General features: G+C 38.5%; 31 protein-coding genes and 1 pseudogene. 21 read left to right on the top strand and 11 right to left on the bottom strand.

The genetic code is table 11. The annotated features are described in order from the left end of the window. From SAGCYANO_RS06720 to SAGCYANO_RS06705, 4 genes and pseudogenes are all read left to right on the top strand, one after another. A pseudogene (locus SAGCYANO_RS06720) lies at positions 1 to 590 on the top strand (ABC transporter permease); the annotation flags it as partial. Between the two features lie 1,231 nt (positions 591 to 1,821). Then, positions 1,822 to 2,898, top strand: coding sequence for a PotD/PotF family extracellular solute-binding protein (locus tag SAGCYANO_RS06715; protein WP_202219372.1), 1,077 nt, complete (start codon positions 1,822 to 1,824; stop codon positions 2,896 to 2,898). A gap of 1,497 nt (positions 2,899 to 4,395) precedes the next feature. Continuing rightward, positions 4,396 to 5,490: a patatin-like phospholipase family protein gene (locus SAGCYANO_RS06710; RefSeq protein ID WP_202219359.1), complete on the top strand. Its 1,095-nt coding sequence runs from the start codon at positions 4,396 to 4,398 to the stop codon at positions 5,488 to 5,490. An 823-nt stretch (positions 5,491 to 6,313) separates the two neighbouring features. Next, the gene (locus SAGCYANO_RS06705; protein ID WP_202219358.1) at positions 6,314 to 7,453 is read left to right on the top strand and encodes an ABC transporter ATP-binding protein; all 1,140 of its coding nucleotides are present in this window, start codon (positions 6,314 to 6,316) and stop codon (positions 7,451 to 7,453) included. 49 nt (positions 7,454 to 7,502) lie between these two features. Here SAGCYANO_RS06705 and SAGCYANO_RS06700 read toward each other — a convergent pair whose 3' ends face one another. Continuing rightward, positions 7,503 to 8,219, bottom strand: a complete 717-nt coding sequence (locus SAGCYANO_RS06700; protein ID WP_202219357.1) for a Uma2 family endonuclease — start codon at positions 8,217 to 8,219, stop codon at positions 7,503 to 7,505. 199 nt (positions 8,220 to 8,418) lie between these two features. Here SAGCYANO_RS06700 and SAGCYANO_RS06695 point away from each other — a divergent pair, with 199 nt between their 5' ends. Continuing rightward, positions 8,419 to 8,652 (top strand): hypothetical protein, encoded by a 234-nt coding sequence (locus tag SAGCYANO_RS06695; RefSeq protein WP_202219356.1) that lies wholly within the window; start codon positions 8,419 to 8,421, stop codon positions 8,650 to 8,652. Positions 8,653 to 8,677: 25 nt separating this feature from the next. Here the strand turns inward: SAGCYANO_RS06695 and SAGCYANO_RS06690 are convergent, their stop codons facing one another. Together SAGCYANO_RS06690 and SAGCYANO_RS06685 are read right to left on the bottom strand one after the other, a co-directional pair. Beyond that, positions 8,678 to 9,727 (bottom strand): tetratricopeptide repeat protein, encoded by a 1,050-nt coding sequence (locus SAGCYANO_RS06690; RefSeq protein WP_202219355.1) that lies wholly within the window; start codon positions 9,725 to 9,727, stop codon positions 8,678 to 8,680. Positions 9,728 to 9,736: 9 nt separating this feature from the next. Next, positions 9,737 to 11,155, bottom strand: a complete 1,419-nt coding sequence (locus SAGCYANO_RS06685; protein WP_202219354.1) for an NB-ARC domain-containing protein — start codon at positions 11,153 to 11,155, stop codon at positions 9,737 to 9,739. 163 nt (positions 11,156 to 11,318) lie between these two features. Between SAGCYANO_RS06685 and SAGCYANO_RS06680 the strand changes: the two genes are divergently transcribed. The 3 genes from SAGCYANO_RS06680 to SAGCYANO_RS06670 all read left to right on the top strand — a co-directional run bounded on the left by SAGCYANO_RS06680 (position 11,319) and on the right by SAGCYANO_RS06670 (position 13,283). Then, positions 11,319 to 11,684, top strand: coding sequence for a hypothetical protein (locus SAGCYANO_RS06680; RefSeq protein WP_202219353.1), 366 nt, complete (start codon positions 11,319 to 11,321; stop codon positions 11,682 to 11,684). 218 nt (positions 11,685 to 11,902) lie between these two features. Then, positions 11,903 to 12,301, top strand: a complete 399-nt coding sequence (locus tag SAGCYANO_RS06675; protein ID WP_202219352.1) for a hypothetical protein — start codon at positions 11,903 to 11,905, stop codon at positions 12,299 to 12,301. Between the two features lie 190 nt (positions 12,302 to 12,491). Next, on the top strand, positions 12,492 to 13,283 hold the full coding sequence (locus SAGCYANO_RS06670) for a DUF4058 family protein (RefSeq protein ID WP_202219351.1): 792 nt from the start codon (positions 12,492 to 12,494) through the stop codon (positions 13,281 to 13,283). 400 nt (positions 13,284 to 13,683) lie between these two features. Here SAGCYANO_RS06670 and SAGCYANO_RS06665 read toward each other — a convergent pair whose 3' ends face one another. The 5 genes from SAGCYANO_RS06665 to SAGCYANO_RS06645 all read right to left on the bottom strand — a co-directional run bounded on the left by SAGCYANO_RS06665 (position 13,684) and on the right by SAGCYANO_RS06645 (position 19,346). After that, a complete protein-coding gene (locus SAGCYANO_RS06665; RefSeq protein WP_202219350.1) occupies positions 13,684 to 14,286 on the bottom strand; it encodes a Uma2 family endonuclease in 603 nt (200 codons plus the stop codon). A 340-nt stretch (positions 14,287 to 14,626) separates the two neighbouring features. Beyond that, positions 14,627 to 14,992 (bottom strand): hypothetical protein, encoded by a 366-nt coding sequence (locus tag SAGCYANO_RS06660; protein ID WP_237395867.1) that lies wholly within the window; start codon positions 14,990 to 14,992, stop codon positions 14,627 to 14,629. 22 nt (positions 14,993 to 15,014) lie between these two features. Then, on the bottom strand, positions 15,015 to 17,177 hold the full coding sequence (locus SAGCYANO_RS06655) for an FAD-dependent oxidoreductase (protein WP_202219348.1): 2,163 nt from the start codon (positions 17,175 to 17,177) through the stop codon (positions 15,015 to 15,017). A gap of 456 nt (positions 17,178 to 17,633) precedes the next feature. Beyond that, a complete protein-coding gene (locus SAGCYANO_RS06650) occupies positions 17,634 to 18,221 on the bottom strand; it encodes a pentapeptide repeat-containing protein (protein WP_202219347.1) in 588 nt (195 codons plus the stop codon). A 459-nt stretch (positions 18,222 to 18,680) separates the two neighbouring features. Further along, positions 18,681 to 19,346 (bottom strand): hypothetical protein, encoded by a 666-nt coding sequence (locus SAGCYANO_RS06645; RefSeq protein ID WP_202219346.1) that lies wholly within the window; start codon positions 19,344 to 19,346, stop codon positions 18,681 to 18,683. A 375-nt stretch (positions 19,347 to 19,721) separates the two neighbouring features. Here SAGCYANO_RS06645 and SAGCYANO_RS06640 point away from each other — a divergent pair, with 375 nt between their 5' ends. Beyond that, positions 19,722 to 19,991: a hypothetical protein gene (locus SAGCYANO_RS06640; protein WP_202219345.1), complete on the top strand. Its 270-nt coding sequence runs from the start codon at positions 19,722 to 19,724 to the stop codon at positions 19,989 to 19,991. Between the two features lie 79 nt (positions 19,992 to 20,070). Beyond that, positions 20,071 to 22,389 (top strand): phosphoribosylformylglycinamidine synthase subunit PurL, encoded by a 2,319-nt coding sequence (gene purL / locus SAGCYANO_RS06635; RefSeq protein ID WP_202219344.1) that lies wholly within the window; start codon positions 20,071 to 20,073, stop codon positions 22,387 to 22,389. A gap of 488 nt (positions 22,390 to 22,877) precedes the next feature. On the opposite strand, the gene SAGCYANO_RS06630 is transcribed toward purL, so the two are convergent. Continuing rightward, complete coding sequence (locus SAGCYANO_RS06630; protein WP_202219343.1) at positions 22,878 to 23,741, bottom strand: hypothetical protein; 864 nt, start codon at positions 23,739 to 23,741, stop codon at positions 22,878 to 22,880. Positions 23,742 to 23,864: 123 nt separating this feature from the next. On the opposite strand from SAGCYANO_RS06630, the gene SAGCYANO_RS44240 reads away from it, so the two are divergent. Both SAGCYANO_RS44240 and SAGCYANO_RS06620 read left to right on the top strand, forming a co-directional pair. Next, on the top strand, positions 23,865 to 24,554 hold the full coding sequence (locus tag SAGCYANO_RS44240; RefSeq protein ID WP_237395866.1) for a hypothetical protein: 690 nt from the start codon (positions 23,865 to 23,867) through the stop codon (positions 24,552 to 24,554). 351 nt (positions 24,555 to 24,905) lie between these two features. Further along, positions 24,906 to 27,323 (top strand): CHAT domain-containing protein, encoded by a 2,418-nt coding sequence (locus SAGCYANO_RS06620; RefSeq protein ID WP_237395864.1) that lies wholly within the window; start codon positions 24,906 to 24,908, stop codon positions 27,321 to 27,323. 209 nt (positions 27,324 to 27,532) lie between these two features. Here SAGCYANO_RS06620 and ileS read toward each other — a convergent pair whose 3' ends face one another. Further along, positions 27,533 to 30,991: an isoleucine--tRNA ligase gene (ileS, locus tag SAGCYANO_RS06615; protein ID WP_202219341.1), complete on the bottom strand. Its 3,459-nt coding sequence runs from the start codon at positions 30,989 to 30,991 to the stop codon at positions 27,533 to 27,535. A gap of 444 nt (positions 30,992 to 31,435) precedes the next feature. Between ileS and SAGCYANO_RS06610 the strand changes: the two genes are divergently transcribed. The 7 genes from SAGCYANO_RS06610 (at position 31,436) to SAGCYANO_RS49035 (ending at position 38,896) form a co-directional block, all read left to right on the top strand. Beyond that, the gene (locus SAGCYANO_RS06610) at positions 31,436 to 31,747 is read left to right on the top strand and encodes a hypothetical protein (protein WP_202219340.1); all 312 of its coding nucleotides are present in this window, start codon (positions 31,436 to 31,438) and stop codon (positions 31,745 to 31,747) included. Next, positions 31,723 to 32,268 carry an NYN domain-containing protein gene (locus SAGCYANO_RS06605; RefSeq protein ID WP_237395862.1) on the top strand — a complete coding sequence of 182 codons (546 nt, stop codon included), beginning with the start codon at positions 31,723 to 31,725 and terminating at the stop codon, positions 32,266 to 32,268. Before SAGCYANO_RS06610 ends, SAGCYANO_RS06605 begins: the two co-directional genes overlap by 25 nt. Before the next feature lie 47 nt (positions 32,269 to 32,315). Further along, complete coding sequence (locus tag SAGCYANO_RS06600) at positions 32,316 to 32,519, top strand: DUF4926 domain-containing protein (RefSeq protein ID WP_202219369.1); 204 nt, start codon at positions 32,316 to 32,318, stop codon at positions 32,517 to 32,519. Between the two features lie 138 nt (positions 32,520 to 32,657). After that, complete coding sequence (locus tag SAGCYANO_RS06595) at positions 32,658 to 33,008, top strand: CU044_2847 family protein (protein WP_305081036.1); 351 nt, start codon at positions 32,658 to 32,660, stop codon at positions 33,006 to 33,008. A gap of 24 nt (positions 33,009 to 33,032) precedes the next feature. Further along, a complete protein-coding gene (locus tag SAGCYANO_RS06590; RefSeq protein ID WP_202219339.1) occupies positions 33,033 to 34,955 on the top strand; it encodes a trypsin-like peptidase domain-containing protein in 1,923 nt (640 codons plus the stop codon). Between the two features lie 299 nt (positions 34,956 to 35,254). Then, positions 35,255 to 36,307, top strand: coding sequence for a MoxR family ATPase (locus SAGCYANO_RS06585; RefSeq protein ID WP_202219338.1), 1,053 nt, complete (start codon positions 35,255 to 35,257; stop codon positions 36,305 to 36,307). Positions 36,308 to 36,310: 3 nt separating this feature from the next. Next, positions 36,311 to 38,896 (top strand): formylglycine-generating enzyme family protein, encoded by a 2,586-nt coding sequence (locus SAGCYANO_RS49035; RefSeq protein WP_202219337.1) that lies wholly within the window; start codon positions 36,311 to 36,313, stop codon positions 38,894 to 38,896. 866 nt (positions 38,897 to 39,762) lie between these two features. Here the strand turns inward: SAGCYANO_RS49035 and SAGCYANO_RS06575 are convergent. Then, a complete protein-coding gene (locus SAGCYANO_RS06575) occupies positions 39,763 to 40,146 on the bottom strand; it encodes an endonuclease domain-containing protein (RefSeq protein WP_202219336.1) in 384 nt (127 codons plus the stop codon). Between the two features lie 325 nt (positions 40,147 to 40,471). Between SAGCYANO_RS06575 and SAGCYANO_RS06565 the strand changes: the two genes are divergently transcribed. Continuing rightward, a complete protein-coding gene (locus SAGCYANO_RS06565) occupies positions 40,472 to 41,329 on the top strand; it encodes a formylglycine-generating enzyme family protein (protein ID WP_202219335.1) in 858 nt (285 codons plus the stop codon). Between the two features lie 109 nt (positions 41,330 to 41,438). Further along, positions 41,439 to 41,585: a four helix bundle protein gene (locus SAGCYANO_RS06560; protein WP_202219366.1), complete on the top strand. Its 147-nt coding sequence runs from the start codon at positions 41,439 to 41,441 to the stop codon at positions 41,583 to 41,585. Positions 41,586 to 41,696 lie beyond the last annotated feature (111 nt).

Raw genomic sequence — 41,696 nt, 5'->3', positions numbered from 1 at the left:
TCGACAATCATCGCCACAATTTTTGGTACTATGATTGCCTTAGCATTGGAACGTTTTCGTTTTCCCGGACGGACTGTATTGGAGGCAATACTTTTTCTACCAATCATTATTCCAGAAATTACTATAGGACTTTCTTTATTAGTTTTCTTTTCTCTAAGTTTTCAACTAATAGAAAATTTTTAGGCATTCGTCTAGTGCTAGGTTTACCTACAGTAATTATTGGTCATATAGCATTTTGTATCTCTTTTGTTGTGGTAACTGTCAGAGCGCGGGTAGCTGAACTTGACCCAGCTTTAGAGGAAGCTGCTTTAGATTTAGGTGCTAATGAATGGCGAACCTTTTTTCGTATTACTTTACCTTTGATTTGGCCGGGAATTTTTAGTGCTGCTTTATTAGCTTTTACCTTGTCACTAGATGATTTTGTGATAACTTTTTTTACTGCGGGAGTAGGTTCGACGACATTACCATTATTCGTTTATGGTATGATTAAATTTTCCGTAACACCAGCAATTAATGCTATATCTACTTTAATGTTAATAGCTTCTTTGATGTTGGTAATATCTGCCCTTTTTGTTGAGCAATTAGAGTAAGCATTTCCTGTGGAATACTGTACAAACAGCCGTCAGCTATTAGCTATCAGCTATTAATTTTGGGGAAGGTACTTTCAGTTATCAGTTATCAGTTATCAGTACCTCTGCAATAAGGAGGCTTGAAATATGAAATATTCTCTTTTTTTTTCCTTAAAAGGAGAGGTTTTAGACCACAAAAATTCGGTAAAAGTAACCTTTGAAATAGAGAAAGAATAATATCATGTTCCGTTGAATACTTATAAATAACTGTTGTGAGGAAGACCGAGTCAGGAAGAGCAAGTCAGGAGGGAAGAAAGGAAGAAAAGAAGAAATATTGGAGATGGGGTATTGATAATTTCAGTATTTCTTTGGTACTGTCGGTACTGTCAGTTCTTAAATTTTATTTATCAAAATCATAAGGGTCTAAAACCCCACCTTTTAAGACGCAATATTTTTGGATATAGCAATCAGGAATCAGATGTGAGAATTGAAGTGTTCCTTTAAAGCATAGAATATAGCAGTTTTCTGATTCTTATGTATTCGTTTCTTCCCTATTCCCTATTCCCTATTCCCTCCATACCTATTCCCTATTCCCTAGAACAAAAGTATCCAATATCTCACAACTAAAATCATATTGCTATAGTTGCTCAAATCCCCGTTACAAAAATAACTTCTGTACGGGCGTTAGCGACAGCTTTGCGTTAGCAAATGGCCATTCGCCCCTACTGACTTCTGACTTCTGACTTAGTTAGAACTGACCCGTCCGCAATTCGTAGCTCCCCTGGAGGAGGAACATTATATAAAAAGTTACTGTCAAAACCTCCTTCCTAAACCTGAGAAGTAATTATTCATTATTAATTGCTGAATGCGAGGGGATTCCCTGTGCGTTTGCGTAGCATCCCGTAGGGAAGCATCTCCGTTGGAAAGGAAAGGAAGCGCTGAATACTAATACCATTTCTCAAAAATTTTTCTACATTTTATTGAGTAGGGGACCCACCCTCGCCCTCCTCCTGGGAGGGAAGTAGAGAGTAGGGGAGTAGGAGAGAAGTAAGAATAATAAACATTAACTGGGCTATTTTTAGCAAAAAGGTGATTCTAACTGTTTTGATTAATTAATAACTGAAGTCTTACCCAAGTATAGCGTTACTTTTAGGAATTGGTATAATAGCTGTTAGCTCCGTATTCCCCAGGAAATTCTTAAAAATTAGGGAATCAAAAAACACCTAAAATGACTAAACAAATATCTGTAAATATGAAAAAACTGATTACTTTTCTGCTGCTATTTACTATGGCTGTAATTTTGCCAATTGGTTGTAGTAATAATAGTCCTAATACTTCAGAATTTAGCAATAATAACGTCCTGAGTATTTATAATTGGTCAACATATATTGCTCCTGAAGTAATTACTGAATTTGAAAATAAATTTAATGTCAAAATCAAATACGATACCTACGAAAGTAATGAAGACCTCTATGCCAAAATCAAGCCAGGAAATCCTGGTTATGATGTAGCTTTTCCGGGTGATTATATGGTGAAAATTCTGGTGTCTGAAGGATTGCTAGAAGAACTGAATCAGGAAAATATTCCTAATATGAAAAATCTCAATGAGAAATTTATTAACCCTCCTTACGACCAGGGAAATAAATATAGTATTGCTTACCAATGGGGCACAATGGGAATAGGCTATAACATCAAAGCAACTGAAGGTGAAATTAATAGTTGGTCAACTATGTTTGACCCTAAATTTAAAGGCAGAGTTGCTCTATTAGATGATATGCGAAGTAGCTTTTCAATTGCCTTAATTTCCCTTGGTTATGACCCCAATACAACTAACCCTAAAGAAATTAATGAAGCTAGAGATTTTCTGATTAAAAATAAAGAAGCGATCGCTGCTTTTGCCCCCGATACAGGTCAAAATTTATTAGACCAAGGAGAAGTAGATTTAACCTGTGAATGGAGTGGGGATATTTTCCAGATTATGAAAGAAAATCCCGACCTTCGTTACGCTATTCCCAAAGAAGGAAGTATTCTCTTAACTGATAATATGGTTATTCTTAAAGGAAGTAATAATAAAGAACTTGCAGAAAAATTTATCAACTTCATTCTCGAACCAGAAATAGGGGCAAAAATTTCCAATTTCATTAAGTATGCAACCCCAAATCAAACAGCAAAAGATTTAGGTTTAATCGAACCTACAGATTTGAATAATCCTGCCATTTATCCCCCACCAGAATTATTTGCAAAACTTGATTATATTCAAGACCTTGGTCAAGCCACAATTCTATATGATGAAGCTTGGACAGAAGTTAAATTAGGAATTGGTAATTAGTAAATTTTAGCTCAACTTTAGAGAGATTTATATTAAAAATAGCAGGGAATAGGGAACAGTAGGAAAAACATTTCCCTGTCTAAAAATTATGTAAGCATTTCCTCCGGAATGCTGCGCAAACAGCAGTCAGCTAGCCTCCTGTCGGAGGAACTGCGTTATCAGCTAGCCTCCTATGGTCTGAACTGCGTTATCAGCTTTATTACCTTTAAAGAAGAAAAAAGCAATTTTATCAAAGCTTCAGAGTACGAATCTCTAGGTTAAGAATGTAGTAGAAATTAAACGAATACTTGCTTCATTCATTAAAAAGCTGTTTGTGCAACATGGCTTAAGAATAGCTGACCGCTAATAGCTGAATGCTTACAAAATTATTATCAAAATAATTGGATTTAAAATCTCCCTTTTTAAGGCGAAATATTTTTAGATGGAGGTTTAAATCCCCGTTAAAAAAATAACTTTTGTACGGGGTATGGCCATTCGCCCCTACTGACTTCTGACTTCTGACTTCCTTAACAATCTATGTCCTAACCTATCTATTTATTGCTATAAATTTGTGTTCCCGTAGCGTTGCGCCAGCAAAACAAAAATCCCCCGTTATAATCTTTGATTTGACCGAAAAATTTGGGTAGTTACGCCTCCTCTTTTAAGAGGATAAAAAAAAGAAGATTCCGTATTTTCGTAGCCTCCTTATTGCAGAGATACTGACAACTGATAACTGATAACTGATAACTGAAATGACGGTGGGAGTGTCAAATAACTTTCTCTGTGCTCCAATCCTGTTATTAACAAAAATCAGGTACTAAACCCTACTTTAATTATAGATATATAGCGTTTCTCAAATTAGTGCGATACAGTTTTTTTTCTTTGTTTCTATCCCCTGTTTCCCGAATTACTACTCCCTAAGCTGTTGTGCATTAAACCACTTATATCATGTCCGGTTAAATAGTTATAAATAAACGACAGAGGAGTCAGTCCTCAGGAATCAGGAGGGTAGAAAGAAGGAAGAAGCAAGAAAAAAGAGAAAGTTTTTTTGATAGCTAATTATCCGGATATAATATTATTTGTTGTGTACTTAATTAAAAGTACAATCCCTATTACTTCTGAATTATAACTTCTGACTTATGACTTGCTAAGGCGCATTTTAAATGCATCTTAGCCTACTCCTTACTCCCTAAAAAAAAAGGAATTTTGTACCTCACACTTGTTGGGAATTATGATGATATACTTGAGTAGTTCAATAGTAAGCATTTCCTGCGGACTGCTGCGCAAACAGCTATTAGCTGTCAGCTGTCAGCAGCAAGACTCTCTTATATAGGAAAGTGTTTAAATTAATATAGACTTTAAGGTCAAGGGAGAAAACTTTTTTAGTAAGAGAATTAAATATTGCTTTTATCATCAACTAAAAGCAATAGCTGATAGCTGATAGCTGACGGCTGTTTGCGCAGCATTCCGGAGGAAATGCTTACGTTCAATAATTATATTTATAAAGGCAAAACTATAATGACTTTCAAAATTCTTAGTTTAGATGGCGGTGGAATTCGTGGAGTAATTGCAGCACGAATTCTGATAGAAATTGAAAAACAAATTAAAGAACAAAAAGGTCAGTATTTACATGAATACTTTGACTTAGTAGCTGGTACTTCCACTGGCTCAATTATCGCAGCGCTAGTTGCTACAGGAACAGACAGCGCTAATATTATCAAACTATATCAGGAAGAAGGAATCAATATTTTTCCATACCAAAATCGCTTGTCGCCCAAAAGATTACCTTTAATTTTGAAATATGGAATTTCTGCTCCTAAATTTTCCAATGAAGGTTTAATTAAAGTATTGAAAAAATACCTTTTACGACAAGATGGAACGGCAATTAAACTTCAGGAAATTAGTGAAATAAACTTATTAATTGTAGCTTACAATATGTTTTTGGAGTCTCCGACTATTTTTGTAAATTATCATCCGGAAATACCTAAACAGACGATTTGGTATGACAATCTCCCTCTGTGGGAAATTTGTGTTAGTTCTTCATCAGCTCCTACTTATTTTCCAGCTTATGAATTGAAAAATGGAGATTTGAGTCTACCACATATAGATGGAGGAATAGCAGCAAATAATCCCACATTAGCAGCAATAACCCATGCAATTAAACTAGGTCATAAACTAGAAGATATTTCGATAATTTCTATTGGCACAGGTGAAACTAGCCAGCCATATAGTTATGAGCAAATAGTAGAATGGGGACTAGCTGAATGGGCAATCAAACTAATTAATATATTGATGAATTCTCAGTCTTCAGCTAATAGCCTTGTCGCAGAACAAATTATGTCTACAAAGAATCCTGAAGGTTACTTACGTTTACAGTTTGAATTAAATAATGTTTTTCAGGAAGGAACAGATGAGAAAAAGGTAATTAACTCTTATATAAATGAAAAAGTAAGTGAAGCAATAGATGATGCTAGAGAACCTCAGATTAATCAACTAATCAGAGTTACAGAAGCATTTATTGAGCAAGGTAAAGTTGCTTATGTAGACTTAGAAAATCAAGTAAATTATCCCTTAGTTAAAGAAGCGATCGCTCGTTTTATTAATGCTAATTAGGGTTTGCTGAAAAAATATGAATAGTAAGGGGAGGAGTCAGGAGTCAGGAGTTAGAAGTTAGGGGAATTATAGAGGAGGTAGTCAGAAAAATTATCCCTGGATTGTTCTGCCATAATCATCCCAAAATACTTACTTTTTGTAGCTCTGAGACACCGAAAACCAGGCACTTTTTTCGACCCTAAAAAGACTAAATCCTTCATATGTAAATGCTTTGAGATGTAATCAGCAAACCCTAATTAGTAAATGATAAATCTGTAGATAATTTGTCCCTAGTTTAATTAATACTATTACGCTTGCAGGACTGCCAAAATATTATACAGTAGCATTTTAAATGCTTGAAAAATACCAGAATAAATAAGGAAGAATGAAAAATCTGACCTTGTCTGAGATTTAAGTTTTTTATACCAATTTGAAAAAAGAACACTATGCTTACAGCACTTTTGAGGATAGTGAGGTACAGTTATAAGACCATTTATTCTTTCCCTGTTCCCTAGAGCAATAAAACTTTGTATCTCATCAACTCAATAACTGCTGTAAGTGATACTTCAATTATTAAGTAATTAACTCATACTGAATAACTTTCTTGATAATTAACACGCCAGTTATTGTTAATTATTCTTATTTTTATATAAAATACGGTTATATAATATATGTTTATAATTCTATAATTACTTCAATCTCCCCTACTCCCCTACTCCCCTACTCCCCTACTCCCTCACTCCCCACTCCCCTACTCCCCTACTCCCTCACTCCCCCACTCCCTACTCCCCCACTCCCCTACTCTCAACTATATAAATAAGTATTTAACCAGATTTGATATAATATGCTATCTCAGACTGTCGAACTCATCAACATATCCAAAGTATTCAAAAGTCAAAATCAAAAAAAATTTATCGCTGTAAATAACATCAATCTCCAGATAGAAAAATCAGAATTCTTTTCCATATTAGGTCCTTCTGGGTGTGGTAAAACAACCACATTAAGAATGATAGCTGGTTTTGAAATGCCCACATCCGGAGAAATTTATATTCAAGGTCAACTAATAGGAAATAGTCCGCCATTTCATCGACCAGTCAATACAGTTTTTCAGAATTATGCTTTATTTCCCCATCTCACAGTGGCAGAAAATATTGCCTTTGGATTAGAAATGGAAAATATTTCACGCCCAGAAATAAATCGTCGAGTAACTGATACTTTGGCTCAAGTAAAATTAACAGATATGGAAAAACGTTATCCCCGACAATTATCTGGTGGGCAACAACAAAGAGTCGCCTTAGCAAGAGCATTAATTAAACAACCAGCAGTATTATTATTTGATGAACCTTTGGGTGCTTTAGACTTGAAATTACGCAAAGAAATGCAGTTGGAATTAAAACAAATGCAGCAAAGGTTGGGTATTACATTTATCTATGTTACTCACGACCAAGAAGAAGCTTTAACTATGTCTGACCGGATAGCAGTTATGTACCAAGGAGAAGTTTTACAAGTAGGAACTCCGGTGGAGATTTATGAACAACCAAAAACTCGTTTTGTAGCTGAATTTATCGGAGAAAGTAACTTTTTAACAGGGCGAATAACTGCACATCAAGAGGATAAAAGTTTAGTGTTAATAGATGGAAATTTACCATTATTAATATCCGCAGTTAATCATCTGCCAATAGATACAGTTATTACTTTAGTTGTCAGACCGGAAAAAATAGAAATTTATCCATCAACTTCTACAGAAAAATCTGATTTTTCAGGGATAATAGAAAATATTGTTTATATTGGTACAGACACTCGTTATGTGGTGCGTTTAACTGACAAAACTAAGATAGTTATCCGCAGACAAAATATTAATCCTTTTCATCTGAATCAATATGCTATAGGTGATAAAATTAAAGTTAATATTCCTGTGGAAAATATTAGTGTACTGGAAGAAAATTTGTCAGAAAAAGAAAGGTTGAAGTTAGGAAAAAATTAGAGTCACTAAATCCAATGAGGGCGAATGCCATTCGCCCCTACATATAATACTACAACTGCTCTGGATCGACACCAAGGGAACGTAACATTTGTTCAAGTTGTTCAGCACGTTGCCGTTCCTTTTCAGCTCGTTGTCTTTCCTGAAGTGTTTCCTCTTCTGGGGTCATAAACCTTTTTCCTTCAGAGTCATACCAATACAACAACTCTCGTTGATAACGGTAATAATTATTAACTTCAGTTCCTATCCCCAGACCTATTTCTGGCATCCACACGGGATTTCCTTGTAAACGTTGATATGCTCCATTTAACAAACGATACACCTCAAAACGCTCATGTTTATCTCGCTGGAAATAGTCTGGGTTATAAATAACATAATACAATACTCCCAACCGAGCGTAATCAGTCATTTTTTCATCGTATTCGTTGCCATAAGTTTTAGAAACAATCTCTAATACGAATATCGGAACAATATAGTTTTCCTCCCAAAGAATATAGGAAGAGCGCAATTGATCATTTTTCAGTGTTGGAACTCCTAGACTGAGGAAACCATCAGGGACTATAGCAACTCTAGGATTTGAGCCAGTGGTGTGGAAAATTCCCATATTTATGCCAAAAAACCAATCAGAGCGATCGCCCCATAACTGATTTAAAATTAGCCATAGCAAGTTAGGAATTAGGATTTGTATTTCGTGATCCACGGGTTGATCGTCTGAATCTGGTAATTCGTCACTTGATGGTAGGTTGAGTAATTGGTTGTTGTTTACCATAATAATTTGATTGTGACATTTTAATTATTTAATTTTAGCAAAAATAGCATTTCTCTGTTGAATGAGGTAAATTTACGATCCCCCTAAATCCCCCTTGGAAAGGGGGACTTTGAATGCTCCCCCCTTTTTAAGGGGGCCGGGGGGGGATCTAATATGATATAGTAGGAGATGGCTAAAGTTAAAAATAAATTGATAGTCTATGTTTACTTACGATCAGGTACTAAATCAAGTATATAATCTTTCCTATACAGATCGACTGAGATTACTAGAAGCATTGCAAAAGATGGTTAATGAGGAGGTAGAAGTAGAAGGAGACTCCGAGGTCATTCCTATTTCTGAAATAAATGAAAGTGAATTAGCTTGGCAAGATTATTTGGCAGGCCGCGATCGCGGCATATCCTCAAAAGAGTTAAAATTGAAACTTTTTGGATAGTGATCGCTCATCTACTCAATATGCTCTAATTCACCATCCCTGCATCCGTGGCAAAATCAGTGTCTGGCCCCAACTTCTCCCGCAACTCCTGACATTCTTTCAATTCTGGCACTCCTAATTCTGTGAAAATAGCGATCGCCTCATCGCAATACTGTCGTGCTGCATCTAAATTTTCTAGGTGTTGATGGCTTTCTGCTATATTCTTGAGAGCTATTGCTTGGCGATGAGGGTTTCCTATCTGCTTAAATATCTCTAATGCTGCTTGTGAATATTCAAGAGATTCAGCATACTTTTCTAACTTGAGCAGAGCTACTCCCCAGTTTCCCAAAGCACTACCCTCCTCAGAGCGGTTGCCTATTTCCCTAGCTATTTGTAAACATTGCTGATGATAGTTGATGGCTTTGTCATATTCTCCCAGGAATAAGTAAGCATTACCCAAATTCCCCAAAGCACTACTCTCCCCAGAGCGGTTGCCTATTTCCCTAGCTATTTGTAAACATTGCTGATGATAGTTGATGGCTTTGTCATATTCTCCTAGGGAATAGTAAGTAATACCCAAATTCCCCAAAGCAGCACCCTCCCCAGAGCGATCACCTGTTTCCCCGGCTATTTGTAAATACTGCTGATGATAGTTGATGGCTTTTTCGTATTCTCCTAGGGTATCGTAAGCAATACCCAAACCACTTAAACAAATACTATCCCAATAATGATCTAACTTACCTAGTAATCTGCTGTAGAGTTGAATACATTCCTCATAGTAACCCCACCTCATTAGTTGAGTGTCTAAATCTTCATTAATTGGTGGTACTTTAATTGTGAGGATTTTGCTAGCTCTTTCCCAATCCTCTACTGCAGCAAGATGATAAAATGCTTCTACATAACCTTTTACTAGCTCTAAGTTATCATTTACTTCTGGCGGACATTTGTAGTGAGTCAACCAATTAATAACAGCCCGATATTGAAGACGCTTAGAACGTGCTTTCATCAATTTTATAGCACCTGGATCGAGTTTCAGCAATTCCAAAACAGATTCAGTAGAAGGTAAGATAGCTTTATCTAGGGGATTTTTGTTCACTTTCTTAAATTAACCATCTTCCTCATCCAATTTCCTTAAATGTTCAAGTGACACACTACGGATTAAATTATGTTGTCTCAGCAGAAACTCACCACTTTCATCCACTCCTACGATTTCAACTAAATAGCGATCGCGCAAAGTCTGTAACGCCACCTCTTGTTCATATTTATCGCAATCCCAATCTTCCAAATGACTCAGCCAAAAGCTCTCTGGCACTTCACACCTATATATTGCACCAGCACAAATCAACCGATAAGCATTAACGGCTTCTTTCTGCAACCTTGAAAAAGCCTTATCTAGTCGCGCTCGGACTATTTTCCGCAACTGACGGGTATATCTGTCTAACTGAAATTTATCGTCAGCACCAGCAGTTATCCCCTTAGTCTTAGCTTCCTCAATTCCCTTTTCCACCTCTTCAATTTCATTACCGTACCTTTTCCAATAAGCTACCACATTGCCATTAAAAGGTTTGCTGCCAATTTCTCCAGCAATGACCCGCAACGCCAAAGGATGACCCTCGTAAGCATTACCAATACGTTGTAGATAGGATAGGTTAGGTGAATTATCCTCAACTTCTAACCCTGTTTTCTTAAATAATTGCAACTGCTCCGACTTGCTCAAACCAGTTAAAGGTTTAGACTCCCAAAAATTATGATAACGTTCAGGAATTTGCCCAGGGAAATCTTGGGAAGTCAAAATGATACGACTTTGACATTCTGGAGATGCCAAAAATTGCTCAAAAAATCTTACCCACAACTCATCCTGAAAATTACTCCATCCCTCATCCTCGTTTCCCACCAAAATATTTTCCAGAGAATCAATAATTACCAGATACCGATGTTTTCGCAAACGATTAACTAATTTTTGTATTAACCTTTCTACATCTTGATAATCATCTTGAGTCAGAGACTCTCCCCACTTTTGCAACCAGCGGATAGCAACACTACGAAAATCTCTACTTTCTCCATCATTATCAAGATTTTCCTGGTGAAACTTGCTCCAGTCTCCCTGCAAAAATTCTTGGTGTAGCTCCACTGCTAATTTTTCTGCCAAAGCAGTTTTACCAATACCACCGATACCCACAAGAATAAGTAAACGACAAGATTCTTTAACTTTTGTAGTAAGTTCAACTATGAGCTTTTCTCTACCCACCCAAGCATCATCATAGGCAAAAAATTCAACTGTGGAATTTTGGGATAGGGGGGTAGTTTCTTCTACAATTTCTTCCCAGTTAATTCCTACATTCTGACAAATGCTAATAAAGGCATCTCGCTCAATTGGAAGCGATCGCCAAAAACGTTTTAATGTTGCTTGCGAGGTTAGTGCTAGTCCCCACCAAGCATCCTCTGTTTTTGTCCAGCCTTTCTTTTTTCTTGCTGCATCAATTTTCCGCAACCCCTCTTGAGAAGCTTTGAGAGTAACAGCCATATTAGTCCTCCCTTAGCTTTACTACACTACTAATAAAATAGTAGCTCACATTTGGCTCACTCTGAAGATGAACCAAAACATTACCTGGGATTTCCACATTACATGAATTATAATTACACTTAAGGATAATTATAACAAAAAATAACCTTTAGTAGTATCAGTCGTGTTAGATAAATCATTGAAGCCAGATTTTGAACCCAATAATTTTTTCAAATCTAACAGAGAGGAACGACTTTTGCTGATTAAAAGTAGTTTTGTTCGCCTCTTATTTATAACTGTTATATGGTATCTGTTTTTTGTTTTATACAGTGCTAGATTTGAAGAAAAACCAGGTTTCACACCGATAATTATCTGGTTGATAGGGATTTATGTGGTATTAGAATTGGTTGTGTTATTACTGAAGTTAAGTAACCAAAATAGTGATGATGAGAACTCTGAAATTCTTAAGCTTCTGATAACTGAGAAAAAAAATGTATCTCCTATTTCAGAACAGGAGCAAACAGAATCTAATCAGGAAAAAGTTGAATAGTAATTCCTAATTAAATTATTAGACAATTAGGTATTGCCCCTCATACTGGACATTTGTTTCTAGATGGGGGGCGTATCTTATGTAGGAAATGTTTTTTGAAAATCACACCATTTTTCTTGACTTTTCACAGTGAATATGATATGTACGGGAATGTACCAAGAAAATGGACTACTATGGTAATATAGAGCTTAACTCAACGGAAAAAATTATAACCTTATATGAAAGACCTAATCGAGATACTAGACTTTATCAGATCTCTACAAGCAGGGGGACTTTTTGGAGGTGGTTTAATCGGTATAATTTATCTATTACTACCAGGTTTTTTCTCTCCTGCTGTACCTTTAGAGATGATCATTATTATTGGCGCTCTATTTGGTGGTGGTTGCCAGAAGTTACTTACACCAGTATCGGAAGAGGTTGTCAAAAGCTGGAAAGATAACCAGGAGAAGTCTCGAAAAGAGGAGAATTTAAAAAAAAGGTGGCAGGTGTTAAATATGTCTGAAGTTTATGGATATATTCCTCCCTCAGAAGCATCAGAGATGAAAGCAGAATTACTAAAAGAGTACATACTACCTGAGTCAGAGCGAAGGCAAATTCGAGGTAATAATGACGATTAGTCAGACAGCTAATTAATAACTTATCGTACCTGATAGGGCAAAAAGTTTACTAATATTTATAAATTTATATTTCAAATAAAATCAATCATAGTAAGTAAATTATATATATTCTGATTTATGTATATAAGGTAGGTATAGTGCCTGCTTTTTTTATTTAAAAAATACATCAAAAACCAAAGGAGAAAAATTAATGCCATCCCCATTTCCTGGTATGGACCCATATTTAGAACATCCTGATTTATGGCCGGGATTACATAATCGACTCATTGTCAGGATAGCTGACTTATTATCTGCTCAACTCGGCGATAAATATTCAGTTTCTCTAGATGTCAGAATGTATGAAACTAACGATATAGAATCTTTACTTGTAGGTATTCCTGATGTTTCAGTGCTGTCAAAAAAAGGTCAAATTAACACTTCAAATTCTACAGAATCTCAAGCTGCCGTAATAGAACCTTCCACAAAACCTACAACAGTGACTCTGCCAATACCAATTAATATTCGTGAAGGATATTTGGAAATTCAAGAAGTAGCAACTAAGGAAGTTATAACTGCTATAGAAATATTATCTCCTGCTAATAAAAGAGGAGGAAAAGGTAGAGAAATGTATCTAGAAAAACGAGAAAAAATATTAGATAGTTTTACTAATTTTATTGAAATAGATTTACTGCGTCGCGGTCAAAGAATGCCTATTTCAAATGATAAAAATAAATCTCATTATCGAATTTTAGTTAGTCGCAAAAAACAGCGACCAAGAGCAGATTTATATGCTTTTAATATCCAAAATAAAATCCCTGAATTTCCTTTACCATTACGCCCAGAAGATACAGAACCAATTATAGATTTACAAGGTTTATTAACTACTATTTATGATGCTGGTCGTTACGATTTAAAAATAGATTACACTCAAAAACCAGTGCCAGAATTATCAGAAAATGATGCAACTTGGGCAGATACTTGGTTGCGACAACAAACTATTTAAGGGTAGCGATCGCTTTCTGTTTAACTACAACTAGACTTAAGGTTGGGGTAGTTCTGAATAGTAATGGTATCTAGGAAAAAGGAATGTCTGATATCAAATCCGGTAGCATCGGTGTAATTAATTAGATGGGGAGTAGGGGAGTAGGGGAGTAGGGGAGATGGGAACCCACCCCTAACCCCTCCGGTGGAGGGGAATATCGAGAAATATTTGGTAATGGTTGAAGATTGAACATTTTTTTATACCGAATTAAACGGATTTGATGTGAAACGGGAGCAAGATGCTCCCACTATTGTGCTTCCTCAAAAAAATAATGAAAATGCACAACTATTACGATGCACCAAGACCAAGGTAGGAAAAATATTAATTTCATCACTGTTTTCTCATTTAATAGATGTTGTTACTAATCCCAAACTTCTGTCAAATCTAAAACAAATCCAGGTAATACATCTTCCCCAGATAAACTATTAGGATTTTCTAATATTTCCACGTCTCTATTTTGGCGATAAATCTCCACTTGCCGATTTTTACTATCAATTAACCAACCTAATCTTGCTCCATTTGCTTGATACTCTTTCATCTTTTTCTGTAACTCGGAAATAGTATCATTTTTAGAACGTAATTCTACTACAAAATCAGGACATAAAGGCGCGAAAGTTTCCTTTTGTTCCCTAGTCAAACTATCCCATCTTTCCTGTTTTACCCAGGCAGCATCGGGGGAACGACTACTACCATTAGGCAGATGAAAACCAGTAGAAGAATTAAAAGCTTCCCCTAATTTTGTTTGACGGTTCCATAACCATAATTGTGCTTCAATACCTAAATTTTGCCTTCCCGTATCGCTTCCTGTTGGTGCCATAACAATTAATTCTCCTTTGGCAGTTCTTTCTAATTGTAAATCTCGGTTAACCAGTGCTAACTCAACAAATTGTTCGTGAGTAATTTTGAGATTAATTTCTTTGGGAATATTAACAGCTATTGTCTGAATTAAATTAGTTGTCACCATAATTTTTTACCTTTGCTGAAAATAACGATATAGCATTTCTCATAAAGATGAGGTACATTTACGATCCCCCTAAATCCCCCTTTTTAAGGGGGACGCGTGAAACCTCTCCCCTTTTTAAGCGGTTCCCCCCTTACTAAGGGGGGTTAGGGGGGATCTAAAACTGTATCTCATAAATTAGAGAAGTGCTATAGAGTCTTTTATCCAATTCTAAAACAGTTAAATAAGCAGTCAGCAATCAGCAGATTTTTTTGGAGACGCCCTCGTTTGCGGAGCATTCCGGAACGGAAAGCAATCTCAAGTCCTAGTTTTTCGTACCTCATGCGTAAGTCCTGATTATATTCTACCAAAGTGGAAAAAATATTGCTATATTAAATTTTTGATGGTCGTGCATTGTAATTATTTTTGTTGTCAGGCGTGAAAGTGGAAAAAATATTGCTATATTAAATTTTTGATGGTCGTGCATTGTAATTATTTTTGTTATCAGGCGTGATAGTGGGAGCATCTTGCTCCCATAGCATCTTGCTCCCATAGCATCTTGCTCCCATAGCATCTTGCTCCCATAGCATCTTGCTCCCATAGCATCTTGCTCCCATAGCATCTTGCTCCCATAGCATCTTACTCCCGTAGTATCTTGCTCCCGTATTCGCGGGTAAGATACCCGCACTACAAGAATATTTACAGCACTTTTGAGGATAGTGAGGTACACTTTTAGGACTATTCCCTGTTCCCTATTCCCTGTTCCCTGTTCCCTGTTCCCTGTTCCCTAGAGCAATAAAACTTTGTACCTCATCAACTAGAAAACTGCTGTAATCAATACCATATTGCGAACGCAATACCAAATACAATATCCTAGACAACTCCCGTCGTTTCAAAGGTTGAGCATCCAGAGGCGTACCAGAAGACCCAAATAACTGAAACACATCAAAATCTCCACTCTTTCCAACAATAAATGCTAACTGCTTCCGCGTACATTGTAAATTTGGAGCAAAATATCCATTTCCCACCCCCGAAACAATACCTTTTGCTGCCATAGTTTCAACTGCACGATAGGCAAAATGCTCTTTCGGTACATCGAGAAAAGTGGGAAACTGAGGATTAAGCATTTCAAAACCCATCACATTTACCACCGCTACCGAAACAACTGCTCGGTTGACTGTTCCCTCTGGATTAAAATATAAATGATTGTAATTTTCAGTCCGTACAATACCTGCCACCGCAAGAATTTGTATCGCCTCAAAGTCTGGGTCGTCATGGGCAATATCGTTATACCAAAATAGGGGAATTTGATTACGAGTTAATAAACCCTGAAATTTATAAATCAGTCGTTTATTTGTGGCAATAGTACGAACATCTACCCCCTCATTCAGAGCAAAAGCAGCTAAATGACCCCCTGCTTCCCCGATCGCCCACTCAACAGCGTGCATCCGATATACAGAATTACTCAAATGAGTCGTGCCAATACTTTTCGCCGATAAAATTAGATTATCTGTATTGATAGGCACCATTGCTTTTAACGCAATAGTAAAAGGCAAACATTTCATCTCATCTTTACTGTTAAAAATAAGATGGTTGGGGTTATCGGTGCGATGAATATCAAACAAAGCATAATGACCGATACCAACGCTATCCTCAAAACATCGTCCCCGTGCTTGTTCGCCATAATATTGTTGGGCAGTATCTCGGTAAACAATAGTTGTTAATGCTATCCCTCTTCTTGCTTCGCGGATATAGGGTTCCAGAGCAATACCATCATTAGTCCAAGTCAAATCTCCCCGTGGTTTTAATTCTCCTACTTGACCTATTAATATCCAGTTATTGGTTTTTAATTCTTGCGACTGGAGATAATAGATATAAGCTTGGGTATATTCCCTTGCTTGCTGAAGATGTTTTTGGCGATTGCTCCGACTCACCCCAGTCAACAGACCGACTTTATAATTATTGGACTCATAATTCAGGATAGTCACATCACCATTACTCGTAGTTGGAATATACCCTTCCTTGAGACGTTTTATTCGTCGATAAGTAAAAATTGCAAACCGCTCAAAAAATGCTCGTCCTTGATAAGTGCTGGTAAATTTATCTGTCTGTAACCAAGGTTCGACGCCATAACCTTCTGGTTTAGCGATGGGAACACCTTCTCCCTCAGCAGTTTTTTCCACAGCAGCACAAAAAGTGATTGACTGTTGACATTCAGGAAAAGGTTGTTGGGGAAGAAGTGGTTCACCCGTGTCGTTTTGTGATTCTTGTCCGACTCTGGACTCAATATTTCCCAATTCTAGTAAGTCGCCTAAGTCTGTCGCTTCAATGGTAATTTGAGCATTGACGGTGAAGCGTTGATTATTTTGCACATCCTGAAAAACAACACCCGTTACCTGTCGTCGTTCATTGGGAGACTGACTAAATAAGACTTCTACAGGTTCAGCAAAAGGTATGAGGGTTAATTTGCCATTGCTGAGAAAATCTTCTATTGCTTCGTTAAGTGCTTGTGCCATAACTACAGTTGTCGTGGCAAAATTACTTACCCAACCCCCACCAGGGTTATCAATTTTCTTACCATTAACTGGTTGGAGTTCCCGACTACGTTCGCGGAATTGCCATTGAGTCTGGGAAAAGGCATATTTGTCTCGGTTTACTTTATCTTCATATATTTCCCCTGGATTAAATTTTTTGTCTAGTTGAGGGTCGTCGGAAGCAGGTAATGCTTGAGTTGTAAATTGTCCGCCTAATATTTGTTTTGGTTGCACCAGGCAAACATTAGCACCCGCTTTTAATGCACCCAGGGTTGCCGAGTATGCTGCTGTGGAACCACCCACTATTAATATCGGGAATGAGAAAATTTGACCGTCGGTGGGTCTGGTAAAAAAGCGATCGTCTAATATACTATTGCTCATGGTTATTTTGGATGTGGAACTTTATAGCAAAAGACTGATTATATCATGTCCGCTTGAATACTTATATAGTGCTACGCGCAAGTCAAAAGTTAAAAGTCAGTAGGGGCGGCCGTTCGCCCGTACAAAAGTAATATCTGACTGAGTTTGAGCATTGATAAATGTCCTATTTGGGTAGTGCTATAAATAAGAGAGTAGAGATATTTGCCTGTGTAACAAGCACGATCAATATTTGCTACAAATAGCTAGTTTATTTTGGCGTTAGTGATTTGAGGTATGATATCTTGTCCGGATAAGAGCGCAAACAAAAAACTTTCTCCCTTTACTACTCTTTCTTCTTCTTTCTTCCCCTCCTGGGAGGGGTTAGGGGTGGGTTTACTCCTGACTCCTGACTCCTGACTTCCCCTCCCCTCCACGGTCGGGGTTAGGGGTGGGTTGACTCCTCCTTACTGAATCAATCTATAACTGTTTAACCGGATTTGATATAATTGCCTCATCAAAAATAGCATTAGTTAAATTTGCATCTTCAAAAGATGTTTTTGATAATTTCTCCAACTTGATCACAACTTGAAAAAACAAAATTATAGCTAATCCAAAAATTATTCCGGAACCCAAAAATAATAACAATGCCTTAACTATATTTCCGGAAAAAAAAGAGATAATACCACTCGAAGCAATAACTGCTGAAGTACCCGTTAAAACCGCAGCAATAATTTCATTCTCCGCATTAGTAATAGCAACCGCCACAACCCCAGTTCCAATTAAAGCAGCAACCCCCGCCATTCCACCAGCAACAAAACTCGCAAAAGCACTCGCAATAGTAACAGCGATCGCAGCTCCAGCACAACGGGCGATCAAAGTCCTAATCTTGCTCCTACATTGTCCAATTCTTGCACCTCGAAAATTGGCCTCTACTAGGATAGCATCCTGAAAATTGCAACCTCTGAGATCGCAACCGCTAAAATTAGCCCCTGTCAGGTCTTGACCTTGAAAATCACGATGTCGTAGGTCTTGGTTAGAAAAATCTAAAGGTAATAGTTGATTCATGGTATTCGATCGGGAAGAAACAATTAAATAGTAGTGGCGTGACAAACCTAAAATGTGGCAATAGTAGGGGCGGGTTTCACGTTAAATTAATGAGTCTTAACCTAAAATCAGATGAACCCGTCCCCAATGATATAATAAATTATTTTAGATGTGTCAGTCTAGTAGAGTAGGCAAAGATTGAGTTATCAATAATTAATGGTCAACCAAATTTGTATTTGCCAACCTTAAAAGTCATAAAATAGTATATATTTAATTAGTAGTAATTTTCGAGAATTATGAGTATTATTGTGGCATTAGTGAGAATAATTCAGTAATATGCCGTCAACCGTTAGATTGATTTTTTACCGAAAAATTGTGGTTTAAAGCCTCCCCTTTTAAGGGGATAATAAATAAAAATTTTCATTATTAGTCAATCCTCTGATTTTCAAGGAGAGGTAATTATTAATTATTAATTATTAATTATTCATTGTTGAAATATTCTTTAATAACAGGTTCAAGAGTAAAAACAGACCCTTCCTTGCTCACATTTTTTTTGATTAAACCCCGTTTTCTTAAAGACTGTATTGTTCCTAAAAAATCGTTATTTGCAGAACATTCTGGTGGTTTACTAGAAATATTTCCTCCTATTTCCTGATTAGCTAACCACTGCATGACTAACTTTTCAGACTCGGATAAGCGCTGATAATGTTCGTGTAATATTGGTTTTAAATCTCCTAAAAATAGATAGGAATAAGATAAAAATTGAGCCACACTACCATTGAATATATCTTGGATAGTAGAAGCTATAATATTTAACCATAAAGGGTTGCTACTGTAAAGATTAATCAGTTCTAACCATCTATCTTCATCAGTTAATTTTTTCGCTTTTAATAATTCTGTTGCTGACTCTCCTAAACCTTGAATTTGTAAGGTGTGGCAGTGACAGTTTTCTGTTTCTAAATTAGCTATTTCTGTGGGTTTTTCCCAACTGAGAAGGAGTAAACAACTGTTGTGAGGAGAATGTGCTATTTCTTTGATGAACTTACCGTAATTTTTGTATTCTGGAATGTAAGTACCGACAAATTCTCCAGTAGTTAATGTTTCTTGGAAGTCGTCGAGAATGATTAGGCAACGATGGAAACGCAAGTAATCTAGAATTGATAAATTTTGTTGTGGTTGGGGTGGGGAGAAAAACTCAATAAAGGAGAGGCTTTAAACCTTAATTATTCGGTAATATTCTTGAGAGCTTAAAATATTTTTCGACAATCGACTTAATTAGGGTTTACCGATCTAATCTAACAGCATTGACATATAAAAGTTTTAGCATTTTTTAGTTGAAAAAAGTCCAAGCTTGATGGTCGTAATGGTTCAAAAAATTAGCATTTTAGGTAAGAGTTGCGCAGAATAATCAAGGGATTATTCTTCTTCTAATGCTGAACGTACAATTGGATGAAATATATCTTTTTCTGCCATAGCTTTAATTGATGGTTTTAACTTACTAAGGTACATTATAATAATGTATTGCCTTACCATGTTGGTTTAGCATTAGGAGCAGTTTGGGAGGAACAAAGACTTTCAATTTCTTTAGCAGGTAATCTGGCACCAGTGGAAGCAAGAGGCTTAGTTGTTGTAGGAAAAATTAGCGATTTTCCACCTGTTCGTTTAGCATTTGCTTGGGCGAAATCTAATGACCCACCTATTATTTTAGGTCAGTTAAACTTTTTTATGGAGTTTGATGTATGTTTTTATCGTTCGCAGTTGGCTTTTGAAGTCTGTCCTAAATTGAAATAAAGTTCAGTAGTAGACTGTTTCACTATTAATGAGATAATAAAACTACAAAAAAATTAACTCGATTTTCCCATTATAAATTATGTCACAAACTCCCTTTTCCCCAGAAGAAATAGCATCCGAAGGCATCAAACCAGAAGAATATCAAGAAATTCTCAACCGCCTTAGTCGCCATCCCAATAAAGCAGAACTCGGAATGTTCGGTGTCATGTGGTCGGAACACTGTTGCTACAAAAACTCCCGCCCCCTACTCAAACAATTTCCCACCACAGGTAAACGCATCCTCGTTGGACCAGGAGAAAACGCCGGAGTCGTAGACCTAGACAACGGACTCCAACTAGCTTTCAAAATTGAATCCCACAACCACCCATCCGCCGTCGAACCATTCCAAGGTGCAGCAACAGGAGTCGGCGGTATCCTCCGAGACATATTCACAATGGGCGCCCGTCCCATCGCTGTACTTAACTCCCTACGTTTCGGTTCCCTAGAAGATGCCAAAACTAGGCGCATTTTTACTGGAGTAATTTCCGGCATTTCTCACTACGGAAACTGTTTCGGAGTACCTACAGTTGGTGGAGAAATTTACTTTGACCCTGCTTATACGGGCAACCCCTTAGTCAATGTCATGGCATTAGGTTTAATGGAAACTCCCGAAATTGTTAAATCTGGTGCATCCGGTATTGGCAACCCAGTCTTATATGTCGGTTCCACCACGGGTAGAGATGGTATGGGTGGAGCAAGTTTTGCCAGTGCCGAACTCAGCGATAAATCAATTGACGATCGCCCTGCTGTACAAGTAGGCGACCCATTTCTAGAAAAATGTCTAGTTGAAGCTTGTCTAGAAGCATTCAAAACAGGAGCAGTAGTGGCAGCTCAAGATATGGGTGCTGCTGGTATTACCTGTTCTACTTCAGAAATGGCAGCTAATGGTGGAGTGGGTATTGAATTTGACCTTGACAAAGTGCCAGTGCGAGAAACTGGGATGGTGCCTTATGAATATTTGCTCTCAGAATCTCAAGAACGGATGTTGTTTGTTGCTGAGAAAGGTCGCGAACAGGAATTAATTGATATTTTTGAACGTTGGGGACTTCATGCTGTGGTTGCGGGTACAGTTATTGAGGAACCTATTGTAAGAATTTTATTTCAGGGGAAAATAGCGGCAGAAATACCTGCTACTGCTTTAGCAGATAATACTCCTATTTATCACCGGGAGTTGTTGACTGATGCACCGGAATATGCTAAAAAAGCTTGGTCATGGAATTCGGCATCTTTGCCATCATGTACGGCAGCAGGTATTGAAGTGCAAGGAAATTGGCAAACTTGGAATGATATTCTTCTGACTTTATTGGATACTCCTACCATCGCTTCTAAACATTGGGTATATCAGCAATATGACCATCAAGTGCAGAATAATACAGTTATGCTTCCTGGCGGTAGTGATGCTGCTGTCATTCGGTTGCGTCCGCAAATTTCTACGGACAACCCACCATTAAATTCTGGTGTTGCTGCGACGGTAGACTGCAATTCTCGTTTAGTTTATCTAGACCCATATACGGGGGCAAAAGCGGTAGTAGCGGAAGCTGCTCGGAATCTCAGTTGTGTTGGTGCCGAACCTGTGGCAGTTACAGATAATCTCAATTTTGGTAGTCCGGAAAAACCTGTGGGATATTGGCAACTTTCGGAAAGTTGTCGTGGTATTGCTGAAGGTTGTCGGGAGTTGGGAACTCCTGTTACTGGTGGGAATGTGTCTTTGTATAATGAAACTCTGGATAGTGAGGGTCATCCCCAGGGGATATATCCGACTCCAGTTGTGGGAATGGTGGGTTTAATTCCTGACTTGACTAATATTTGTGGGCAAGGTTGGCAAGTTGAGGGAGATATTATCTATTTAATTGGAAATTTGGGGATGCGGTCTCTAGCTGCTTCTGAATATTTAGCAACTGTTTATGGTGTGGTTGCTGGGAAACCCAGTGAGGTAGATTTTGATTTGGAGCGTCGGGTACAGGGAGTTTGTCGTCATGGTATTCGTCAAGGTTGGGTAAATTCTGCCCATGACTGTGCTGAGGGTGGTTTAGCGATCGCTCTGGCGGAGTGTTGTATTAGTGGGAAGTTGGGAGCTGAGATTAATTTAGAATTAGCTGAAAAGTCTGATTTTCGCTGGGATGAGTTTTTGTTTGGAGAGGGTGGTTGCCGAATTTTGGTTTCTATTGCGCCAGAAAATCAGAAAAGTTGGGAGTCATATCTCCAGGAAAATTTGACTAATTTTTGGCAAAAAGTTGGTTTGGTGGGTAATGCTGAAAGTGCTTTGCAAATTTTAGTTGATGAGGGTGTGTCTTTGATTAATTTAGAGATGGAGGAAATGAGCGATCGGTTTAACAATGCTATTGAAAGGCGGTTGTAGGTTTTAGGTTGTAGGTGGTAGGTTTTAGGTTGTAGGTTGTAGGTTGTAGATGAAACAAGTTTACCGAAAAATTGTGGGTATGCGTCTCCCCCCTTTTAAGGGGATAAAAAAAGAACATATTCCTTATTTCAAGCCTCCTTATCGCAGAGGTACTGATAACTGATAACTGATAACTGAAATGACCTACAACCATTTTCGGTAGTTCTGGATAGTAATGGTATATGTAGCAAATGAACAATTCCTAGTGTGGGTATCCTCGAAGGGAAGGGAGCAAGATGCTGTATCTGGTATAGAAGGTAGCGGGAGTTGTTTGCGTAGCATGACCTAGGAAAGGGTTTCTTACAATTGTGACTTAATTCTATACACGCTCCGATGCTACCGGACATGATATTACTTCTTCTTTTTCTGAAACTATATCCTCCACATTTCCCTCCTGGGAGAGGTTAGGGGTGGGTTCCCCTACTCCCCTACTCCCCCACTCCCCACACTTAGGATGGTGCTTCGGAGCTGAGAATAACGGTATATTCTCCTAGATCGCTCTGCTGAATGACTACAACTGGAGGACTAACATTTGATGGCACATCTTTTTTTAGTGGAGAAGGGAATATATAATATTGACCGTTTCTATCGAGCAGCAGTCGCCAGGTAACTTCGGGAAAGTTAGGGTCAGTTTTGTTATTGTAATCTCGTAGTAGCAACTCTTCATATAATTCTATATCTCCGATAATCCGAAAATTGTTAATATTAGGATCGTCTCCCAAATCATCAATTTTTCTGCCTAATGGTAGTCGGTTTTCTGGGGTGATTAAAGTTACTACTGGCAAGAATGATGTGTCCCTATAGGAGTCTCGTCTGGCATCAATATTTCCTTTAATTTTACTGAGGAAAAATAGGGTTGTTAATAACCAGGAAATTACGACTATTTCATTAATTAAAGCTTTGTCGTATTTGTGATAGTTAAATTTTGGAAAATCAATACATGAGCGAATCTTACGATATGTCTCAGGGTGTTTGTTTTTTAAGCATCTCAAGAATTTCAAACCCCGTTTATTAAGGGTTATATCTAATTTTCGCGTGAAAAATTTAATCAGATGGAAAAGATTGAAAATAATTGGAACGATAATAACAGAAGCGATCGCCACCAAAATAGTACGGAATAAAGTGCAAAATTCTCCACCGGATAAGTTGCCAAAAAATACCTGTATTGGTGCTATTAAAAATGATTCTAAAGGTAAATCTAGGGTGGTTACTTCTAGTTTAAAATAACTGAAATAAGCCCAACGATAAATCCAACCTGTGAAATATAAACCTATTCCTAAAAAACTTAATAAACTAGCAATTTTTCCCAACATAAATATAAATTATTATATACCTTATTAATTTAGATATACCTTGGCCTAATATCATGTCCGGATATTTTTATGACAAGAAATTAAGCGGATATATTGTTATTTTTTTTCTGAAAAATAGATTTAATGATTGAATTAGTTAGTAGTAAATCATATTTTGATCGACCACCAAAAATGAAGATAACGAAAACTACAATTGTTTTCCTAGTGGTAGTGGCTTGCCTAACTGTAGTGGTTTGTCTACCTGTAGTAGCTCAGACGATCCCTAACGATCTCCCAGAGAAGACACCTGCAACTATAATTAAACAAGATGGCGATCGCCAAACTGTTGTGAAAAAACTTAAAAAACCAAAACCTATTCCAGTCTTACTACCTACTAGGGCCAGAGTCAAACTAAAAGATGGCCATCAGCGAACTGGTTCAGTAGTAAGTGTTAATTCTCAGCAAATAATGATAAAAAGAGGGGAGATTTCTAAGGCAGAAGATATTAATAATATTGAGCAGATTAAGTTTGATAAGAGTGAGTGTTGTTGGTGGCCAAATGGTATTGACATAATAGTTCTTCGTGGGGTTGGAGTGGAGACAATAAGGAAAGACCGACATTTTAAAGTGCGAGCGAATGAGTTGGTATGGGAAAATGTAGAGGAGAAGGCTATTGAGATTAAACCAGAAAGTGTGATTCAGATAGATAATCGACCTATATATACTCCAAATGATATTCCCAGAAGTATGCGGAACGTTCAAGGTCATTATGTTGTGAGCAAGATGGAGCATAAGGAACAAGTGTGGATTATTACTGCTGCATTAAGTTTTTAACTATTAATTGTTATAGCGCTATAAAAAAGCCTTAGTAGGGTGGCTCAAAAGTAATTCCAGGAGTTACGCAGAAGCACCATATTTAGTAGGGGTGTTAACTTAATTGTGCGCTAACTAATGGCTATTCGCTTCTACATATGGTGTATAATTTCATCTTTTGTGTAAGTCTTGATTTCTATAGATTAATAGTTAACTTTTCCAACATTTTTGGGGATTGAAATACCTTCTATGTTTTTTGATGATTGATATAAGTAATATACAGTTGCTTAGAACCACTTCCTACTCCCTAACTTTAAGACAATGAAACGAATTATTATTACCTTTCTAACAATAGTAATAGGAATAACAACCTTGGCTACTATTCCCCTGATACTGTTAGGACTACCACAACCGAGTTACGCCCAAACTTCTTACTCTCAGACACACAAGTTAGAGCAACTTCTTGCTGTTAACTATAACAGTATTAGAGAGATAATAGAAATGTTAAAACAACTCCAGAAAGATTTATATATTGGTAGAAGTCGAGCTGTTAACTATAACAGTATTCTTAAAAAGATAATAGAAGAGTCAAAACAACTCCAGCAAGATTTATATATTAGTAGAGGTCGAATTGAATACGCATTACTTTTCTTCCAGCAAGCTTTATCACTAGAAGTAGGCGATCGCTCTGGAAAAGCCACTACTCTTAATCTTATTGGTGAATTTTACCAAAGTATAGGTCAGCCCGAAGAGGCATTAAAATACTTCCGAGAGGCTTTATCACTCTGGGAAAAAGTAGGCGATCGCTCTGGAAAAGCCACTACTCTTAATCTTATTGGTGAATTTTACCAAAGTATAGGTCAACCCGAAGAGGCATTAAAATATTTCCAGGACGCTTTATTTCTCTGGGAAGAAGTAGGCGATCGCTCTGGAAAAGCTTCTGCTCTCAGGAATATTGGTGCAGTTTACCAAAGTATAGGTCAGCCCGAAGAGGCATTAAAATACTTCCGGGAGGCTTTATTTCTCTGGGAAGAAGTAGGCGATCGCCCTGGAAAAGCCACTACTCTTAATCTTATTGGTGAATTTTACCAAAGTATAGGTCAACCCAAAAAGGCATTAAAATACTTCCGGGAGGCTTTATTTCTCTGGGAAGAAGTAGGCGATCGCCCTGGAAAAGCTTCTGCTCTCAGGAATATTGGTGCAGTTTACCACAGTATAGGTCAACCCGAAGAGGCATTCAAATACTTCAAAGGCGCTTTACAAATTATCCGAGAAATGCCTACAGGGTTAACAAAAGAGGCTTTTTTTAATGACCGTACAACACTCACACTTATTGATTTCTTAATCGAACAAAATGCAGTAAATGAAGCCTGGCAATTGTTTAACTATGCTATTACTTCCGACTTGAATGACTGTATTCGTAGTCTCGATCTCAAAGTCAAAGACCCTGAAGCTCAAAAACTGATTAACCAATGGCAACAAAACAATCAACTCTTACAATTTCTCCAATTTCTCTATGACAAAATAAAAGATCAATGGAGTCCCCAACTTTCCCAAGCAATTAACCAGTTACAAGCAGAAACCAACGAAATCGCGAAAAATATTAGCAATAAATACCCAGAAGTTGCCGACCTTTTTGAGTCCAAGCCAAAAGATATCGACCCACTCAAAGCCAATATTGCACCGGGTACTGTTGTTATTCTACCTGTTCTTTTAACTGGTATTCCAAATGTTCCCGATAGCATCGCCATATTCCTTGTCACCAGAGACAAACCTGTCCTAGTTAAAAAAGTTCCCATAGATGCCCAAGAATTTTATCAAATTCTCAGGGAATATCGCCAGCAACTAGAAAACCCCTACGCCGACTTATACGAGATTAACCAAGAAAAACTCTATGACTATCTGATTCGCCCGATAGAAGGAAAAATAGCAGATTACTGCCCTAAACAACTTGCCATCATCGCCACCGGGAAATTGCGTGATATTCCTTTTGAAACTCTATTTGATAATCAAACTAACAAATATTTACTGGAAAAATATCCCATCCACTACCTCACCCATATCTCTGGGAACAAAAAACCGAAGTCAAAACACACTAAATCCCTGAAAGTATTAGCATTTGGGAATCCCCAACCCACAAAGAAAGACCTCCCTGGTGCAGAAGCGGCAGCTAAAGAAATCGCCGAAATGTTCTCAAGCAAATATTACATTCGAGAAGAGGCAACTCTTTCTCATTTCCAAAAAGAAATCGCCGAAATGTTCTCAAGCAAATATTACATTCGAGAAGAGGCAACTCTCTCTCATTTCCAAAAGGAATCCGACGGTTTTCCCATAGTGCATCTCGCTACCCACGGTTGCTTCCAAAAAGGTGGTTGCCCTGATATTGGTTTAGAGGAAAATACTATTTTGTTTGCCAACAAAGAAACTTTTGAGATCGCAGATATTCTACCTAGAGAATTAGAAAAGACAGACTTACTTGTTTTGAGTGCTTGCCAAACTGCCAAGAAAACTCCGAGAAATGAGATAAGTGTTACTATGAAAGTTGACAACTGTGCAGGAATAGTGTTAGCTGCCTATTTATTTGAGCGTGCAGGTGTGGATGCTTTCATTGCGAGTTTATGGAATGTAGAGGATGAGACAACGAAGGATATTACTGTGAAATTTTATCAGAATTTGCTACAAGGAATGACCAAGGTGGAGGCATTACGTCAGGCGAAGTTAAGTTATGCTAGGGAGTATGTCAGTCCCTTTTATTGGTCGCCTTTAATTTTGATAGGTGATGGGGAGTGAGGGAGTTGCTAGACACAGATTTGGGCACAGATAAACGGATTTATCATTTGACATCATCTGTGCATCCTTGCCCCCTAAATCCCCGAATTTTGGGGGACTTAAAGATAGCAAATTGACTCTTGTTCCCCCCCAAATTTGGGGGGCTAGGGGGGGCAAAATTCAGTTAGCTGATAGCTGATAGCTGATAGCTGACTGCTGATTGCTTGTTGTTAAAACTCTCCTGCTAAAGCAGCAACACAACGTTCACAAATTGTGGGGTCTTCTGAAGAAATACCGACATGAGTAGAATAATTCCAACAGCGGTCGCATTTCTCACCATCAGCTTTGACTACTCCTACTCCTAAAGAGTCTGAAATAGATTTATATTCAAGATTACTTAAAGCTTCTGGAGAATCCAATAATTCTACCTGAGAAGTAATAAATAGATAACGTAACTCATCAACTCCATTACCAGCTATTTTTGCTTTCATATTATCCGGTTGTTGAGGTAAAGTTTCTGTTTCTACTACTTGTGCCACTGGAATCAAATCCACTTTTTTGGGAGGAACATAAGCTCCTTCTGGCGAAACTAAAATTGCTGACTGTTTCACTGTATTCTCTGTTGATTTTTTCCGTTTTGGTGGTAATAAAACGTCTTTGCCAAATATATCTTCTGTCGTAAATTTAATTTTTTCAGACAACTTTTGCCGATTTTTAGCAAATAATAAATCATAAGTAACAAAGCGAATTGTGCAGATAATTCCTACTAATTCCATGATGGAACTTACTACAGGTAGTTGGTGAATTGTTATTAATACTGTTAATGTTACTCGGATTAACAACAGTAATATAATGGTAAAAAATACTGCTCCTAAAACTTTTTGATACCCACTAAATACTTTACTCAAAATCTCAATAAATTCTGATAGAAAATTCTTGGCTTGAGCAAAATTTGCAGGAGATTTTCCCTGGTTATTAGGAGTTTTATTTTCTGTTGTTTCTGGTTCAGTTTCTATTTTGGCTTCGAGAAATTCTGACTGACTTTTTTCTGCTTTAGCAATAGGATTAAAAGTTTGTATTTGCTCCCGTAATTCCGCATCTTTTACATACAACAATACCTTTGCTTCTAGGGGCGCACCAATGGCTTTTTCTGCCCGTGCTTTTTCCAAAACTTTGTTGACTTCAGTACGAGTTTTTCGTAACTCTTCCCATAACTTAGCCAACTCTGGGTTATGCCATTTTGACTCCATTTTCACCCACCCAGACTCAAATACAGATTTGTAGGAAGTCGGATAAGGAATATTTTGCCAAATATCTTCTGCCATATGAGGTAAAACAGGAGCGATCGCTTTTGCTAAATTTTCTACAGCTACAGCTAAAACAGTCTGACAACTACGCCGTCTGTAAGCGTCAGTGGCGCTGATATAAAGTCTGTCTTTGGCAATATCTAAATAAAAATTAGATAAGTCAACCACACAGAAATTTTGAATTGTTTGGAAAAAGCGGAAATACTGAAACTTCTCAAAACCATCCTTAACTTCTGCAAATACTTCTGTCATCCGGTGCAACATATAACGGTCTAACTCTGGCATTTCCTCATAAGCAACAGCATCTTTTTTCGGGTCAAAATCATGGATATTCCCCAACAAAAATCGCGCGGTGTTTCTAATTTTGCGATAAATATCCGCTATTTGCTTGAGGATATTTTTACCCAGGGGTACATCAGAAGAATAGTCTACAGAGGAAACCCACAAACGCAAAATATCTGCACCATAAGGAGGTTCTTGTTTTTTATTGTTGCCGCCTTCGATAACTATTGACGGGTCTACCACATTTCCCAGAGACTTACTCATCTTCCGACCATTCTCGTCAAGCACAAAACCATGAGTCAAAACAGTTTTATATGGCGCAACACCATTCGTAGCAATACTGGTCAGCAAACTTGACTGAAACCAACCACGATGTTGGTCAGAACCTTCCAAATATATATCAACTGGATACTTTAACCCATCCCTTTGTTGAGCAACTGCCGCCCAAGATGAACCAGAGTCAAACCAGACATCCATCGTATCCGTACCTTTGCGGTATTTATCAGCATCTGAGCGATATTTTTCTGGTAAAAGCTCCTCCACCGACATTTCCCACCAAGCATCAGAACCTTTTTCCGCAACAATTTTTTGCACATGAGCAATAGTCTCCTCAGTCAACAAAGGTTCCCCAGTCTTTTCCTCATAAAATACCGGAATAGGAACTCCCCAACTTCTTTGTCGAGAAATACACCAGTCAGAGCGATCGCTCACCATAGGAGTAATACGGTTTTCTCCTTGAGCGGGTATCCACTGCACATCAGCGATCGCCTTGAGTGCTTCATTGCGGAAACCCTCTACAGAAGCAAACCATTGTTCCGTTGCTCGGAAAATAGTTGGTTTTTTAGTTCGCCAGTCATAAGGATATTTATGTTCGTAGGGTTCCTCTTTCAGCAGAGAATTAGCATTTTGCAGTGCTTCAATGATGGCAACATTTCCCTCTTTTAATACATTCAACCCGGAAAACTCTCCTGCTTCAGCAGTAAATTTACCATTGCCATCCACAGGGGACAAAATTGGTAAACTATAACGTTGCCCTACAATATAGTCTTCTTGACCGTGACCCGGAGCAGTGTGAACTAAACCCGTACCTGAATCAGTAGTAACGTAGTCGCCACCAATAACAATATTACTTTCCCGTTCAAACAGTGGATGTTGGTAAGTACAATTTTCTAAGTCTTGACCTTTGACTGTCGCTACAGGTGTTAAAGTTGTACCGAGAGTTGCCGACAAACGTTCCACCGCTTCTGCTGCAACGATAAATAATTTGTCTTCCCCCATTGCATAGTCAGCACCCGGTTTAACCACAGCATAGTCGAGGTCTGGGTTAACACTGACTGCTAAATTACCAGGAATAGTCCAAGGAGTTGTCGTCCAGATGGCAACCCAAAGTTTTTCCAGGTAAGGTTTGAGAGATTTTTGAACTGCTTTTGCTAGTTTCGTAATTTTAAAAGCAGCATAGATACTTTGAGATGTGTGACCTTCCGGATATTCCAGTTCAGCTTCTGCAAGAGCAGTCTTAGAACTCGGACTCCAATGCACAGGTTTAAGACCACGATAAATGTAGCCTTTCAAAACCATTTTGCCAAATACCCCAATTTGAGCAGCTTCATATTCTGGAGTCAGAGTCATGTAAGGATGTTCCCAGTCTCCCCAAACTCCGTAACGTTTGAATGACTCCCGTTGTTTATCTACAGTTTCCAAAGCAAAATCTCTAGCTTTTTGACGTAGTTCGATGGGTGTGAGTTTTCCCCTTTCTGCTGATTTAAGATTTTGAATAACTTTTAATTCAATAGGTAAACCATGACAGTCCCAACCAGGAACATAACGCACTTTTCGCCCTTGGAGAATTTGATAGCGGTTAATAATATCTTTAAGAATTTTATTCATGGCATGGCCAATATGTAGATTGCCATTAGCATAAGGCGGGCCATCATGTAGGGTAAATATTTCCCCTGGGTTGGTTTGGGAGAGGCGTTCATAAATTTGTGATTCTGCCCAAAACTTTTGTAGTTCAGGTTCACGAGTGACTGAGTTTGCCCTCATATTAAATTTGGTTTGGGGCAAGTTTACGGTGTCTTTATAGGATTTGGCTTCAACCATTAGATTTTAGATTTTTCTGTTAGTATATTCAGAAATTTTAGACTTATAGGATATAAGGTATATTCACGATCCCCCTAAATCCCCCTTAAAAAGGGGGACTTTGAATGCTCCTCCCTTTTTTCAATCCCCCTTAAAAAGGACTTTGAACGCTCCCCTCTTTTTAAGCGGTTCCCCCCTTATTAAGGGGGGTTAGGGGATCTGGGGGCGGGGGATATCTAAAACTGTACCTTATTGATATGAAAAACCCCATATTTCTTTGTATCATCCATTGTCTAGGATTTTGGTCGTGTTTAATCTTATCTGCATAACTGGCTATTTGTCTTAATTTTGTTAAAAGAGTCGATCTATCAACAAAAAAATTTGGTCAACATTTACAGGTGGTTTTTATTTATTGTAGTATAAAAATTACAAATTGAAGTAAAAAAATTAGATTAATTGCAAAAAATGAGAATATACAATCCTCATCCTAGTAATGAACCGCCTGAAATAACCTATTTATTTATTGATGGAGGTTATTTGAGAGACAAGTACAAAAGAGCTACTTCTAGATGGTTCAACAATGACGTTGTAGATTTGAGAAATATTGACTTTGCTGCAATTAAATGGCATTTTAAAGCTAAAAAGTTTTCTATTATGACTGCCTTGATGAAATTCAGAATAAAGATGAGAAGGAAGAATATTTTAAAGCTCGTGTATCTCAACAAAAGGATGATTTTAATAACATTCGTTCTTTGGAGGGATATCACGTTAAGTTAGGAAGTTTAGTAGGTACTCCAAACAATAAACGCCAAAAAGAAGTGGATGTTTTATTAACAGTAGATATGATGAATCACACGATTCGTAATAACATGACCAATGCAGTTTTAATTGCTGGAGATCGAGATTTTAAACCAGTTGTTGAAAGTCTAGTTAGTATGGGAATGTATGTAAAAATAGCTTCCGACCCTCGTTCAACTTCCTCAGAACTTAGATATGCTGCTGATGATTACATACCCTTATCATTTAAAAATTACTATGATTGGTCATATTTAGAACTGAGAAATAAGTATCCAATACCCAAAATTGATCGAAGAATAGATAGACCTAATAATGCTCACTTGCTTAAGCAGGGAAAAGTCAACGGTTACAAAGCAGAATTGTTTCAAAAAGATAGTGAGTTTATTCTCTTTTTTGAGAAGATAAAAGATGGTTATCCTTTAAGAATAAGTTCAGATATTGAAGACAGACCAGAAGTTTATTACTCTGTAAAGTATGGAAAAGAAATTGAATGGGATTGAATTAATTTACAGCTATAATCATTGAAAGTGAAAATATGAATTAAACAATCAAATTATTAGACGTAGTAGCTCTTACAGAAGACTTACCTGAAGTAAATTTATATCGTGGACAGGTAGGTACAATAGTAGAAATTCTCGCTGGTGGGAAAGCATTTGAGGTTGAGTTTTGCGACGCTAGTGGGCGTACTTATGAATCATTGGGTTTGCAACCAGAACAGTTGATGGTATTGTATTTTGCTCCTGTTTCTTGAGCGTACAAGAGTTTTCTAGTCAATGAACCTTAAAAAAATAATAATAAAGTAGGAACTTTGGATGCAGCGTCCCTACTATAGTCTACTGAGTTAATATAATTAATAGAAAAATTTTACAGGAGACTAATAGTGGCACAATTGGTTAAATTTCAACTAGATGATGATGAAGAGTCCTTTGTCTATATGGAAGTGGACGAAAAACTACTAGCAAGTAGCAATGATGATCAAGATGAAGGGTTAATTGGAATTGGGGATGAGGTAGCTAAACAAGCCAAACAAACTCTAGGAAAGGCTTTTTCTAGTATTAAGCCTGTAGCAAACGCAATTATAAAGAAAGTCCTGGACTTAAACAAACCCGCCGATGCAGTAGAAGTTAAATTTGGGGTAAAAATGAGTGGTGAACTGGGGGCTATTATAGCATCAGGTAGTGCAGAGGTCAACTATGAAATTACTCTGAAATGGAATAACACTAAGAGTAAAGAGGACTAAAAGTTCTCAAGTGGATAAATTTCTATGGGTTTAGAATTAGCTGTTGTTAGGGTTTTTAAATCTGGAGGTAGTATCGTTGGTTCGGGGTTTTTGGTTTCTGCTGAGTATATTTTAACTTGTGCCCATGTAGTGGCTTACTCTTTAGCTTCTTCTCTAGAAAATGCAAAAAAAATTATGAGGCAGAAAGAAATGCCTAACCAAATTATTGAAGTTAATTTTCCTGTTTTTGAGAAAGGCAAGATAGGTAAAAAACTTGAGACAAAAGTGGCTTTTTGGCAACCTCTAAATGATGAGGAAAATATACAAGATATTGCAGTATTAAAACTCATAAATCCTAGTTTACTTCCTCAAGGTGTTAAACCAATTAACTTAATTAAAATCGGAAATCAAAGTCTTTGGAAACATAAGTTTAGAGCATTAGGTTTTCCCAAAAAAGGGGGTGATGGCGAATGGGCTACCGGAGAATTGAGAGAACGAGTAGGCCAAGGTCGCATCCAAGTTGAGGGAATTACAGAGACAGGACTTCGTTTGGAAGAAGGGTTTAGTGGAACTGCTATCTGGGACGAAAAACTTCAGGGTGTTGTCGGTATGGCAGTAAAAGCAGACCAGGAACGCACTGAAGCCAAAGTGGCCTTTTTGACACCAACAGACCTACTACTCGAAGTGGGAGATTTGGCCAATGTTTGTGAGGTTGATGGGAGGATACAACAGGCGATCGCTGTTCTCCAGGATTATTTTCTAGATTATCGCGATGAGATACGTTGTGCTTACTACGAATCTTTGCCAGAAAATTCTATTCCTCTGAGTTCTGGGAAATCTCTATATGAGTTTCCTGAATCTTTGAGGGAGATTATTCAGAATTTGGATAACCGAATGAAGGAAAATTATTCTTTACTCGAGAGATTTATTTGTTTTTTACTACTGCATCTCCAGGATTTAGATATTCTGCCTCAGCTTTGTCATAAATTAAAAGAATGGTTAGAAAATTACTCGCAAAATCATCAAGGTTTGATGGGTGCTTTCAGAAAAGAGAAGGCGATCAAAAATCAGCAAAAATCTAACTCTAAACAACAAGAACCTTGTCTATTAGTAGCTGCTATTGAAAGAAGTAGTAGGTTTTTTGTGAAAGCATGGCTAATTAAAGATGCACGAAATTATACGCCCGAAAATGCTCAAGGTTGTTATCCTTTAATTGACGAAGAAGATATCTTGATGAATGAAAGAGGGACTATAATTAGTCAAAAAACTACCTCGGAGTCGAAAAAGCCTAAAAATTTAACTGAACTACTACAGTCATTTTGGGCTGATGTTCCTTCCCGTTGTGATTCTAACCTGAATAAAATTTCAATGTTTCTGCCTTACAAATTAATTGACCGGGATATCAAACCAGTAGATCGATATTTCAGTGATGAGAATGTACCAGAACAGTTCCAAACCTTACTGGGGACAGAATGTGAAGTAACCGTGAGGTTTTCGGAACGTCTTAAGTTGTCACAAAAGTCTAATCCTTATGTAGGTAAGTTTGAGGAAAAGTGGCGATCGCTAACCAACAGGCAAGGTGAAAAAGCAGCCAAGATTTTTCATCCTTCAGGTATTAGTAATATTAAGAGGGTTTTCAAACAAATTAATCCCGACAATGTTGTGGCAGTAAGATTAACAGAAGTGCTGCAAGCAGAGAAACGAGAATCAATTATGGAAGCCTTTTACTACGCCGGAATCCCTGTAGCACTGTGGATGAGACCAGAAGCAGAGAGTCTAGAGTGTTGCGAGGCACTGGAAGATGTATGCAACACCTGTAACTGTTGGTCAAAGTTACCTAGAGCTATAAAAACCAAACGTTATGAAGCTTGGGATAAAGAGGATGACAAAGATATTGGCAATTACTTATCATTGCTTTGGGATGACCCCAATCTTGTACCACCCGCTCAACAACTTAGGATGCCTTAATCAGTTATCAGTTATCAGTGAACAGTTATCAGTAATTAAGTTTACAGTTAATTATTCTCAGGAAAAATATAGGAATTTCCAAAGTTATAAGGTACATTTACGATCCCCTAAATCCCCCTTGAAAAGGGGGACTTTGAAGACTCTACCCTTTTTAAGCAGTTCCCCCCTTAGTAAGGGGGTTAGGGGGATCTGGGGCGGGGAGGGTCTAAAACTGTACCTCAATTAAAGAACTGCTATAATCACTAATATACCTTTGTCAAATACTGATTTAAACAGTTCCATAATCTTTTCTACTGAAAATGAGTGATTGGGAAATTTTTAAACAAAATATAGAACCTCACGATGGCATCGAAAATTTGCCACCACCTCCCAGTTGGCGACCCTTTAGCCAAGAGAGGAAACCTGGTGAAAGTCGCCTGAAACGACGGGGTGAAACTTTTCAGGTGCGTCCTGATGAGGTAAAAATGATTAATGCTGCATTATACTTGAGGCGACCATTACTAATTACTGGCAAACCAGGAACGGGTAAATCTTCCCTCGCTTATGCTGTAGCTCGACAACTGAAACTGGGAGAAGTGCTTTACTGGCCAATTACCACTCGCACTACCTTGAAAGAGGGACTATACAGTTATGATGCTATCGGTCGGTTACAGGAAGCTAAACAACAGGAAAACCTAAATAATCAAACTCTTTCCCCAGAAGAACGTCGAGAACAAATTCAACAGATTGAAAAATATATAACTCTGGGGTCTTTAGGTACAAGTTTGCTACCGTCAAAATATCCTCGCGTTCTCCTGATAGATGAGATTGATAAAAGTGACATCGATCTACCCAATAACTTACTGACTATTCTAGAAGAAGGATTTTTTGAAATCCCAGAATTAGTGAGAATTAAGAAAGAGGTAGACAAGGTAACGGTGCGTACTGCTTACACTGATGAAACTGACGAAAAGACTGCCTCTGAGATGGAAGCGGAAGTTGAGAATGGGCGGATAACTTGCACCGCTTTCCCTTTTGTGGTAATGACCAGTAACGGAGAGAGAGATTTTCCCGCACCTTTTTTACGACGGTGTTTGCGCTTAAGGATGAAATCTCCCACAAAGGAGGAGTTGACCAGAATTGTTACTGCTCATTTTAATCAAGCTACTGCGGAACAGGAAAAAATACAACAACTGATTGAGGGTTTTATTAATCTAGGAGATGAGAGAACTCTGGCAACTGACCAGTTACTGAATGCAATTTTCATGGTAACAGAGGGTCGCATTCCTGCTACAGAAGGCAAAACATTCGCTGAGGATAAATTAGTGCAGCAACTTTTCCAAGATTTAGGAAGAGTTGAGGATGAGGATTAAACGATGAGCGGTCCCAGTCTTTATTATGCCATTGAACGTTTGATAGACCGACTCGATGAAACCGGAATGTTAAAACGTCTGGAACTCAGCGATGAAAATATTGCCGATAGCATCTGGTTAGCTTTACAAATGGGTAAGGTAGAGACTCAAGAAAAGCAGGAGCAAAAAACAGAACCCGAACAACCTCTGGCGATCGAATTTGAGGAAGGTGAACCACTAGAATTTATACCTGACAGGGAACCCATTGTTTCAGTCATCACTGAAGAACCAACTCATCAAACCCCCGAACAACCTCCAGTCAAAGGTTTACCTTTTCAAGCTCCAGCAGCAGCAGCTCTCCAGAATGTTCTGGAATTAGGCCGTGCGCTGCGCCCTTTAATGCGGAAAGTTCCCTCGCTTACAGGGGAAGTGCTAGACGATGAAGCAACCGTGAATCTCATTGCCGAGCGGGATGTGTGGTTGCCCGTTACTAAACCAGAACCGGAACGGTGGCTCGATCTAGAACTGGTGGTAGAAGAGTCTAGTTCGGCTTTTATTTGGAGAGAGACGGTTAATGAACTGCAAGAAATTTTTGAAACTCAAGGAGCATTTAGAAATGTGCGAGTCTGGAGTTTGCTGAGTTCAAAAAGCAAATCGTTAAAATTAGTCCGGCGAGATAGCAGTGGAAAACCCAGGGAACGTGAACATAGTCACCCAGAATTGATTCATCCCAACCAACGGGGAGTAGTTATTCTGGTGAGTGACTGTACCTCTGGGGTTTGGCAAAATGCAACTATTCACCGCTGGTTAAAAAGTTGGTCGGAAAAAAGCCCAACTACGGTGCTACAAATGTTCCCCGAATATCTTTGGGAGAGTACCCAACTGGGAGCGGGACGTAAATTATTCGGTACTGCTATTACACCAGGAGTTGCTAACCCCCGTCTGGTGTTGGAAAATCTACCTGCTTGGATAGATATTGACTGGAAAAATGCTTTGGTTTTACCAGTTATTCTACCCGAACCTGAACTGTTGAAAAGTTGGTGTCGGGTGGTGTCGGGAGCAAGTAACGCACGAGTACCTATATTTTTATTTGATTTAGAATTTGTTGAGGAACAATATGGCGATCGACCTCAGCAAAGCGAGTCTAGAAAGGAAGTTTCAGCAGCAACTAGGGTGAGGCAATTTCTGGCAACAACTTCTATTACTGCTCAACGACTGGCAGGAATGATGGCAGCAGCTCCGGTAAATTTATCTGTGGTTAACTTGATTCGCAAAAATCTATTACCAGAAGCTACCCCTGTTCATGTAGCAGAAGTTTATATGGGAGGTTTGCTTGCTGCAACTGACTCTAACGGTCAAGAACAAATCTATGAATTTATCCCTGGTGTCCGACAAGAGTTGAATCAGGCAATGGGACGCAATGAAACTACAGCGGTTCTGGATGCTATTTCTCGTGACATAGCTGAAAAAATTGACCGACCTATTCGTAGTTTTCGGGCGTTGTTGACGTTATTGCCTCAATATGAAAAGGAAGACCGGGAGAAAATTTTACCTTTTGCTCAAGTTGCTGTTGAAGTATTGGAAAATCTAGGGGGAGAATATGCCGAATTTGCTCGCGAGGTTTCTCGGAATATTTCGAGTGTTCCAGATTCAACAATGGGGGAAACTGGAGAAATTACACCAGAACCTCAAATTTTAATTGATACCTTTGACGTTGCCTTCATTGAGGTGGAGGAAACTGTAACGTTTGAGTTTGATGTAGGAAAGCTGGAAAGAAGACGTTTAGGATTTTTGAGAAATGGATGGGTAATTGAAAAACAACGCCGACGAGTTACAGGCATTATTGAAGACTTAGACAATGGAATCAAACTTGAACTGGTTGAAATCCCCACAGGAAAGTTTCTGATGGGTTCCCCAGAAGATGAAGTGGAACGCTTTAGTGATGAAAGTCCTAAACATATAGTGATTGTTTCAGCTTTTCTTATGGGTCGCTATCCCATTACTCAAGGTCAGTGGAAAGCCATTGTTAATAATGTTCCGAAAATTCAACGTGACCTTGAGTCCAACCCTTCAAGATTTAAAGGAGATAATCAACCTGTAGAAACAGTATCTTGGTACGATGCAGTAGAATTTTGTGCCAGACTCTCTAGATATACAGGCAGAAACTATCGGCTCCCCAGTGAAGCTGAATGGGAATATGCCTGTCGTGCAGGAACGACTACACCTTTTCATTTTGGGAAAGCTATTACTACAAATTTAGCAAATTATAACGGCAATTATACTTATATCCAAGGGGCAAAAGATAAGTATAGAAAAAAAACAACTCCTGTAGGTAGTTTTGAAGTAGCGAATGCTTTTGGCTTATATGATATGCACGGCAATGTTTATGAGTGGTGCCAAGATGATTGGCATAATAATTATAAGGGCGCACCCAATGATGGTCGTGCATGGCTATCAGGGAATCAAAATACTACAGAAACTACTAGGAAAATTGTTCGTGGCGGCTCCTGGAATAACATTCCCATATACTGTCGAACCGCGTACCGCGACAACTATATTCCTGCTGCCTCGAATAACTTTATTGGTTTTCGTGTATTGCGTGTATCTTGAATAGACACTCTTTTACCCTCTTGAGTCCAGTCTTTGGCGAGAGAAAAGAGCGTTCGCACGTTACCAAAGTCCAGTCCCCCCCTTTTCAAGGGGGGTTAGGGGGGATCAAAACCCAAGGTAAAATCAACACCAAAAAATCCCTGCTGTTGAGCGGAAATCTTGAGTTAGAGAGCGATCGCACGTTACCAAATTCCAGTCCCCCCCTTTTCAAGGGGGGTTAGGGGGGATCGAAACCCAAGGTAAAATCAACACCAAAAAATCCCTGCTGTTGAGCGGAAATCTTGAGTTAGAGAGCGATCGCTCTTCGAGGTAGTAGTCGGAAGGTTAGTTGCGGGTTGATAACTCCTGTGTTTATCCCCCCTAACCTCCCTTAAGAAGGGGGGGACAACAGAAGAAGAAGGTACAAGAGTCAACACCAAAAAATCCCTGCTGTTAATGGGAAATCTTATACTTGGGGAGCGTTCGCTCTTCGAGGTAGTAGTCGGAAGGTTAGTTGCGGGTTGATAACTCCTGTGTTTATCCCCCCTAACCTCCCTTAAGAAGGGGGGGACAACAGAAGAAGGGAGGGACAAGAGTCAACACAAAAAAATCCCTGCTGTTAATGGGAAATCTTATACTTGGGGAGCGATCGCTCTTGGAGGTAGTAGTCGGAAGGTTAGTTGCGGGTTGATAGCTCCTGTGTTGATCCCCCCTAACCCCCCTTAAGAAGGGGGGGACAAGAGAAGAAGGGAGGGACAAGAGAAAGAAGGGGAGGACAAAAGTCAACACAAAAAAATCCCTGCTGTTAATGGGAAATCTTATACTTGGGGAGCGATCGCTCCTTCTCCAACTCCGGTCCCCCCCTTTTCAAGGGGGGTTAGGGGGGATCAATCTCTCAACTCACCAATCAAACTCTCCAACCGCCAACAAACTCCCTCAAACTCTTGCAAAACCTCAACATTAGTAAACCTAATCACCCGTAACCCATAACCTTCCAAAACAGAAGTCCTCTCAGCATCATAAGCTTTTCCTTCCTCCGTAAAGTGGCTATCCCCATCAATTTCAATTACCAACCTCAGAGCAGCACAATAGAAATCAACAATAAAGTTATCAATAGGTCGCTGTCTCAACACGCGCAGGGGAAAAGTTCTGAGGAAATCTTGCCAGAGTTTTTTTTCTGCTGGAGTGGGGTTTTTGCGGAGTTGTTTGGCGATGGGGACGAGTTGGCGGTTGTAGGGGAGGTGAAAGTTGGAGTCGTTGAGTTTTGGCATGGTGGGAGTTTGTGGTTGGTTTTACTTCTATGTTGATATCTCCTGGCTTTTTGATCCCCCCTAGCCCCCCTTAAAAAGGGGGGGACTGGAGTGGACTGGAGCAGCCTTAAAAAGGGGGGAACTGGAGTGGACTGGAGTAGCCTTAAAAAGGGGGGAACTGGAGTGGACTGGAGTTAGCCTTAAAAAGGGGGAATTGGAGTGGACTGGAGTAGCCTTAAAAAGGGGGGACTGGAGTGGACTGAAGTGGCCTAAAAAAGAGGGGGGGACTGGAGTAGTAAGATTAGGAAGTAATATAGAAATAATTGTAAGCTATCCTAGCAGATTAATGGTAAGAATAACTATTTGTGAGAAAAAGCAACAGGCTGAATACTATATAGAAGACCTGGGCAATAATGTTGAGCTAGCTATGGTGAAGATTCCAGGAGGCAAATTCCTCATGGGTTCTCCCGAAAATGAATTAGAGCGAGTGAGCTTGGAAAGCCCCCAACATGAAGTTACAGTGCCGGAATTTTACATGGGGCGTTATCCAATTACTCAGGGTCAGTGGAAAGCAGTTGTCGAAACCACTAAAAAAATTGAACGTGACCTTAATTCTGACCCTTCATTTTTTAAAGACGACTATGAAAACTATGGGCGTTGGAATCGCCCAGTTGAGCAAGTTTCCTGGCTAGATGCTCAAGAGTTTTGCGCCCGGTTAAGCCAGAAGACAGGGAGAGACTATCGGTTACCCAGTGAAGCAGAATGGGAATATGCTTGTCGTGCAGGAACGACTACACCCTTTCATTTTGGGGAAACTATTACTACAGACCTAGCTAACTACTGTGGAGTAGATAGAGATATTGATGAGATTATCTACAGTGGTTCCTATGGTAGAGGTCCAAAGGGAAAATATAGAGAACAAACCACTCCAGTCGGTTACTTTAAAACTTCTAATTTCTTTGGATTGTACGATATGCACGGCAACGTTTTGGAATGGTGTAAAGATGAGCGGCAGTGGCACTATATTAACCGCGCACCAGGTAATCAAAACATTGCAGAAGTTACTACAACAGTCATTCGTGGTGGCTCATGGACTGACTTTCCAGGGAACTGTCGCTCTGCGTACCACGACATCTATAATCCGGATGACTTGTACAACTTTATTGGTTTTCGTGTATTGCGTATCTCCCCCAGGACTCTTTAACAGTTATCAGTTATCAGCTTTTTCAGTTATCAGTTTTTTTAGTTATTAGCGCCTAAACTTATGGATATAAATAAGAGCATTAGTTTATCAAAAAGCTTACTAATTTGCTATTAGAATTGTCAAAGCTTATAAATATTTAACTGAGGAAAAAAAAGAATATGTATTATCTAAACAATTGTTGAGAAGTGGGACATCTATTGGAGCGAATATAGCAGAAGCAAATGAAGGTATATTTGAAGTTAAAAGTCAGAAGTAGGAGTAATTTATGAATTACCTGTACATTCTTGCTATGACTAAATTTGAGAGTTTAAAAATTTCCTAACAGTAATGACGGCTACTATATACCTCAAGCTTATTTTAGGTCACA

Origin of the sequence: Okeania sp. KiyG1, assembly GCF_014132355.1 — a bacterium.
Lineage (GTDB): Bacteria > Cyanobacteriota > Cyanobacteriia > Cyanobacteriales > Microcoleaceae > Okeania.
This window is presented reverse-complemented; position numbering and strand designations above follow the sequence as displayed.

Bases quoted from the DNA above. Each gene is read 5' to 3' on its own strand.
- SAGCYANO_RS06715 (WP_202219372.1), top strand. From the start codon at position 1,822: ATGAAAAAACTGATTACTTTTCTGCTGCTATTTACTATGGCTGTAATT.
- SAGCYANO_RS06710 (WP_202219359.1), top strand. From the start codon at position 4,396: ATGACTTTCAAAATTCTTAGTTTAGATGGCGGTGGAATTCGTGGAGTA.
- SAGCYANO_RS06705 (WP_202219358.1), top strand. From the start codon at position 6,314: ATGCTATCTCAGACTGTCGAACTCATCAACATATCCAAAGTATTCAAA.
- SAGCYANO_RS06700 (WP_202219357.1), bottom strand. From the start codon at position 8,219: ATGGTAAACAACAACCAATTACTCAACCTACCATCAAGTGACGAATTA.
- SAGCYANO_RS06695 (WP_202219356.1), top strand. From the start codon at position 8,419: ATGTTTACTTACGATCAGGTACTAAATCAAGTATATAATCTTTCCTAT.
- SAGCYANO_RS06685 (WP_202219354.1), bottom strand. From the start codon at position 11,155: ATGGCTGTTACTCTCAAAGCTTCTCAAGAGGGGTTGCGGAAAATTGAT.
- SAGCYANO_RS06675 (WP_202219352.1), top strand. From the start codon at position 11,903: ATGAAAGACCTAATCGAGATACTAGACTTTATCAGATCTCTACAAGCA.
- SAGCYANO_RS06670 (WP_202219351.1), top strand. From the start codon at position 12,492: ATGCCATCCCCATTTCCTGGTATGGACCCATATTTAGAACATCCTGAT.
- SAGCYANO_RS06665 (WP_202219350.1), bottom strand. From the start codon at position 14,286: ATGGTGACAACTAATTTAATTCAGACAATAGCTGTTAATATTCCCAAA.
- SAGCYANO_RS06655 (WP_202219348.1), bottom strand. From the start codon at position 17,177: ATGAGCAATAGTATATTAGACGATCGCTTTTTTACCAGACCCACCGAC.
- SAGCYANO_RS06650 (WP_202219347.1), bottom strand. From the start codon at position 18,221: ATGAATCAACTATTACCTTTAGATTTTTCTAACCAAGACCTACGACAT.
- purL (WP_202219344.1), top strand. From the start codon at position 20,071: ATGTCACAAACTCCCTTTTCCCCAGAAGAAATAGCATCCGAAGGCATC.
- SAGCYANO_RS06630 (WP_202219343.1), bottom strand. From the start codon at position 23,741: ATGTTGGGAAAAATTGCTAGTTTATTAAGTTTTTTAGGAATAGGTTTA.
- SAGCYANO_RS44240 (WP_237395866.1), top strand. From the start codon at position 23,865: ATGATTGAATTAGTTAGTAGTAAATCATATTTTGATCGACCACCAAAA.
- ileS (WP_202219341.1), bottom strand. From the start codon at position 30,991: ATGGTTGAAGCCAAATCCTATAAAGACACCGTAAACTTGCCCCAAACC.
- SAGCYANO_RS06610 (WP_202219340.1), top strand. From the start codon at position 31,436: ATGAGAATATACAATCCTCATCCTAGTAATGAACCGCCTGAAATAACC.
- SAGCYANO_RS06590 (WP_202219339.1), top strand. From the start codon at position 33,033: ATGGGTTTAGAATTAGCTGTTGTTAGGGTTTTTAAATCTGGAGGTAGT.
- SAGCYANO_RS06585 (WP_202219338.1), top strand. From the start codon at position 35,255: ATGAGTGATTGGGAAATTTTTAAACAAAATATAGAACCTCACGATGGC.
- SAGCYANO_RS49035 (WP_202219337.1), top strand. From the start codon at position 36,311: ATGAGCGGTCCCAGTCTTTATTATGCCATTGAACGTTTGATAGACCGA.
- SAGCYANO_RS06575 (WP_202219336.1), bottom strand. From the start codon at position 40,146: ATGCCAAAACTCAACGACTCCAACTTTCACCTCCCCTACAACCGCCAA.
- SAGCYANO_RS06565 (WP_202219335.1), top strand. From the start codon at position 40,472: ATGGTAAGAATAACTATTTGTGAGAAAAAGCAACAGGCTGAATACTAT.